Here is a 51,520-nt window from a genome sequence, read left to right on the forward strand (position 1 = left end):
GTGACCTTTTTTCTTTTTTGAGCTATATTAAGCATTCCTGACTTATCTGATTTTTATACTGCTGTTGCCTTGGTTTTTTCAAATCGACCACCCAACCATTAACTACGGCGTAAATGATCTTACCTTCTTTCCGAAGGAAAAAATCCGCCTGAGCTCCGAGAGCTAATTGTTGTGAAAATTCTATAGCTTTTTTAGTTAATACACGAATTGGAAGGTTATGCAAAACTTCTCCCGGGATCACATTTTCAATCATAACAGCGGCATAGCCTTTTTCAAGTAATCCCATCACGATGGCATCATCTAAATCTGCCAACGAAGCAAATGGCTCCATATACATCTTGGCTGGGCCAAACTCCATTCCTGTAACATCAATATCTACATAACCATAAAAATCTTGCAGATCGCCAATATCTTCAACAATACCCTCTACGTAATAGTCTGATCCAATTGTCTTTTCATTCTGCCGGATGGCAACATCGACAAGCAATGTTTTTCCACTCCGCTCAATGGTCAAATTTCTCAGCAACACATCATGGAGCTTTTCATCATTGAAGGGAATTGCATCGTAATCGGTAATCGAATGCTGTTTAAAGGATTGGTCAGCAATTTCCTCAAATGCTTTAAACAAAGCCACGAAATTACATTTTCGGACCAGCATTTTTTCGATATCACCAACATAAGCTCCTGATTCAATTAAAATCGTCCTGGCGCCCCATTTTTGAAAATTATCACCGAAACCGCGCGGTGTATGCTCATCGTCATATTTTGCCACTGCATTTGGAACAAATTCCTGAAGGATCTTGTTTATTCCGACAATCACCCGCATCGCATCTCCCCGAGTTTTATTGATACTCCGCGCATAGTCATAAGCAGGCGCCAATAAGGAAATTGTCACTGGCGTATTTGTTCCGGGAATGTTGTAGTAATTGTTTTGGTTATGCAGGTTAAAAGCAAAATCAGGTTTTAGCAACATGGCTTGCGACTTCAATAAGGCTCCTTCCACTGTTGCTGCTGCCCTTGCATCTCTGTTCATATCCACATCCATGGCTGTCCTACGCTGAAACCTTTCGGTTCCATCAGGATTTAGCATCGGAATAAAATATAAAGTCATTTTTGATGCGATGTCATCTCTAAAGGCATCAAAACCATCATTTTTCCCGCCAAAGAAATTAAATAGATCAAACAGGGCCATTGTCGCCGTAGGTTCATCACCATGCATTTGTGACCATAAAAGTATCTTGATTGGCCCTTGTCCGTATTGTAGTCGAAAGATCAAACGATCTTCAGTGGACTTCCCAATTTCCGCTACAGTGAAACGTCCATAGCTCCTGATATTTTCTAATAACGGTAAAATATCAGCATGTTTAAATCTTCTATGCATCAAAGCCTTTTCTTCATATAAAGAAAAGGCTTTGATGAAATCAACTTTTACTAATTTCATATTAATCTTTTAATGCAGGCTCCATTAAAGCAATCGTTCCTTGCGAAGCATCTACACGGACTTTTGCTCCTACGGGCAAAATAAACTGTTCGGCAATATGCCCAACGACAGCCCCTGTATACGCCGGAATTTTCAAAGGTTTGATATAATCATTGAACAGTTGGTCAAGTGTTACGGATCCATAGCCAGCAGATGGTTTGCAATTGGTGCACTTGCCAAAAATAAAGCCCTTAATTACGCCTAATATACCCGCATTTTTCAATTGACAGAACATCCGATCTACCCGTTCCATATCTTCGTCTACCTCTTCAATAAAAAGAATTTTATCTTTAAAGTCCGGCAGATAAGGTGAACCACATAATCCGGTCAATACGGTCATATTCCCACCCAACAATATTCCTTCTGCTATGCCAGGATGAATCGTTGCTATTCGGTCTTTGGTCTGTACAATGGTATCCCCCTTCAACTTGGGATTCTCAAATATCGCTGGCTGATTGGCAACAAACTGGGCTTTAAAAGCCTCTGCAAGTTTTTGGGTCCATGTACTGATACCTACTGCGCCATGAAATGTAACAAGTCCTGTTTTTGTATACAGGGCCAAAAGAAGCGCTGTTATATCTGAATAACCCAATAGAATTTTGGGATTATTGAAAATCAGTTTATAATCTAGCCGATCTAAAAGGCGCGAAGTACCCGATCCACCCCTGATACAGACAATCGCTTTGACAGTCTTATCTGCAAACATATCGTGTATGTCGGCAATACGCTCCTGATCTGTACCGGCCAAATTACCGTAGCGACTGCGAATATGTTTACCTTCTTTTACTCTAAAACCCAGTGTCTCGAATATTTCACGCGCAATGCTAATGGACTCTTCCTCATCCAATACACCTGCAGGTGTAATTAAACCTATGGTATCCCCCAATTTTAACCTCGTTGCAAGCAAAGCCGCTTGGCCGTACAATTCATTTTTGTCTCCGGTTGGCAATCCCATTCCCAGTACAGGAATAGACAACATGCTTAAAGCAACCGATTTTAGAAAGGCTCTTTTTTCCATTGTTAAATACTATCGGTTGAACAACAGACGTTCACCAGCACCTTTCTCAATAAGTCGCCCATTGGAGAAAGCAAGTTTACCTGATACGAAAGTATGTTCAATCGTTGAACTAAATGTGTGTCCCTCAAATGGTGACCAGCCACATTTTGACAGGATATTTGCTTTCGAAACCGTATAAGGTTTATTCAGATCGACCAACACAAGGTCGGCCCAATATCCCTCACGAATGTAACCTCTATCTTCGATTTGGAACAATGTAGCCGTATTGTGTGCAGATTTTTGCACCAATTGTTCCAGGGTCATTTTTCCCGCTTTGACCATATCCAACAAGGCTTGCAATGCATGCTGTACAAGAGGTCCTCCGCTTGGCGCTGAAGCATAGGGCTGCGATTTTTCCTCCATTGTATGCGGAGCATGATCTGTCGCTATCACATCGATATGCCCATCTAATAAAGCTTTTAGAATTTGGTCGCGATCATTGGCTGTTTTTACAGCTGGATTCCATTTGATAAAATTACCTTTTGAAGCATAATCCTGATCAGAAAACCAAAGGTGATGGATACAAGCTTCAGCCGTTATTTTTTTATCCTTTAATGGAATATCATGACTAAATAATGCAATTTCTTTGGCTGTTGATATATGAAGGATATGCAAGCGTGTATTATGCTTTTTTGCCAATTCGACAGCTTTCGACGAGGATAAATAGCAGGCTTCCTCAGAACGAATCAATGGATGCATCTCAATTTTCAATCCATCCTCACCATATTTTTCCTTAAATAGGGCCAGATTTGCCTTTATCGTCGCCTCGTCTTCACAATGCGTAGCCACCAAGGTCGGAGCATTCGCAAAGATCCCTTCCAACGCTTTTTCATTATCCACCAACATATTCCCTGTAGATGACCCCATAAAAACTTTGATACCACAGACATCTCTTGGATTAGTTTTAAGCACCTCCTCAAGATTATCATTAGCCGCCCCCATAAAGAATGAGTAATTGGCCAATGCATTTTTTGCTGCAATATCATATTTATCTTGAAGCAACTGCTGAGTCAACGTATTCGGGACAGTATTAGGCATTTCCATGAAGGAGGTTGTCCCACCAGCAACTGCGGCGCGGCTCTCATGCCATATATCCGCTTTATAAGTTAACCCGGGTTCTCTAAAATGAACCTGGTCATCGATAAGTCCCGGTAGCAAGTGTAGCCCCTCAGCATTTATCTCCTGATCAGCAGGATGATTAATTTCCTGAGCAATCATTTCGATTCGACCATTGCTGATATATACGTCAGCAACCTCAACTTTACCTTCATTGACTAGTTGTGCAGATTTTATAAGAATAGATGACATGTTGAAATTTTTACTTTGCTTTAGGTCAAAAGTAAAGATTTGTTGCGGTGATATCAAGTCATCTCGAGAAAGAGTTCCCTATAACGATGGCAATTCCTTCACTAAATCCGCTCCTTTCTCTTATGTTAAATTGGAAACATCTGCCCCAGATTTGTCCAGATTTGGCGCAAGGCGAATCGTATAGAATCTATACTGCGGAAAGTTAATCAATAAAAAAAGAGGCCAAAGCCTCTTTTTTTTATTCTTTATCAAATTTGTATCCCACTCCTTTTACAGTGGTTACATAATCGTCTCCTATCTTTTCACGCAGCTTGCGGATGTGAACGTCAATTGTACGGTTAGTCACAACAACAGAATCTTCCCAGATGCTCTTTAAGATCTGTTCACGCGTAAACACCTTATTCGGTTTTGAAGCCAACAAATATAATAGCTCAAACTCTTTCTTTGCAAGAACGATCTTTTGTTCCCCTTTGTAGACTAAGAAAGAATCTCGATCAATAACCAAATCGGCAATTTCAATTTTATCCTGAACGGCAGCATCTGACTCTTCGGAAGCATTTCTTCTTAAGATAGCATTGATGCGACTCATTAGCGCACGCGGTTTGATCGGCTTTGCAATATAGTCGTCTGCACCGACATGAAATCCTGCGATCTCCGAATACTCTTCGCTTCTAGCAGTCAAAAACACCATAAATGTACTTTTGAATTCAGGCATTGCGCGCATGATGCGACAAGCTTCAATTCCGTCCATCTTTGGCATCATCACATCCAAAATGATGAGGTCCGGATTTACTTGTTTAGCAACGTTGATTGCCTCTTCCCCATTTTGCGCTGTAGAGACCTGATAACCTTCACGATTTAAGTTGAATGCAATTAAATCCAAGATATCTTTTTCGTCATCAACAATTAAAATCTTTTGTTTCGAAGAACTCATTTGTCTTATTTTTTTTGCTAAATTATAAACAAAATGATAACAATCAGTTAATCTAATGTTACCAAATTATTAAGTAATATAATATTTAACAATAACAGATTGATTATTTAATTGTTTTCTTCAAAAATGCCTCCAGCTCCTCGCCGCGCAGGTTCTTTGCTATAATAATGCCGTTCGGATCGAGAATATAAGAGGTAGGCAAGGCTTTCACACGGTAATCAATCACAACTGGTGAGCTCCAAGCTTTCAAATCTGATACATGTGTCCAGGTTAACTTGTCATCTTCGATAGCACGCATCCATGAGCCAGGATTATCATCAAATGAAACGGAGAGTATATCAAAGCCTTTAGCGTGGTAAGTATTGTACAACCTAACGAGATTGGGGTTCTCCTGGCGACAAGGCATACACCATGAAGCCCAGAAATCAACCAAGGTATATTTTCCTTTAAAACTCGACAATTTTACCTCTTTGTTGGAAGGCGTAAATGAAGTCAGTTCGGGAGCAGGTTGTCCAATAGCCATTTTTTTTAGCTTTTGGGTCTCCTCCTTAAACTGTGTCACATATCTGTTCTCCGTAAATTCATTCTTTATTTTCTCTGCATAGGTAATGATTTCATTTTCGGCGACTTCGGGATCTAAGGTAGAGATCGCATAAAAACCAGCAAGATCATTGTGTTTATTAGCGAAATCGACGGCTTTTTTTGTATATGTACGCAATTCTTCCGCAAACTTTGATTTATATTCAGCACGAATCTTTTCGATCTCAGCTGCTGTTGAATTGGCTGTCAGCTTAGAAAACACCGTCTGTAAGGAGTCCTGTAAATAATCGCGATAATTTCGCTCTTTGGCAAAAGGCTGTATCGTCTTTGACAATTCAGACCCATCCACTTGATAATCATTTACATCTTTATGAAGATCTGTCTTAAATGTGATCGTCTCCCCCGGAGAAGCAATCAAATCGTACCGATTTTTACCTACACGCAAGGACAACAGTCTGGATTGGCTAGCAGGTCGTACGAACTGAAATTTGTTATTATCGCCAAAAAACATTGAATCTAGCTTGGTATCACCTTCATACAATGAAATAACTTTGATATTGCCAGGATTTTCGACATTTCCAGCGATGGTAAATTGCTCTTTATTTTGGCAACCCATCATCAAACCAACGATCCCTACTGCTAAAAAAACTGCCTTTTTCATCCGTTTATTTTTATTTGTTAAGTACCTATTCCCAATTACGCAAATGGCTTTGCTCTGTTTGATTCACGCTACATGTCACAGCTTTAAGAATCGTGAAAACTATCCGATTTATTCGGATCTCCCAAGGAAGGCGCCGAATAAATCCGATGGCTTGGTATTGTATAAAATTTATTTCAAGAAATCTATTGCTCGCTCAATTGCAACCTTTAATCCAGCAGGGTTCTTACCTCCAGCTGTTGCGAAAAATGGTTGACCACCTCCGCCGCCTTGGATATCCTTAGCCAAATCACGAACAATATGACTTGCGTTCAACCCTTTTTCTTTGGCCAATTCATCTGATATGACGACGGTCAAACTCGGTTTACCTTCAAACTCAGCACCAATGACCAAAAACAAGTTGTTAACAGCTCCCTTTACCGCATACGCCAAAGTTTTTACAGCTTCGGCATTGGGCAGATCAACAATTGTGGACAAGAAATTTATAGATCCAACTTGTTGAATCTTCGCTTCCAGATCTGACTTCAATGCCAAGGATTTTTCTGTAATGCTCTTCTCGACTTCTTTCTTCAAAGCGCCATTTTCGTCGATGATTTTACCTAATGCAGAAACGAAATCCTTTGGATTATTCATAAGCTCTTTCAGGTGATGCACCAATTCGAAATGCTCACGGATAACTGAAGCTGAACGAGTGCCGGTAATTGCTTCAATACGACGTACACCGGCTGCAACAGCAGATTCAGAAACAATTTTGAAAAACCCGATTTGACCAGTTGCTTTGACATGCGTACCACCACACAATTCTTTAGAATATTGATCTTCAAAAGTGATCACACGAACAAAATCGCCATACTTTTCACCAAATAGTGCTGTTACACCAGAATCTAATGCCTGTTGATAAGGGACATTACGTTCCTCTTTCAACGGAATATTTTCACGAATTTTAGCATTGACAATATCTTCAACTTGTTTAATCTCTTCGTCAGTCATTTTCGCAAAATGAGAGATGTCAAAGCGTAAAATATCGGCGTTGACCAATGATCCCTTTTGATTCACATGGCTTCCTAGCACCTGTTTTAGCGCAGCATGTAATAAATGGGTCGCCGAGTGATTGTTTTCAGTATCGATTCTTTTGGATTTATCGACCTGAGCAACAAATGTTCCTTTCAATTCTAATGGCAATTTGTTTGTAAAATGTACAAATAGACCATTTTCCTTTTTTGTATCCGTGATATAAATCTTCTCGCCCGTTTCCTCGGAAACCAATTCTCCAGAGTCACCAACCTGGCCACCACCCTCAGCATAAAAAGGACTGACAGAAAGCACCAATTGGAATTGTTCTTTATTTTTTGCTACAACCTTACGGTATTTAATAACCTCTGTAACGGCAGTTAATGTGTCGTAGCCTACGAATTCAAATCCCTCATCATCATTTACCACAACCCAATCACCTGTATCTATAGCAGTGGCAGCACGAGAACGATCCTTTTGAATTTGAAGTGCTTGGTTGAAACCTTCCATATCAACCGTTAACCCTTTCTCCCGGGCCAATAATTCAGTTAAGTCGATCGGAAATCCGTAAGTATCATAAAGCTCGAAAGCAAAATCTCCATTAATTACGCTGTGGTCCTCTACATAATTTTCAAATCGTTGGACCCCCGTAGACAATGTTCTTAGGAAAGAAACTTCTTCCTCTAAGATTACCTTCTGTACAAAATCCTGCTGTTGAATCAGTTCGTCGAATACACCGGCAAACTGTGATGCCAAGACAGGGACGAGTTCATTAATAAAAGGAGTCTTAAAACCTAAAAATGTATAAGCATAACGCACCGCGCGACGTAAAATACGACGGATCACATAACCAGCTTTATTGTTAGATGGCAATTGACCATCGGCAATTGCAAAACTAACCGCACGAATGTGATCAGACACTACACGCATAGCAATATCAGACTTTTCATCTATACCGTATTTTATGCCTGATTTCCCAGAAATAAAATCAATGGTAGGTGTAAATACATCCGTATCATAATTAGATGTCTTTCCCTGGATGCATCGCACCAGACGCTCAAAGCCCATTCCCGTATCAACATGTTTAGCTGGGAGCGACTGAAGTGAACCATCTTTCAAGCGATTAAACTGCATAAAAACAAGATTCCAGATCTCAATTACCTGAGGGTGGTCGGCATTGACCAAACTCTGTCCTGAAGTTTGTGTACGCTCTTCTGCACTGCGCATATCGAAATGAATTTCGGAACAAGGCCCACAAGGCCCAGTCTCTCCCATTTCCCAGAAATTATCTTTTTTGTTACCAAGGAGAATTCTATCTTCGTCAATCCATTCCTTCCAGAAATCGAAAGCTTCCATATCACGTTCTAAACCTTCTTTTGCATCCCCTTCGAAAATGGTTACATATAAACGATCTTTGTCTAACTTATATACTTCTGTCAACAGCTCCCAGGCCCAAGCAATAGCTTCTTTCTTAAAGTAATCACCAAAGCTCCAATTTCCTAACATCTCAAACAATGTATGGTGGTAGGTATCAATCCCTACTTCTTCCAAATCATTGTGTTTGCCGGAAACGCGCAAACAGCGTTGTGTATCGGCAACACGCGGAAATTTGATGGGTGCTTCACCAAGAAACAAATCTTTGAATTGATTCATCCCCGCATTGGTAAACATTAATGTAGGGTCATTTTTTACAACTACTGGTGCTGAAGGTACTATCTGATGCCCTTTACTTTTAAAAAAGTCCAAAAAGGCTTGACGAATTTCTCTACTTGTCATTTAATTATCTAAAAATATGTGCAAACTTACTCAAAATTGGTAGGTTATGCAATGTAGAATTCCATATATTGACCTTGAAACGACCGTTTTCTCTAAACGAGAAAAACTCCAATATTGACTTTTCAAACAAAAAAATCAGGAGATAACATACAGACAGTTAGAGCACGGGTATTTTATAGGTGGCAAAAATCACAAACTGACATTAAATACAACATTTTAAAAGCGTTATTCGTTATTCATATTTGTCTAAAGCTCGTCAAATTCAACATGTAAAACAACAAAAACTATTTGACTTAAGGTCATCCACAATTACATTTGTTTTATTACATTTGATAGTAAAATAGGGAATCTAGTACACTTTCGCGCACATTCCCTAAAGGCAAAATAAATAAGATTAGATTTTGTAGATTAAATTCCTTCTAATGAAAAAAAACATTCTACTACCGGTAGATTTTTCGGCTCATTCTAATAATGCTGTAGATTACGCAGTGGACCTTGCCCTCGAAAAGGGGTATTCACTCCATCTTTACCACAATTATACTTCAGCTTCTGCAGTATTTGAGGAGGAAAACAGCCGTAATGAGGCTGATTCTCCAACATTCAAAGCTGATATCCTTATTAAAAATCTGGCAGAATCAATAAAATTAAAACATCCTACGCTTGAAATAACAACACAATGTGAGCGCGGTATGATTACAGAAACACTACCCGAGCTCGCCACTCCTAATCGATTTGATTTTGTCATCATGGGAACTAAAGGCATCACCAATGACGACAGCCAGCTAATTGGCAGCACAACCTATGTTATTAGCAAAAAAGCCAAAATACCTGTCTTGGCCATTCCAACTGAAGCATCCTTTACTCCTATTGACAAAGTTGGCTTACTGTCTAATTTTAAAGAAGAAGAGGTACAAACCGTACAGGATTTTGTCAACATTATCGGCAAGGATTTTGAATTAAAATTGATGCATGTTCACTACGATCATTCCTCAGAAAACAGAATCGAAGACAAGCTTGAAGTATGGAAATATAAGATCAAAAAATATATCGGTGTGACCAATATTGCTATCGAAGTCGATTCAATACAGGGTGATATTGAGGACCTCGATACCGTTCCGGAAGTCATTAATGAGATGATCCATGAGGAAAAGATCAAAATATTATTGGTGACACGATCGAGAAAATCGTTCTTTGAACGTGTCTTCACGCGTTCAGTTGCAAAAGCACTATTTAGTCATCCGTTAGTTCCAATATTTTTCACTAAAGCATAACCTTATAGCCATGTCTAAACTATTAATACCTGTAGATTATTCCGAAAACGCACGAGTTGCCGCATTTTATGCCGCTCAAATCGCAGTGACAACAAACGATGAGATTACACTCTTTCATTCGTTCACTTCACATATCAACAAATTTGCAAATGCGAAGCATTTAGTAGACCCTACCGAGGGAGAAGCCCGCCATCAGATGGAAAAACTTGTAGCTGAACTTCTACAGGAATATCCTTCGCTTAAAATTTCTACCTTATTTGCTAACGGTATTTTAGCGGAAACACTGGATAAACAAGAGATAAAAGAGGTCTATCAAACGGTGATTATGGGTACAAAAGGCGTGACTGGACTTGAATCTGTATTGATTGGAAGCAATACATATGATGTCATTAAAGAGTCGAAGATCCCTGTTTTAGCCATCCCGAAAAACGCGATAAAATTGAAAAATGATAACATTGCGTTATTGACAAATTTCAAACCCGGTGAACTTGAGGTCCTCAAACAAGCCATACCATTGTACGGAAAAAACTTCCACTTACAGCTTATCCATATCAATAAAAACGAACTAGAAATCAACATATTAGGTAAAAAACTTGAAAATTGGATTGAACAGATCATTGCTGAAACCGGTATCGAGGATATTTCCTATATTATCAAGTCGCCAAGTTATTTTGCAGGTTCCCGAGAGAATATTGCAAACGGTATTCATACCATTATCCGGGATGAAGATGTCGATGTTATTTTGATTACAAAAAGCAGGAAAACTTTTTTTCAAAACATTTTTACTGAAAATATTGTTAAGCATCTGGCTTTTGAAATTGAGGTGCCAAACTTTTTTGGGCGAGTAGAGTAACCAAATAATTTTTGGCAAATTTATTGCAAGAGTGTTCAGTGAGTTAATTTAACAACAGTATTATAGTAGATAATTTTACAAACACGCATTATGAAAATTAGCCTTAAAAAATCAGGATTACTTGTTGCGGCAGGAATTTTATCCACCGCATCCTTTGCGCAAAGCACAAAAGAAGCATCTATTGAAGGCACAACACCATTAGGCTCGGCAACACAATATAGAACGTGGTCGATCGGTGTGGGAGCAGGTGTAACGAGCTTGCAAAATATCGCCAAGTTTAACAATGGTGGTTACGATAAACTGGATTGGAATTTGGGTTATAGTGCTTACATCAAGAAGCAGATCTCCCCATCCTTTGGATTGAAAGCTACTTATTTTGGTGGAAAAACATCAGGCTATGTTAATAGCGATAAACAGACAGGATTTGAAACTAAAACACCTTGGTCTGTAGCGTTGTCGGGCGAGTTTTTAGCAGCAAATACCAACTGGAGATTTTTCAACAGCTTTATTAAACCGTACGCATCCATTGGTGTTGGTGTAATGAACGCCGAGACCGCTGGAATCGCTAACGGGAACAGAGGAGAATATGGTGACTCGTATTCTAAGATTTATGTACCGGCAGATTTTGGTTTTAAATTCGCCGTAGCAAAAGGTATCAACTTTGAACTTGGTTACCAATTGAATTGGGCGAACCAACGTTTTGACAACAGAATGGGTACCGATAACCCAGTGGGTCAACAATACAAAAATGACTTATTCACTTATGCTCACGCAGGCCTAGAATTTGCATTGGGTAATGGTAGCAAACCTGCTTTAAACAATTCTAACCCTGTCGCAACGCTTGTCAATGACTACACGGTTAAGTACGATGACTTAAAGGCTCAAAATGATGCGTTGAATGCTAAAAATCAAGCGTTACAAGGACAGTTAGATGGTCTCAACAATGATCTAAAAGATGACGACGGCGATGGTGTGGCTAACAAATACGATAAATGCCCAGGTACACCTTCTGGTGTCCAAGTGGATGGATCGGGTTGTCCAATTGTCGTTAAAAACGAAACCAAAGTCGTAGAGAAAGTTGTGGTTACAGAAGCAGATAAGAAAGTTGTTGCTGATGCGATCAAAAACTTGGAGTTTGATTTAGGTAAAGCAACTATTCGCTCCAGCTCTTATGCGACATTGAATAGAGTTGCCGCATTATTGATCGAGAAAAATTTTAGTTTAAAACTCGCAGGTCACACCGACAATACAGGTTCACGCGAATTAAATATGCGTTTGTCTAAAGAACGTGCAGAAGCGGTAAAAGCATATTTAGTATCTCAGGGTGCTAATGCGTCGCGTATCGAAGCAACCGGATATGGTCCAGACCAACCAATTGCATCCAATAAAAATGCAGCGGGCCGTCAACAGAATCGCCGTGTTGAATTTACACTTTATTAATAACTAACAAATTACACTAATAAAAAGGTGTTTTTAAACAGAAACACCTTTTTATTTACCAAATGTCATATTTCAACTACAAACCTATAGTGAATTTAATTTTTAACTTATTACTTTTGCATCGGTTTATACAAACACAAATTATATGAAACTAAAATTACAATTCGTACTCGCGCTTGCATCTGCGGGCTTATTTGCGAATACAGCAAATGCTCAAAATGCAAAAGCATCATCCATTGAAGGAACAACACCATTTGGACCAGCTACACAATATAGAACATGGTCTATCGGTATTGGTGCCGGGGTGACAAATCAAACTAACATTGCTGGCTTTAACCGTGCAAACTATGAGGATTTAGCATGGAATTTGGGATATAGTGCTTATATTAAAAAGCAAATCTCTCCTTCTTTCGGCATTAAAGCGAGTTACTTTGGCGGTAAAACAGGTGGCGCATTTAAAGATGGATCACAATCTTTTGAGGCTAAAACACCATGGTCTGCTGCATTGTCAGGAGAATTCCAAGCGGCTAATACGAACTGGAGATTCTTCAACAGTTTCATCAAACCTTATGCGTCAATTGGTGTTGGTGTTATGAACAGCAAAACAACATTGACAACAGGTTCTACTTCTCAAGAAGCCGATGGTATTTCTAAAATATATGTACCATTGGACATGGGTTTCAAATTTGCTGTTGCCAAAGGAATCAACTTTGAGTTGGGTTATCAGTTAAATTGGGTTAACCAAAACTTTGACGGTATTCGAGGTGGTCAATATAAGAATGACTTGTTTACTTACATCCATGGTGGCTTAGAATTTGCACTGGGTAATGGTAGCAAACCTGCTTTGAACAATTCAAATCCTGTCGCGACCTTAGTAAACGACTACACATTGAAATACGATGATCTTAAAGCACAAAATGATGCTTTAAATGCTAAAAACCAAGCACTACAAAATCAACTGGACGGACTAAACAGTGACCTGAAAGATGATGATGGTGATGGTGTAGCTAACAAATATGACAAATGCCCAGGCACACCTTCAGGTGTTCAGGTAGACGGTGCAGGATGTCCAATTGTTGTTAAAAACGAAACAAGAGTGGTTGAAAAGGTTGTTGTAACAGAGGCTGACCGAAAAGTTGTTGCTGACGCAATCAAAAACTTGGAGTTCGATTTAGGAAAAGCAACCATACGTCCTACATCATACGCGACATTAAATAAAGTAGCAGAACTGTTAATCGAGAAAAACTTCAGCTTAAAACTAGCTGGTCACACCGATAATACAGGTTCCCGTGAATTGAACATGCGTTTATCAAAAGAACGCGCAGAATCGGTAAAAGCCTATTTAGTATCTCGAGGTGCTAATGCATCGCGTATTGAAGCGACAGGTTATGGTCCTGACCAACCGATCGCATCAAACAAAACCGCCGATGGTCGTCAACAAAACCGTCGCGTAGAGTTTACGCTTTATTAATCGATATTCTTTGATTTATACAAGCCAAAGGCATCACTTCACGGTGATGCCTTTTTTATTACTCCTTTTCTTATCGAAATCTTATTCTTTGATAAGGTAAACGTAAAAAGATCCCCCTATTTAAAGTAATTATATGCCAATTTGATTTCGATGGAGCCTATTCGCTATTAGAAGCAATACAAAATCTTAAATCAAAACAAATAGAGGAATTGATCGTCGATTTACGTTATAATCCAGGTGATCAGGTTGCTTTTGCAGCATTTTATACCTAGTTAACAGCAGATTTAAATAGGAATATATTTTTGCACAATATCGGAGAAATAGTCAAATATATGTTTACGCCAGTGCTCCAACAATCTATCTTTGGCTTTATCGGAATTAAAGAAATCTATAATTTTATGTTGAGCATCCCTTTCAAATAAGCTAGGCTGTAAATGGTTTCACATTCAAAATAAAACTTGTTAAAGCGCGCTAAATCTAAGTAACACGACCCAATTTATTATCACTTAGTACAAAAGAATCAGATCACCTTAAAAATCAATTGTTTAAATTATTTGTTTATTCCAATATTATTCTTATCTTTGCATCGCCTTAGGCAATAGTGCCTATTGTATAAAATATTTCATGAACCCATTTTTAGAACTGGGAATCCGTGAGGAAGTTGTTAATGCCATCTCAGAATTAGGTTTCGAAAAACCTTCTGAAATTCAGGAAAAAGCCATTCCTGTTTTATTGACTGGTAACGACGATTTTGTCGGATTAGCCCAAACTGGCACAGGAAAGACCGCGGCATTTGGTCTTCCATTATTAGAGCAATTAGACTTTTCTCAAAAACACCCACAGGCATTAATTCTTTGCCCTACTCGGGAATTATGTTTACAAATCTCAAAAGATTTAGAAAAATTTGCTAAATACGTTGACAACGTACATGTTGTTGCTGTATATGGAGGTGCAAATATCTCAGACCAGCTACGTCAAATTAGACGTGGAGTGCAAATTGTAGTAGCGACCCCAGGTCGTATGTTGGATATCATCGGCAGAAATGCGATTGATTTTTCAAATGTAAAATATGTTGTATTGGATGAAGCGGATGAGATGCTCAATATGGGCTTCAAAGAAGACATCAACAACATTTTGTCAGAAACTCCTGACGAGAAAAAAACTTGGTTATTTTCGGCGACAATGCCTGCTGAGGTACGTCGTATCGCAAAGAATTATATGACCGATCCAGTTGAGCTTACTGTAGGTACAAAAAACACCGGTAATGCCAACATTGAACACCACTATTATTTGATCAAAGCAAAAGATAAATATGCTGCATTCAAACGTATTGTGGATTCAAACCCTGATATCTTTGGTATCGTATTTTGTCGTACAAAAATCGAAACACAGGATATCGCTGAAGCGTTGATTAAAGATGGTTACAACGCTGATTCACTGCATGGCGACTTGTCCCAACAACAACGTGATAAAGTTATGAAACGTTACCGTGACCGTAGTTTACAATTATTGATCGCAACAGACGTCGCCGCTCGTGGTATTGATGTAAGTGATGTAACTCACGTTATCAATTTCTCTTTACCTGATGAAACAGAAAACTATACGCACCGTTCTGGCCGTACAGCCCGTGCAGGTAAAACTGGTATTTCGCTTTCTTTGGTAAACGTAAAAGAGCTAAGCAAAATCCGTCATCTTGAAAAAATCATCGGTAAGCCTTTTGAGAAAAAACAAGTACCTCAAGGTGCTGAAGTTTGCGAAAAACAATTGTTCTCTATCGTTAAAAAGATTGAAAATGTTGAAGTAAACGATGAACAAATCAGTCCATTCTTGCCTGCAATTATGGAAAATTTGGAATCACTTTCAAAAGAAGATATCATCAAAAGATTCGCTTCTCTTGAGTTCAACCGTTTCTTGGATTATTACAAAAATGCACCTGATTTAAATATCGAAGCGCGTGATGGTGGTCGTGAAGACCGCGGTGATAGACGTGATGGTCGTTCACGTGAAGGTTCAAAAGGCTACACGCGTTTATTTATGAACTTAGGTTCAGTAGATGAATTCTCTCGTGGAGACATGTTAGGCTTTATCTGTAACAATGCGAATATTTCAGGAAAATCAATCGGTAAAATTGATTTGAAAGGTGTGTTCACATTCTTCGAAGTTCAAGATGCAGAAGTAGAAAAAGTATTCCAAGGATTCCAAGGTGTAGATTACAATGGTCGTCAAGTACGTATCGAAGTATCTGGTGAAGCTAGAGGAGAAGGTCGTAGCGACCGTGGTGGAAGAAGCCGTGGCGGAAGACGTGAAGGTGGATACCGTGGTGGAGATCGCGGTGGAAGACGTGAAGGTGGATATGGTGGCGGCGAACGCAGCGGAAGACGTGAAGGCGGATTCAGTGGTGAGCGTCGTGATCGTGGTGAGCGTAGCAGCAATGGCGGTGGCTTCCGTGATTTCTCTGGAAAACGTAAAGAATCAAAAAGCAAATACTAGTCATTAGTATTTAAAATAAGAGTTTAAAGACTCTGGTATAAAAGCACGTAGCTTGATTTACCAGAGTCTTTTCTTTTATATCCCCTTCTAAAAGTACAGGCACTAATATCTCCTGCCAATATAATAGTCTCTATAAAAAAGCTTAAATTAGCTGTATTATACGAACTGGACTTCTAACATGCCAATAGTAGCAACAAGATTATTTGATTTAGCATACCTGCAATATAATATTGCTCCGGATTTCCCGATGTTTTCTTTCAAAAAAGGTAACGAATGGGTAAAAGTAAGCAATACTTATTTTATTGAACAGGTCAACGAGACATCTAAAGGTTTGATCGCATTAGGCGTTCAGCCGGGAGAGAAAGTAGCATTAATTAGTGAGAACCGCATCGAGTGGAATATCCTTGATTTTGCTATTCAACAAATTGGAGCTGTAGTAGTCGCCATTTACCCTAATATTTCGACCTTAGATTACACATATATCTTCAATCATGCCGAAATCAGGAAGTGTATTGTCAGTTCAAAGACACTATACACAAAGATATTAACGATACAAGATGATTGTCCGCAACTAAATGCTATTTACAGTCTAGACAAAGAGGATGGTCTAAACCATTGGCATGACTTCGTCTCCAAGGGCGAGATCATTACAGATGAAACGCTAAACCAACTACGTGATGGTATAAAAACCGATACATTAGCGTCCATCATTTACACCTCTGGCACAACAGGAAATCCCAAAGGTGTTATGTTGTCTCATAAAAATTTATTGGCAGATACGTTGAGTAGTGAATATTCCTTTCCTGTCGAACGAGGTGATCGTGCCCTCTCCTTTCTTCCAGTTTGTCATGCCTATGAACGCGTATTCCAATATGTATATATGTACAAAGGTTTGACAATCTTCTTTGCTCAATCGATGGATACGATAGGTGAAGATTTTAAATCCGTTAAACCGCATATTTTTTCCGCTGTACCTCGTGTATTGGAGAAAGTTTATGAAAAGATTATGGCTACAGGAGAGCAGCTAACAGGAGTCAAGCGTAAGCTATTCTTCTGGTCCTTGAGCATCGGCGAACAATACAAACTGGAGGGACGTACATGGTGGTATGACCTTCAACTGAACATTGCCCGTAAATTAGTTTTTTCAAAATGGCGCGAAGCATTAGGTGGTGACATCAAAGGGATTGCCTCCGGGAGTGCTGCTTTACAGGAAAGATTAATCCGTCTGTATATGGCAGCAGGAATTCCAATATATGAAGGTTATGGCCTCACTGAGGCGGGACCATGTATCGCTGTAAACTGCTATAAACGAGGCATGAAAATTGGGACTGTAGGCTTACCGTTAATTCATATCGAAATAAAGCTTGCTGACGATGGAGAAATATTGACTAAAGGCGAGAATAATATGATTGGCTATTATAAAAATCCAGAGGCAACAGCAGAAGCGATCAAGGATGGCTGGCTTTATACTGGGGACATTGGTCAATGGGTAGACGGTAAATTTCTTAAAATTATAGACCGAAAGAAAGAGATGTTCAAGACTTCTGGAGGAAAATATATCGTTCCGCAGCAGATCGAATCTAAACTGGTCGAATCTTCATTTATCGAACAGGCTATGGTACTTGGAGAAGGCCGCAAATTTCCTGCGGCGTTGATTGTTCCCAACTATAATAATCTTCTAGAATGGTCAAGAAGTGCTTTTCCCGCCCTTGCCAATCTTTCTAGGCTAGATTTTCTAAATAGTCCTGAACTGAAACAGAAAATGAGATCGGAACTCAACCGTATTAATCAAAATTTTGGCAGCTGGGAACAGATCAAGAAGTTCATCATAGTCCCAGACGAAATGACCGTTGAAACCGGTGAATTGACACCGACTTTAAAAATGAAAAGAAAAGTTATCTTGCAAAAATACGAACAAGAGATTGAAGATATTTATCAAAACTAGTCTACAAAAAAGCCTTTGTCAAAAACAAAGGCTTTTTTGTAATCAACTAAATTATATTCTTTATTTTTTAACAATCCGTTGACGAATCGCTTCATAGATCACTACTGCGGCCGACACAGATACATTTAACGAACCTATTTCACCGTACATTGGTATCTTGGCCAGGTGGTCGGCAATACGGATTAGGTCATTGGAAACACCAACGTCCTCTGCACCCATAATCACACAGGTTGGAGCTGTATAATCCACATCATAAATGCTCGAGGTTGTTTTTTCTGTACTGGCAACTAATTGCACACCTGAATCAATCAAAAATTTACCAACTTTGGACAAGCTATCATGGCGACAGACAGGGATTTTATAGAGTGCTCCAGCAGATGTTTTAATGGCATCGGGGTTAACCTCAGCTGAGCCCTTTTTAGGGACAATGATGGCATGTACTCCAGAACATTCCGCTGTACGTGCAATAGCACCCAAATTGCGCACATCTGTCACTCCATCCAACATCAGAAGTAAAGGAGTTTCACCTTTTTCATAAATCTGAGGGAGAAGTTCTTCTATATCATGATAGGTAATTGGAGAAATAACCGCAATTACACCTTGATGATTTTTACGTGTTATGCGGTTTAATTTTTCAATTGGCACCTGTTGAGAAGCGATATTATGTTCCTTTAACAAGGCTTTCAATTCTAGAATCAAACTGCCGCTCAAACCGCGTTGTATAAATAATGACTCGATCTCTTTACCACTATCGATTGCTTCGATGACAGCACGAATACCAAATACCATCTGATTCACTTCACGTCTTTCCCCGTGGTCGCGATCACGTCTCTGAAAATTTCCTTGCATAATAAAACTAAATATTTCCCTCTTCATGGAAGAGTTTGCAAATGTACAAAAATAAAAAACAACTAGCGTGCTTGAATTAGCTTAGTCCCAAGTTAAACTCCTTCCGCAAAGTATCTAAAAGCGGGTTTTTGTTGACCATCGCTTGATACTTCTCCTGGGAAGTATAGGGCTTGCGTGAAATCGTATGTTCCATCATCACCCCCTGCAGATCCAACGAAAAATTCTGGAGTTTCACACGTAGGTAGTTCAACACATCAACCTTTGCACTTTGCAATACATCCATCTGAACACCATTTTCGACATCAATTTCAATCAATACCCCATTTAACCGCGGTTGCATAGCCGTCATCATGGTATACAAGTTAATCTTGTTTTCCGCTTTCAGCTGTTCAGCATAACTATTCCAAACAGCAATAAATTGACCGAATGAAACATCACGTTGTTCGCTTCCACGTATTAATTCTGGCTCATCACCTTCTTTGGCAACCGCATTGTTATCGTATATGGTATTCAAATCCGGCAAAGACGGAATAATTGCTGCAGTAGATGCTCCCCACCCGCCTTTTTTTACTTTAGGAGGCACGTTGGAAATAGGATCTTTTTTCACCTCTTCCTTAGTCTCGGAAGCCTGATAATTTACGGGGTTAGCTTGCGAACGCGGTGTCACAGGGTTTTCAACGACAGGAGCATTCGCTGGAGAAGTCGCTTGCGGAGTAGGGACTACCGAGGTTTGTTGCGCTTGTCCAACTACTGGCTCAGGAAGTTTTTTTTTTACGCCCTCGGTTGCCGAAGGAATCTGTACGGATCCAAGCTGGCTCAATTTAATCGCACTTGCGATATGACATGTCTTGAGGAGTGAAAGTTCAACTTGCAGGCGTTGATTTTTACTTGTCTTATAGTTGATCTCACATTGATTGGAAATATTCAATGCAGATAACAAAAATCCTGGAGAAGCTTTTTGGGACTGCTGCAGATACTTTTGACGAATACTATCACTGACTTCCAATAATTTTAGCGTAGCCGGCTCTTTAGCAACCAGCAAATTTCTAAAATGTGCAGACAGACCGGCTATGAAATGACTGCCATCAAACCCGTGATTTAAAATCTCATTGAAAATCAATAAAGTTTGTGCTGCATCCTCAGTTAAAATAGCATCCGTTAGCTTAAAATAATAATCGTAATCCAAGATATTCAAATTATCGATTACCGCTTGATAGGTGACATTTTTATTGGAAAAACTGACGATCTGATCGAACATCGACAAGGCATCCCGAAGGCCACCATCGGCCTTTTGGGCAATGATATGTAATCCGTCCTGATCATAAGCAATACCTTCCCTGTCAGCGATACGGGCCAAATGACTGGCCATATCTTCCACTTTGATCCGGTTAAAATCAAAAATCTGACAGCGCGAAAGAATCGTTGGTAAAATCTTATGTTTTTCAGTAGTCGCCAGGATAAAGATAGCATAGGAAGGAGGTTCCTCCAATGTCTTCAAAAAAGCATTGAAAGCCGCTTGAGAAAGCATATGCACCTCATCTATGATATAGATTTTATATTTTCCAGCCTGTGGTGGTATGCGTACTTGATCAATCAGGTTGCGGATATCATCTACGGAATTATTGGATGCGGCATCCAGTTCATGAATACTGAAAGAATTTCCATTTTGGAAAGACTTACAGCTAGCACATGCACCACAAGGTTCAGTGCCTGCTAAGATATTTTCACAATTTATTGTTTTAGCTAAAATACGCGCACAGGTAGTTTTCCCCACACCGCGGGGACCACAAAATAAAAATGCCTGCGCCAACTGATTGTTGTGTATCGCATTCTTTAAGGTACCAGTAATGTGTTGCTGACCTACAACCGAATCAAAGGTAATCGGGCGGTATTTACGTGCAGAAACAATAAAATTATCCATTGCACGAAGATACGAATTTTAATATTATTTTTCTACGTAACATTAATTTGTAGCGGTAGTGGAGTGCGACAATTTCGCGGTATTATCTCATTTTCTGGCATAAAAAAAGACATCCCTGTACAAAGTAATTATGGACAACCCTTGCCTACCTGCACATTGTATCAAAACAAGTCGTATAGAGATGGTTAGCAATAATACTACACTAAAGTGTTTTAGACTAAGTCATTTTTAAATGTTAATTTCGCCGAACTAAAGACTATTCGAAAACAACTTTATTAATTATTGATAATAAAAAGCAATATATCCCTGCATTAGAATACCTTTGACTGTAGCAGATAGTTAATAGCTTTCGTTAATCTTACAAAAACCAAATTTATGAAGCACTTAACACACCTATTTTACTTTTTGTTATTTAGTACATTTTTATTTGTAGGCTGTAAAAAAGAAGACGACTATGGAGAACTCACTAGCCTAGCAGACGATAAAATCCAACAAGCTGTTAAACTAACTGAAAATCTTTCCTGCAATGACCTAAAGGAATGTCGTATTGACACGCTTTATTACACCTATGTCCCCGTACATCCGAGCTTTGAGCAAGCTTATAATAAATTAATTGCCGAAGCTGCAGACCTTAAAGAAACGGCACAGAAAGTATATAAAGGGCCTATTGTTTACAATACCAGTCCAGCTGAAAATTATCTTCCGCCTCATTTTGGAATACGCTGCATTGCAGGCAAAGTCAAAGTCGCCAGCGCTAGGGATCTGGAGCTGCCTGAAATTAACCAGCGGCTGGATGAACTGTTACCTAAAATGACCACATTTTTCAATGACATTCCCTGTACCGACCCAAGTAAATGGCATAACGCCCCCTTTCGTAAAGACTGTGAATTTATCTCTATATTGTATACTGACAAAGAAAACTTTGCTGAGTTTGGCAATATGGCAGAACAGTATAATCATTTGGATCATGCAAAAAGAGTGCTGGACAAAAGCTTGAACTGTCCAGACAAAAATGACAAACCAGCCAAAGGGGTGGTTTTTGAAAATGGCAAGCCTAAGATTACCTATTAATAGACCCTGTACCATCAAATCTTATATTCGATAATACAGATCATTCTTTATAGGAATAACTTGATTTAGATAAAGCTCAGTCTTCAGGTGACGGAGCTTTATCTAGCTCTCTACTACTTCATCAGGTATCCAAAAGCTTTGGGTCTAACCATAGTTTCTTGATAAACCTTACCAAAACGATCAGTTACTTTAATTAACAAGGTGCTGGTGGGAGAAGAGGCCTTCACTTTAAACATATGCGCTGTCAGGGTGCTGACAAAGTCCTCGGTGGGGGTAGCATTTCGATTAAGCCGCTGTGCTGAATAGGAAACAATATGCAATGGATCTCGCATACGGACACGGGAGACTGTCAACGGTTGACCATTTTCACTCACTTCGACTTTCCAATTTTTATCGTAGTTCCAAACATTGATCAGTACCTCATTGTTGTTATTGGGATTCGCATATTCCGCCGCATAACTCTGCCATTTCAGATCACTTGTAGGCTTAAAATTTGGGGCATATTTATCTTTGGTAAGATGCACCTGATTAAGATCATAAGCCCTAAATTGATAATCAGCATGCTCACCAATACTCTTATACCCCCACTTTAAATCTCTTCCGTCTATCGCCCATATTCCATAGCCTCCTGGGGCCCCATCCTTACAAATATGATTGCCTGCATATCCCGCGTTACCGGTCCACCACCAGGTCGCACAGATGGCAGCTGTATTATGCTCCATGATATGCGGCGTAGCAGCTGTTTCTACGTTATAATTGATATGCGTATGTCCCGTGAGCACATGCACGGTGTTAAATCCATTCAAGGTATTCACAAAATCCTGCGCATTGCTTATCCGATATCCTGTGGTTTCGGCACCGCTCGTATTGAGAATTGGATTGGTATGTAAATGTGCATGCATAGCGATCACAATCGGCGTATCCTTATCCGTAATGGTTGCTAGATCTTTTTTGAGCCATTCAATCTGATCGGCGACAATTTTTGTATTATAGTTCCTTGCATCACCGGCATTAATATATTCAATATTATCTAAAACAATGTAATGTACCTTACCGATATTGAATGAATAATAAGTCGGCCCCAATACATCACGGAACTTATCTTCAGCCCCCCAATCTTCATAAAACTTTGGATCGTTATCATGATTGCCCATGGTATTAAATACCATCGCGTTGATCTTATTCATTTCAACAATATACTGCGGCAGTGCATAATTATTGGTATACCAGTACCCATCCCAAGTCATATCTCCCAATGTCAGCGCATACACTTTATTGCCCGCATTTTTATAGTTTTGTATTGATTGATTAACATCGGGCAGGAATCCTTTCTGAAACTGATTCAGGTCATCCGTACGTTTAGCCAAGTGCATATCCCCCAACACCATGACCACATGTTTTTCATTATTTACAGCCTTAAGCTCAAAATCTTTAATCTCAACAATATTAGCCGGCTGCGAAAGGCGTTGAAAGAATTGAGGCGCATTGACGTTTGAATCAACTTCGTAGTTTCCCGGTATGGAGATAAACACATATTTTCCTTTTTTGGAAGAAGGTAAATAATATATACCAGCTGCATCCGTCATTGTCACTTCAAAGCCGTCTGATACCACAACATTGGCAACACCTACACCATTAGCGTAAACAACACCCTTTACAGTCATTCCTGTTTTGTCGGGGATATTCGCATTAAAAAATAAATTGACAATGGTTGATCCCAACAAAAATGACTGGGCTCCGCGTTTTACGGATATCCGATAACTATCCGATGGCAAGTCCGTTGGGAAAACAAAAACAATATGATCTGCAGAAGCAGATTTGCTTGCGACGGTAAATTTCCCCATTACACCGGGTTTATTCAGTGATTCAAAATATAGCTGATCTCCCGTCTTGAATCCCATTCCTTGTATTGTATATTCGCCCCCCTTGGAAGATTCTATCCGGGCGGACAATAGCACACCGGTTATCCGTAATGTATTATCTTCATTCTCCGGTTCGGGTTCACCGGGCTTATTTTCGGGAATAGCTGAAGCTTTGGTGCAGCTGTATAAGTTTAATGTTAGGCCAAGTCCGGTTACCAATGTAGTTCGAATAAAGACCCGTCGGTTATATTGTTCTTTTTTTTTCATAAAAAATAGGTGATTAAAGGCTATTAACAATTACTTAGCAGGGGGCACAAAATAGCCCATGCAATTTTTCTGAAGAGAAAGTATGCATGGGCCAGGTTTATTATTTAACGACGGTAACAACGATATCGTCGACAAAGATACGGTTAACAGTAGCTGGCCAATTACCAGCACGCTGATCAAAAGCGCCACCCAATAACCAAATTTGAGTCTCCGCAGTAGCTCCCGTAACAACAAAAGAATAGGTCGCCTCTGGAGCTTGCCATGCAGCCCTGCACGATTCTAGATTCGAATTAGGAGTTGCAACGTTCATCACATTAAATTGGCTCACGCTGACCGTTCCCGGTCCTTTGACACCAACGTTGAGTAGATAATGATCACCAGTGGCATATCGTACAGCTTTGAAGGTAACCAATAGATTTTTTGTACGCTGTACATTGGCCAGCTTCGGCGAAATTAGATCGCCGCCGTAGTTCGTACGCCCTAATTTAATAAAGCCTGGTCGCGCATAAATCGATGCATAATTACCGCCACCTTCTGTCGTATTGATCGTACTGGTCCAGCCTTTGGCCAACTCTTCCGTGCTCCATAAAGCAATCCTGGTTTCGCCTGAAGTCGCATTAAAGATCTCGCTTCCATAGGTCAGCCAGTTAAAGTCCTCCTGAAGAACGACATCGCCCTCTACTTGCAATTTTTGGCCTTTCTGATATACCGTTAGCGGAGATGCCTGTTGCACATCGTCTAAAAATAACAATAGATTTGCTGTACGCTCAATGTCGGTATTTTTATTTACAGTGATTGTTATCGGGGTATCGCCCTCACCTTCCATAGGGGAAACCTTAACCCAGTCAGACTCGTCCTCCACCGCAACTTTCCACTTACCTGTAGAACGGAGAATATATTGTCCATTACTTCCCTCTTCCAGAACTTCCAAACGGTTGGATATGCCATCTATTTTTAAATAGGGATCTTTCACCTGTCCTTGATCTGTGGTTCCTGCCTGTTCTACCTTCAGCACGTTATTTTGTAACTTTCCATCTAAAGTAAAAAACAAAGTCAGTTCACGCGCTTCGGGATCGGTATTTTTGTGGACGGTAACGGTAAATGTTCCATTTCCATTCCCCTCCATTGGATCGATTTTAAGCCAGTTTTCTTTTCGGAGGGGCTCAACCTTCCATTTGCCTGTCGCCTGAACAGTGTAGGTTTCAGATAAACCATCAGCCGCAGCGGTCAATTTTGATGGGTTATCTTTTAGTGCAAAAGCACCATCTACCGCAAGATCGTCTTTACAGGATGTTAGTATCATTATCAAACTAAGACAAAAGACAACTATTGATTTTGGAAACGTATCCAATTTATAATAATTAATCGTATTCATGAATTCCATAATTTTATTTAACCTGCATTTCAACACGTTCCTTCATAATTGTCGTCACATTGCCTATCGTATATTGATATGACAATAAAAACACGTTTGTGCGCATACCAAATGCTTCTTCCACTTTGAATTTATTCGGATACATTGGGTCATTGTCCAATTGTACGACCTGAATATCTTTGTAGGGCTTTATCTTTACGTTATTAAAATCATCTATCTCCAACGTAAGACAGTTTTTCGTAATATTAGGTACTTTAGATATAAAGGTTTCATTTCCGGCGACCATCCGCACGCTATTGCTGGTTAATGGAAATAGCTGTTTATTCGCCGCTGTAGACAAACCATTGGCAAACCCCACCATTGAATACATGGTATTTTTGGCCTGTGATGCATATTCATTCTCTATGATGACCTGATACAATATGGTGCTTTTCTTAGGATTGATTTCAACACCGGATGAACCTGTTGCTTTCAGCCCAATAAAATAGGTAGAGTCCGGAGATAATCCATCTGGTCGCAATTTAACCATGGTACGGCCTGTTAGCTCGCCTGCTTTGATCACAATCCTTTTGTCCATGATGTCATACTTCTCTTTAGGAAGTAATTTGGCATACAGATCTTCCGAATTATCGTAAACAGCAAAATTGTATTTTACTAAAGGTTCTGAATCCTCTTCCAGTGCAATAACAAGATCTTTATCAGGCGCATGGGTACCTCCTGAAGATGCCGCTACATAGCCAATTACCTCTTCTCCCGTCAAGCGAACCACTTCTTTAAACGTATTGTGATAATCAGAACTTATTAATGCTACCTCATTTTTATACATTTCCTTTTCGAATACTTCATTGTCCTTACAGGCAACTAAAGCCATCGAAGCTGTCAGTATAGCGATAAAACTTCGTTTCATAATTTAATATTTTAATGTCTTCCACAAACCAAAACGGTTATGGAAGACGGTTATATTTTCCTTTTTTAATGCTTAATCCTAATTATAGCCCGGATTCTGATCCAATGATGGTAATCTGCGCATTTCGGCACGAGGTATAGGCACCCAAATTAATTTTTTGTCTACCTGACGTGTCAAGAATGACGATGTACCTGGTGAAATTCGCTTGTAGAAAGATTCCCGGTCCGCACCATCGGGGTTCATACCACGAATTGGTTCGCGTTCAGTCTCTTCGTATTTACCCCAGCGGCGTACGTCGTAAAAGCGTCTGTTTTCCCATAGAAACTCCACCATACGCTCACGTTCTATTTGCTTCTGTACCTCTGCCTTGTTGGCAAGCTGCGCAGCAGACAATCCTGGTAAACCCGCACGGTATCGAACAGCATTAAAAGAACCTTTTATTTCACTTTCATCCCGGCTCACGGTATAGGTTTTATCACCAAGCTGTACCGTATGGCTTCCAGTAAGGTTATTTAGTGCTTCAGCGTAGGATAACAATATTTCTGCATAACGTATAATAGGATATGCTTTGGGCATCATTCTGGCCCCCGTGCCACTGATTGCATCAAATGGATTTACCCATTTCTTAATAACATAACCAGTTAATGGATAGTTAGGCGACGATGCCGAGACACCACCTCGACCATCAGGTTCCTGATAAAAATATTTAGCCGTATGTGTATTCAACGTTGTACTCGACAAAGCCTGCCACACAGCACCGTTGAAACCTATCGATGCATAAAAACGCATTTCACGGTTTGCATACATCTTAAATATCCCCGCATTCAGTGGGTAACCTGAAAATTTACGCGGTTGAGCCGTAAATAAATCGCCAAAGGTTCCACCGGCAGGAAGATCAGCCACCGCCTCAAAATACGTATCGCCACGTGCTTCTTCTTTGGTACGTCCGTCATCCATCAGATAAGCATCTACAACTTTTTGTGTCACCGAGAAACGTCCCCATCCTCCTAAAGTTGGCGGAAATGCCCCCTGATTCAAATCCGTTCTAAAATATTCTGTATTACGCCCCCAAATGTATTCGGGATTGATTGAAGCGACAGCCTCACCGGTAAAGACGTCAGAATATGATCTAAATGCATCAATATCAGCCGCCCCATTCGGAAAGCTTCCATAGAAGTTGGGATCGGACGTTACGCCAGCTGGAAGTGTAGGCGTTCTTTCGTCCGCAGGCACTGTATATAATTTATACCGGCCCATATCCATAACACGCTTAGCAGCGGCAGCGGCTACTGCCCAACGTTTTTCATCGTATTGTTGTGATACATAATGTGTGCCATCGGTCTTGCGAATCCAGCTACCAAAATAGGATGCGGCAACAGGTCCGCCATTAAACAATGGACTGGCATGGATCAAGCGCAAACGGGCGATCAATGCAAATGCGGCACCTTTTGTCGGTTTGCCGAAATCCAATAGACTAACATCAACAGGAAGTTGTACAGCAGCCTTTTCAAATTCACCACAGATGTATTCCATAGCCTCATCATACGTCGCCCGGGGCCGGTCATAATACGCAATATCCTCATTGGTATTCACAACTTCATCTCCCAACAAGATTGGTGGGCCAAAATCTATAATGAGGTTATAGTATGCGTAAGCTCTAATAAAACGTGTATATCCTTCGATACGGTTACGATCTGCGTAGCTCATGTCCTTTGGCACATCAATGTTTTTCAATACATTGTTCGCCTTGCGGATAATTTTATAATATTTTCCCCATTGGTTAAGTCCACCATAAAAATCAGGCGTAATATTTCCGGTGACAAAATCCATCCCGTAGTAAATATTGGTTGTCCCAGTACCTGTAAGGCCATTTATAGCTTCATCTGTCGCCATTGGCCCTGGTGTATAGTTGGATCTGATCGTATTGGATTCGTCAGGGAACATTGCTGCCGCCCCCCACATATACGCTTCTAAGTAACGTGTATTTGCATATGCCGAATCAATATTAAATTCATCGTCAAAGTACTGATCAATATTTAGATAGTCCTTACAAGATGTCACCATAAACAACACTAGTATCGCTAAGCTGGATTTGGCAATTCTATTCATGATTATTGACGTTTTCATGTCTTTCGATTATTTCTATGGTATTAAAAATTAATATAAGCCTGTAACGAATAAGTCGTCGGAATTGGGTATTTACGTCCACCCCAAGCCGCCTGTTCGGGGTCAAAAATCTTAACGTTATCCCAGATATATAGGTTGTTTCCAACAAACTGAAGATCCATGGATTTGACACCTAATCGCTTTAAGAAATTCGGGCTTACATTATAGCTCAACGTAAGTTCTTGCAATCGCAAATAGCGGGCATCATCCATCCAAAAGGAGGATAACTGACTGTTGTTCCTGTTATTACCATATTGCAAACGCGGGAATTTGGCATTTGGATTTTCGGCTAAGGATAAATCAATACCATGCTGTAGCGCATAATCTCTCGGGATCCAACGATTGGCAGGATCATTAGCCATGGTAATGACGTTACCATCTGTACCGCCGAAGAAGGGCATATAGCCCATACCCGTATTTTCAGTAACACCTTTATATTTCATCGGCTGCCCAACATAGAAGAAGGAAGTCTTACCTGTTCCTTTGAAAAGGACACCTAATGATAGATTTTTGTAACGGAACTCTCCCCCGAATCCATACATGATTAATGGATAGTTACTATGGGTCAATGGTACTTTATCAAGGGTATTAATGATACCATCACCATTCACATCCTTGTATTTAATATCACCGGGTAATACCGTTCCAAAGCTTTGTGTCGGACTGTATTTAATGTCATCTTCGTCTTTAAATAAGCCTAATGCTTGATAACCACGAATGGAATTATGAGGATAACCATTATACTCTAGGTAAGAATACTCTAGGTAAGCCTGTTCCCAGTTTTGCACAACATTTTTTGAATAAGTGAAGTTACCCCGCAAAGTAAGGGTCATATCACTATTCAACTTGGTGGTGTAGCTAATATTACCATCAGCACCCGAGCTCTTCATACGCCCCACATTGGCATACGGATTAGAAATTACGCCCACATAATCCGGCACTTGCACCCGCGGTTGAAAAATACCGTTCCGTTGATCTTGGAAAAAGTCTATAACAAAATCAATTTTATTATTAAAGAGCTTTCCTTCAATACCCAAATTGGATTTAATAGCTCTTTCCCACGCTAGATTGTCTGCACCGATACGGGTTTCGGTAATCGTTTCTATCCCATCAATTCCCCAGACCTTATTCCGATCTATATCCGCCTTAGTGAGGTAGGGGAAACGTACGTCATCTACAATTCTATCGTTACCTACAGTACCATAAGACGCCCTGATTTTGAAGTAATCTAACCAAGGAGCTACATTCTTCATAAATTGGTAACTTGTAGGTACCCATCCTATCGCTACCGAAGGAAAAAAACCATACTGGCGACCAGGTTGAAAATTCTCGGAACCGGTATAACCGAAATTGGCATCCAATAGGTAAGTATCCTTATAACCATAGGTAAATCTACTGGAAACACCTTGATAACGAACAGGTATCGCCGTCAAATTATTGGTTGCATCATCCGTATTTTTGGCATCGCTCAGGTAATAATAAACTAAAGCTGAAGTACGATGATCTTCTCCAAATTTTTTATCATAATTAAGTGTAGACTCAAAATGATACTTTCGATATTGGCTTACGAATTTTGAATAGGACGCGGGCCTTTCCTGTACCTTTTGAACCATGATCAATGACCCATCCAAATTACGGCCTGTTGCTTCATACAATGCAGGCTGCATCCACCTACGTTCAGAAAAATAGCTCTGGATATCATAAGCACCTTGACCACGGATTTTCAGCCCTTCAAGCACACTGCTCAAGTCCTGATCCAATGCCAGTGTTACCTTACCTTTATAGTTTTGATTATTATAGTTACCTGTACGGTTGATCATCACATAAGGTGATGAACGCTGCCCTGATCCAACCCCGGGTAATAAGCCATTAGAGTACTTAAGCGGGATGGAAATGGGCGTAAGTGTCGATTGTGTTTTCCAGATATCATCCGTATTACCATAACCAGGTTCTTTTTTAACAGATAGAAAGCCATCTGAACCCAAAAATACCTTCGTTGTTTTGGTTAAGTTAATATCAAGATTAACACGGTAATTGTAAGTATTGTAGCCAACATTAGAACTGTAAATACTATTCTTATCGACTTTGTACGCTGCTGTTTCGCTATTACCGCCCAAACTCAGGAAGTATCGTGCTACCTCAGAACCGCCGCGCCCAGAGGCATAATAGCTCTGACGCCAAAAGCTTCGGTTTAGAATCTCATCCTGCCAACTGACATCTGGATACATATCTGGATCTAGATGTTGTTGTATAATACGTAATTCTGTATCATTAAACAAGGGCTCGCTCCCCCGCACTACGGAAGCTTCATTAGCCAATAGGGCATAATCATAAGCACGTAGGTATTTCGGTAGGCGATTAAGTCGTGATAACGTAGAGTTTGCTCGCCCTGTAATCTGGATACGGTCTACGGTACCGCGTTTAGTGGTTACCAATACAACGCCATTTGCACCCCGCACACCATATACCGCTGTTGCCGAAGCATCTTTCAGAATGGAGAAACTCTCTACATCAGCGGGATCGATCGTATTTAAATCACCTTCAAGTCCATCAATAAGCACTAAGGCTTTCGCATTGGCACCAAATGTACCAATACCACGCACCCAAAAATCTGCAATATTTGCTCCAGGCTCACCCGAGGTCTGCATCGAAATAATACCAGCGGCGCGGCCCCCTAACATATTCGCGATAGAAGGTGCGGGACTTTGTAACTGTTTTACATCTACTGTTGTAATGGCACCTACAGAACTAATTTTTCGCTGTTTGGCTCCCAGACCGACAACCACAACCTCGTCGATATTGGTGCTCTTGTCCAGCATCTTTAATTCAAGATTACTGGTGGATTCTACCACCAAATGCTCGGCAACGTCATAGCCCACACTGGTAAATACCAACCAGTCTCCATACACAGCTTTAATAGTAAACTTTCCCTTATCATCTGTAGAAGTTGCTCCTTTCGGTTTATCCTTGACATAGATTGATACTTTAGATATAGGTTGCCCCTTGCTATCAACGACAGTTCCGGCAATCGTTAACTGTTCTTCTGTTTGTTGTGCAAGCGCAGGTGATAGCCAGAGGCACAGCGGCAGCATGCACAAAAAATAAAAAATCTTCATAATATAATAAGTAGGTTAATTATTCGATAACTAATTTACGGATGCGCGCATTGCTCCAATCGGCGATATAGATATCGCCCTGATCATTCACCGCAACTCCCCAAGGTTGGTTGAACTGCGACTCTACAGGCCCACCGTCTTTATAACCAGCTTTAGTCGGTTGTCCGGCAACAGTAGAAACAATTCCATCAGCCGATAGCATACGGATACAGTGATTACCATAATCGGCAATAAACATATTTCCGGTCTTGTCAAATTTGATATCCTTTGGATAATTGAAAATTGCATCTTTAACGGGGCCGTCGCGAAATCCCGACCCACCCGGTGCATTGATACGTTTGAAGCCTTCGTTGATATGTTCAGGACGTAGGTCTAATACAGAAATTCCTTGTGCAAACGTGTTCGGGCTAGCGTTTGAGTGTAACGTAATATACAACTCCCAAGGTTTTGCTGGATTAATAGCCTGTCCATATTGTGAACCATAAGGCCCTTTGTGCACGATCGTCGCAGCATATGTCACCGGATCTATTTTAGCGATATGACCATCACGGAAGCGTGTATATAAATGGCCATCGTAGGGGCAAAAAGTCACAAAGTTGGCATATCTATCCGCCTGAACAATTTTGCCGTAATCAGCTGCTGAGAACTGTGCATTCCGCTGGCGAAGTGTCCAAGCTTCTCTTGGATCAAAGGAAAAAAACACTTCCGCAACCGACTCGTGCGAAACTGTCATAATACCTGTTTCCCGATCCACTGTCACCCCGTTGGCATAAGGGTTTGGTGAGGATGCAGCTGAATATAAAGGGGTAACGATATTTTCCTTTTCGTTGATACGCGCTATCCCAAATGATCCACCATCACGCCAGGTCATAAATAGGTTGCCTTGCGCGTCCATATCTAGGTATTTGCCATAGACATGTGCCTGATCGAGTGTACCTGCTAAAAAGTTCTTATCCCCTGTACCGGTAACTGTACTGACCTGCGCCTGGATATGATAAGTAAATGATTTATCATAAATCAATGAATCTTTACCGATGACAACCGAAATTTTGGGATCATCACCAGGAAGACGTGGCACAATAGCATAAATACGTTCTCCACTTGAGGAGACTACTGCAGCCCGTGCATTATTAAAATACACTTTGATCTTATTTGGATCGGATCCAAAGTTTTGACCATCTAATAAGATTTTATCCTTAGCTCCGCCTTCTGCAGGATAGAAAGAAGAGAGCACGACCGGTTTATTGGGATCATGCTCACCTTGCCTTGTTGCAACATCTTCTTTACAATAAGAAAAAAACAGCAACGATAACAAAGAGAATGTTAATTGATTATATTTTTTCATAATAATTTTGGTTAAACAAATCTATAACTGGTTCTGACTTGAGATCGAATACAATTCAGAAAAACAAACAAAACAAATATTTCAAAACAAACAAAACAAATGTATTTCTTAAAAATTGAAAGAATAAGAAATAAACAACACAAGTTAAAACAGGTATAAGATTTAGATTAAAACGCTGCAAAACTAACAAACAAGACCACAAAAACTACCATAACAATGATTACCATATTGTTAACATTGTTTTAATTTAAAAATAAGTAGTTAGTTTCATATTTAAGAAAAAAAAACAAAAAGAAACATCACCAAAACAAAACGAAACAACATTATTGTAACATCTCAATTCACAGTTTACGCAGATACTAAGACAAACCGTGGTGTTTTCTTTCACTTCCCATATTTTGGGGATTTTTGCGGGACATTAAAAAAAACAAAAAAATTGGCAGTTAAATGATGATATCGCAACTAGTTCATCCTTTTTCATAAATCCTTCGTACCTGCCTCGCCCCTTATTCGGAGGCCGCCCGCTTCTTCTCCACTGTTTCCCTACTCCTTCCCTACTGATTATGTAGGCAATATGTAGATAATCTGTAGGAAATATGTAGGCGCATTCCGAAGATGGCACGAACCAGACACGAAAAAATGGTGAATAAAGGGGAGAGAAAAAGAGCATAATGATTAGCCAATTTTCGGCCACCATATGGCCGCTTTTCGGCCAAAAAACCTTCCATATCCTTGAACTGGTAACAGTTAAAAATTCAGGAAAATGAAAAAAAATCTAGCGCCATACAGCCATTGTTCAGTGCGAGCATGTCCTAGTCTTGTCCTAATTTCTCCAAAAGTGTCCTTATTTCGCAAGAGGTGCGAGCATTCCCACTAAAATCCAGTATTATGTATTTTGAAAACTAGTGGGCTAGTACGGAAAATGTACAACTCTTTCTCCAGATTTGGACAACTTTTAACCTTATATACTCGATATATTTGGGATCAATTCAGCAGTGACAGGAAGTAGTGTCGATCAATTGAGAAGTAATGCAGTTGATTTAGGAATTAATTCTACAATATAAAACAATCACAAATTCTATGTTTGAATTCACTCATCCATTAGCTGGGATTTAGGCGTAGTCAATAAATAACAGTCAAACCGAGCTATAAAATAGCAAAAATATATTAAATAAACATGTGCTGGACGGTAGTATTTAGTAAATAAATTATAAATACTTTTCCATACCGTAAAAGTTGAAAAATAAACCACGATCAATTATGAAGAAGACCTTCAAATTTATATTACCAAAAGTAGCTTATTTCGAGGACGAAAAACACCCATTTCTCACCCAATTACCTGGTGCCAAGCGTAATCTATATGAGGATCCTTCTATCCAGCTTGTAGAGGAATACATAGATTACCGGCAGACCATATTATATCGGCTACAGGCCCATGTGCCCACTGATTGTATCGTGCAACTTAAAACAAACAGGCCAGACTTTCACCTGATTTATACCAAGAACGCGACGGACGATATTATCGTTCAAAAACATGGTACCAAAAACGAAATAGTACTTCCCCATAGACATAGTACTTTTACCTACATTCCGCGCAGTAAATTCGATATACTGCTAAAGCCCGGGAATTACCTGGTCTACGGGCTATTGATTGATATCGGCCTGGTGCGGGACATCATCTACCATCACGGCCACTTTCTATCCGAATTAAAAAATGCCAGAAAAAGGGATAAATCCAGTCTTTACCAGACCGCCTTATGGCCGATCAAAGAGCTGACTGATTACCAGCTCAACCGCATTGAAACAATCTTTTTCAACTATAGCAAACAAAACGAAGCAAAGGTTGTCGAGCAGATTTACCAGTTATTTGATATCGCCGAATCAAAACAATTTGCATTCTATGAGAAACTGAGCGAAAGTGAAATACTGGCCAGAAAAGCTAGAACAATGATCCATGATATCGTCAACCAAGGTTTTCAGGAAGTGAATATAAGCCTGATTGCCACTATCCTAAGCGTTTCTGATGCCCACCTGACGCGCTGCCATAAACGCCATTACAGACAGACTCTTTTACAGTATAGGGACGAAATACTCCTTCCGCTGGCAAAAGAAAGATTGCTTTCGACTTATAGTATTGGCGAAGTAGCCAATTTTTGCGGATTTAAATACCCAAGTGGTTTCTCCAAATATTTTGAAAAACGGGTAGGCCTGTATCCCTCCGATTATATTGAACTCCATCGTAATCCCGACAATGACAAAAATGAATACATCATATGATCAAAAATGGATAAATGAATTCACCGAGGCTGCCTTACCTTTGAAATACGCTTAAAGAACGAAAAGCAAAAGAGATGGCAGGCGTACAAGTGCCATGCGATCCCCGTCTTTCCCGACTGGGAGTCCAGCTATCTTCGGTACGTCTGCGAAAGGTTGGGAGGAGATAGCTGGAGCAAAATAAAATAGGGACGCGGGTACAGCGATAAAGTGCAAAACAACACAGAGGGCAGGCCGCACCCAGGATGTGCCGCTGCGCTACAGGTTATGGATAGGTAAAATGAACGAAGATGAAAAGTCTACAAACAGTAAAAACGAAAATCAGCCAGCTAGGCCTGCAGATCAGGTCGGGGCTCCAGTCCTTAGGGATCCTACTGTTTGGGCAGTTTGTCCTTCGATTCAGGTATAGAGCCATTCTTTGGTTCAGCACACTGCGCTATGCTCCTATCTGTCTATCCTTGGCCCTAAAGAGAGTCGCAAGCAAGATGTTGTATCCGCGTAAGTTTGCACTGTTCCCGAGTTAGCTGGCTTCTCGGCTTCCAGGAAGCTGGCCGACCATACAATAGGAACCCTCGATTGCATAACTGTGAGGCAAAACCGATGTGCAAAATGATTACCAACAGAATTTCAAATTAAAACATTACACCATGATAACGTTAAAATCAAAAATCATAGCTGGATTTACAGCATTAATACTATTATTCGGAGCTTTCTATATTGTGAGAGCGAACCAGAACAAAACGGAGCCTACTGTAGCACCAAAGATGCTTGCAACGCAATGGTTTGAATTTATCGGGTCTTCATCGGATTCCCCGACCGATCCAACTAAGTATCGGCTCATAGAAGAAGATGAACCGATGCCGACCTGTAACCCAGGGGATCAGGTATGTGCACTACGGGCACCTGTAGATTTAAACGGGCAGCCCGATATAGACAGCACATTGCAGAATGAAATACAGACTGCGACTTCAAACGAGCAACATTCGGCAAACGTACGGGTGAGGGAATAATCTGACTACTCCTGAAAAAGAGAGGAAAGACTGATTGTTTTTCCTCTCTTTTTACTGTCAATTCTGAGTGAGCGACCCATTATCAATCACTTCATCAGGTAGTTTATACAGATACCTGACCACATCGGACGGCTTCATTGTATATGTTTTCCCTTCGGCGGTCCTGGTCATTGTTTCCACCTGTTCACCGAGTAGGATATACCTTCTGATATCTGACCACCGCTGTCCCCTAAATATCAGTTCCCTTTGACGTTCCTTTTTTATGTATTCCAGTGCCCTCCTTTGGTCTGTAAACACTACGGGTTTAAAGTCATCTGTGGAAAAACGCCCTGCCCGAACCAAATCGATGTCTTTTGCCGCATCGTTCAGCCTGTTTTGGCGGATATTCGCCTCCGCACGGATAAGGTACATTTCGGCCGTCGTTGTCCCGCAAAATAACTGGGAGGAATTTAAACCATTATAATTTCCCTTAAAGAGGATTTCCCCGAGGTTGTTCAGGGAGAAAAATGCCACTTTCCTCAGATCCCCCTTTTCATAATTGTCATATTCAAGCATGTTTACCCGTCTCCTTGAAGGCGCAAGGGCTACGCCGCCGTTCATGGCTACGTCGAAAATCACTTCCTTATTCCATTTGGAAAAAGGAAGACTCGCGGTAGCGGTTATTTCCGTTCCATAGTCCATAACTTCTGACCGGATCATCAGGGCGGAATCCGCGTACCGTCCAGCAGTTTCAAATTCGGACATGACCAGGTATATTCTGGCCAGTTCTGCATAGGATGCCGCTTTTGAAGGTCTTGTCGGGATATCGGTTCTGTCCGGCAATAACCCAATGGATGTTTTCAGGTCAGTGATGATAAAATCATAGCATTGACGGACAGTACTTCTTGAGATCTGTTCATCCAGGGATGGCTCAGTCCGTAAGACCACTCCAAGCTGGGCATTGCTCCCCGAAGGATCATAAGGAAGGGAAAATACCTGCAGCAGGTTGAAGAGCTGGTGCGCCCTATAAAAAAGGGCTGCCCCCCGAAGCGTATTCACCTCCGCTTCATCACTGGTGGCCGTTTTTATAGAAGGCAGGTATTTTAGTACCGTATTGGCATACAAGATCGCCTGATAGGGGCCGGTCCATTGGCTGGCCACGGGACTATACGGTTGCCAGAGATAAAGCAGCCTATCTCTTTCGTTGGTCATTCCTGCCCACGAAGTTTCATTTAGGTAGTAACTGTCACAGGCTGTTTCCCCAAGGCCTGTTGTGGCAAAGTTCATTACCACCTCGCTGTTGCCAAGCAGGCCCCGCAGGTCCTGCAGGCTGCTGGGAATGGAGAAACTGTCATCAGGTTTTAAGTCAAGATATCGGGAGCAGCCTGAGAGGACGCATGCTACAAGGCTAATAATTGCGCCACTTTTTAAAAATTTAAGTTTTTTCATTGTTTTCTACGTGTTTTAAAATCCAATCTTAAACCCTCCCGTTAGTGTCAGCGGAGGTGCTATCGCACCGTTGGATACGGGGTCTATCCCTTCTTTGTTCGCTGTCCAGATCAGCCCCATATTTGTACCCATGAGAAATAGTTCCAATGACCTTATCCGCTGTCTTGCGATGTTGGAGAAACGGTAGGAAAGCCTGATATCCTGTAGCCGGATATGGTCTCCCCGCCTGACAAGAACTTCGCTGAGGCTATAGAAAGTTTCCCGGTCTGTATTCAGGGGATAGTACATTGCTGGTACATCGGTGTGCAGTTCATCACCTGTCTTTTTCCATCGTATGGAAATATCTGAATGCCCTGACCAGTTGCTGAAAAAGGAAGAATAGTTGATGCTGTTCTTTCTGAAAAAGTAAACAAATTGCCCTAAGACGGTGAATGCAAACTCCAGGTTCCTGTAGCCTATCCTGTTCCGGTAGGATGCCGTTAGCCGGGGTACACTTGAGCCATGATATACCAGATCATCCAGATCCGTGTTTCTGATTATATTTTGATAATTGATCGAAGGTTCTCCATTTTCGAATCCCCTTGGAGCTCCCTGATCAGCTGTTAATCCGTCCCAGCGGAAGCTGGTCAGCATATTTCGGTCCTTTCCCACAAAATACCCGGCATACATCGCCTGATTGGTCACAGCCAATATCCTACCATGATATTTTTCCAGGGTGGTCCTGTTGTACCCGGTCCGTAATACCCCGTTCCATGACCAGTTGCGGCTGCTTATAGCCGTCGAGACGGTGAGGTCTAATCCCTGGCCTTTGAGTTCCGCGGAATTCATTGTCACGGAGGAGGTACCCAGTGTTGGATCGACAAGAGCGAAACCGATCAGGTCGAGCGATTTCTTTCTGTAATAATCAAATGTAAAATCCAGTCTTTTATTCCACATTTTCCATTCTATGCCTGCATTGAAAGTTTGAACTCTCTCCCAGCGCAGCCCCGGATTCTGCAAGGACAGGATATTGGTAAACGGCTGGTTCGAATAAAAATCCAGATAATTGGCCTGTTGGAGTACAAGTTCAGCAGGGATACTTGCATCCACATTTCCGCTATAGCCGAAGGAAGAACGTATTTTAAGATAATTCACCGCATCGGAATGATAGAATGGTTCCCCCGATATTTCCCATCCACCGCCCAGGGACCAAAGCGGGGACCATTTATTTCTTGTGTCCACGCCGAATATATTGGAGGCATCGCTTCTGGCACTGGCAGACAGAAAATACCGGTCGGCAAAGCTGTAATTTACAGTTGAGTAGATGGATACATATCTATTTGCCGTTCTTCCTGTCCCCAGCCCATTTGGTATATAACCTTTACCGCCGATGGCGGGGAACAGGGGATATGTGTTGGCAAAATCGACTGGCGAAAAAGTATTCCTGTCTGCCTGGACCCCATAAGTTCGGTAGGATGAATTGCTGTTATTGATTTCCCTTACCTCGGCCCCGGCTATCCCCTGAAGGCGGTGCCCCCTGCCCAGCTGCCTGTCGATGTCCAGCTGGGTCCGGAGGGAATAGCCCCATAGTTTGGCATTGCTTCTGTCCTGTATGCCACCATCAGGTATCCCATAGGTCGTCTTGCCTCCGTTTATGGCTGTAAAGCGGTTGTACAGGTTCCGGGTATAATAACTGTTTTCTTCCAGTAATGACGAGGATTCTGTTAGGGCACGGTTCAGCTGCGACTGAAGGGTGAACCGTAGGCCTTTAGCTAAGTCGTAACCCAGATCAAGCCCCGCGACAATCTGCTGATTTTCTGACCTGCTACCGGTTCTTTCGAGCTCATCCAGGGGGACAAAATTCCAATTCCTGGATACCAGCCCCTGATTTTGGTCGATAAACGTTCTGTCATAGTCCGTGTAGAGTATGTCATTAACCCCGTCGCTGTTTTTCAATTGTGCATATGGATAGAGTTCTTTGTTGTTGACCTTGATGTGGCCGTAGCCTACCATATTGGAAGTGTTATACATGGTGCCCGTGATCCTGCTAAAAGAAAGGTCTGTCGAAAGGGTCAGTTTTGATACCGGCCTGTAGGTCTGGCTAAATCTGGCCGTGATCCTATCCTGGCCGTTTGTTGGCATACTATAGGTATTTTTATTGTAACCGAGCGAAAAAGAATAGCTTACCTTATCCCCGCCTCCACGCAGGCCTATGGAAGAGCTGCTTTCAATAGCATTTCTGTAAACAAAGTTCAGAAAATCATTTCTTACGTCAATTCCCCGCAGTACTCCTAATCGTTCCTCGAGCTCCTTTTCGCTGATTTCCTGTTTCTGTTGCTGAATGAGAAGCTTTACGACTGGCGTGATCACCGGCTTTTTGCTGTCATTGATCTGTGTACCATAAAAACCTTTTTCAAAAAGAAACCTCTCCATGTCAATAAAATCACTGGACGAGGCGGTCTGGCGCGAGAACAGGTCCGGTTTTCTCGAAACCATCAAGCTGGAGGAAACATCTACGAAAAGAGGCTGGTTCAGTTTGCCTTTTTTTGTTGTGATGACCAGTACACCATTTCCGGCCCGTACACCCCAGATTGAGGCGGCGGCAGCGTCCTTTAGCACGGTAACTGTTTCTATATCCTGGGGATTGATATTTTCAAGCGTGCCCTCAAAAGGGAAGTTATCCACAACGATCAGGGGAAAGGTCTGGCCTATAAGGCTGGACTGTCCCCTAATGGTGAGGTTGGGCTGTTGCGCCGCTCCATTAAAATTATAGCCGGTCCTATCCGTATAGGCACCTGAAATAAGACCATCTATCCTGTCAAGTAGGTTTCCCGATGTATTATACTGTATTTCCCGCTCGCTGATCGTTGCTACGGAGCCGGTAGAAGCCCTTCTGTCAATACGCTGATATCCGGTGTTGATCTTCACTTCCTCCAGCGTGTTTGACCTTGGGAGCAATTCAACAGAAATATATTGCGCGTTTCCCAATAAAATCGGTCGGGATACCGGTACATATTGCACATCCCTGATCAGGATCGTGTCTTGGCCACGGGCAGTCGGCACAAGGGTAAAATTACCTGTAAGGTCTGATGATGTCGACACATTGTTCCCTTTAAGCATAATGGTTGCGCCCCGGATAGGTCTTCCGTTGGATTTATCCACTATCTTTCCTGAAATTGTGATATTGGTCTGCGCAGATAATGAGCTCCACAATATCAGCAGCAGGAGTGTTGTCCATATTTTCAAAGCAGCCCCCCTTTCTTTTGAGTATTGACCTGTTTTCGGCTTTGGATATTTCCGGCTGCTTTGGAGCTTATTGTTGACCAGTCATCGGCTTGTGCCTTTATTATGTTTTCAACGTCAAGATATTTGGCAGATGTGATTGCCCTGATCTTATTGCCCTTGATCCATACAATATGCGGTACAGACTGTACTCCGAAATAATAGGTCAGAACGAAATCTTCGGCTACAGAGAAGGGCTTGTAGTCCTTGAACCAATATAAAATGGTCTTTGAATGTTCGATTTCGTCGGTAGTTTGCGCAGTAACAGGTATCACGGAAACGGATGCTGGCAGTTCTATTTCTTTTAGCTTTCGCAGTGAATTCAGGCAGCTTCCGCACCAGGTTGCCCAAAAGTCCAGTACAATGAGTTCCTGCTTTCCAAAATCATTCAATGTAATCCTTTGTTTTCCGTCTGGGTGGTTTACAGTCAGTAGGTGGAGCCCCCACAATGCGTCTGGAATGGTATCTCCGATCTGTAATGGCTTGATGCTATTTAGCCCATCCGCCCCGCTGTCTTGGCGGAGCGTCTGAGCAGATAAACCAAACATATAAAACATAAGAGCTAATAAGATAAACGCTCTTATGTTCTTCAATGCCTTAAAAGAAAAATATAAATATTGAAAAACTATAGCTGTAAGCAGAAGCAATCCCCTACCAACTCCTGACCAACTTCGCCCTTTCCGCGGGTTTTCATCGAGTCGGCTGCGGAATTTCAGTGGGTCACACCGATGAAAACCCGATGCCAATTCGAAGCGAATAGCATAAAAGGCAGAAGAAAGGCCGGTATTAACTGGGAAAAAGTCCAAAGCCAGTAGGCGTACTTTTTTCAGCACTCGGCCAGTACCCTTACAATAGGATCTGCTCGAGTATCTGGCCAGTGCTTGGCAGATGTAGGTATTTATATTTATCTTGACTAGCGTCAATAATTTTAACGTATTCATAATTTGTTTGTTATTGGTTATTTCGATAACCGACTGAAAAAATCAGCGATTTTTTTGCTCAATTCCAGTTCTTTTTCTATAAGCTCGTCTGCTTCCGATTACAGCTCAGCTTTAGTAATATCTAGTTTACGATGATTGACGATACAGTATACGATCAACAGACGATACACTGCAATTGCAAACTCCTGCATTTCTTCATCTTTCAAAAGCTGACGCCTTTCTACTCCATCATCAACATAAGCACTCAACAGCACTAGGATATTAGCAGATATCGCATTTAAGGCATACCGATCTCAGAATATTTCGATCTCCTTTATAGAGCCATAATCGACCTTGTGGACATCGTAAATCATCCAATCAAAAGCAAATTGTAGCACCAAAATCCTTTTCATTTTTCAGTTTGTAAATCCGTAACCCAAAGTACATAAGATCCCCTTTCCGATCGAAATCAGCTTTTTTGAGGCCTGATCATACTCAGGTCAGTTTGACAATAATTTAATTAATTCAGTAAGCCAGATCGCGTTTGAATGAGGGGTCACACAGGTAAATATATTGGCGTTACGCGATCAATGACTAAAAGAGACCAAATAGTATTTGGCAGAGCCAGCCGAGCTATTCGGGAGCTGTGATGATGTTTTTTTGTAATTGCTTCCGAAAAACAAAAGCACCGATAAAATCACATTTTTGTAATGTTAATTGGTGCTTTATTTTTTTGATTTTATTTCTCATAATTCGTCAAATTAAAACGAACTCAAAGAAATAGTCAAAAATGGATGACTACTTGCTTGTCGTAGCAGCAGAGGCTCTGGCGGAACCTTTACTCATTACCCTAGGAAATAACTTTCAGTACCATTATTAAAAAATAATGGGTGATGCCAAAGATCAAGCAAGCGCCATCCTACCCTAGGAATATTTTCCAAAGATAGGATAAATTGACGCATTACTCACCCTCCATATCACAATAATCGCCAGATCCTGCTACGAGAGTTCGCTATTAAGTTTAGTTTAATTCCTACTTTTTATTTTTTACCATTAAATTCAGATAATTATATTTAACCACCACAAATATATAAAATCATTTAAATAACTCCAAATAAAACGTATCGTTTTATGGAGTGGTGTTTTACCTACAGCTTCCGTTCTTTTATAGAATGGAACATAAAAACAATAATAATATACTAGTTCTTGATGTTGAACAAAAACTAATTGGCCTGCGTTTCAAGCAAATAAGAAAAACCATGGGCTATTCTAGTCATGAGAACTTTGCTTATGATTACAATCTTGACAGAGCTCAATACGGAAAAATCGAAGCGGGATCGTCCAACATGACACTAAAGGTTTTCATTAAACATCTAAATGCCATTGGTTATTCCTTTCCAGAGTTTTTTAATGAAGATTATGACTCAATAAAATTAGATTCTTAAAAGCAAGGTGAAAATTTATAAAATCATGAATCTTCAATCGTAGTAAGTGTCGCTGGATTCTTATCCAGCACACGGCGTTGATCTGCAAGACGTTGATCTTGATAAAGTCCAGAAATTTACGAATAAAGTAAATGCGGCAGTTGGAAAATTTAAAGACGCTCAAGCTGATCGATTAGGAAAATCATGTTACCAGCGCGGCCCTTTTTTATTCGGGAAAGCTATATTGGCTATAATGTCCACGTAGGCCGGCTGAAAACACCATCTTTTATCATCGATGACCGAAATGTTTAATAATGCTCTTTTTAATGTTATTGAAGATGCAATGCGTTTTTGAAAAACTAAATGAAATCAACATGATACAATCCAAGATTATTCAGACCATCTGTATCAAACGAAAAAGCCATCCTCTAAAGAATGGCTCTATAATATTTTATAAGCAAAAAATCCTATTTCAGCTCCTCCACCTGTTCGACAGTCAGTCTTAAAGCTTTAGCAATATCTTCTACAGCTACAACAATTTTCTTAAATTCTAACGCTGATTTAAGCTTTTCAGCTAATTTCTCAGCTTCGGCTTTGGCACGCTCTTCCAATCGGCCTTTCTCCATACCCTCCTTTTCAGCATACGCAATTGTAGCATTATAGACACGTTTCTGTTCTAAGCTTGATATGTATGACATCTTCTCTTCCAGCGTTAAATTTGCCAGTTCTCCTATAGCAAAACTAAGCTAAATTTCAATACGAAAGAAATTTAGCGATCTCTCATCCGCTTTATACATATTATTAAGTCGGATGAAAATACGCGATAACATTCTTTTATCCAAATACTTAGATGATCCGTCCAGCTCATCCAGATGCTTCATCAGGTACATCCATTGATCTATGATTGTATCCAACCTGGACAGTGGCTTAATGAAATTGGGCAAGACAAACATCTTATAGCTCAGCTTGGGATAAAGAACTTCTTGGTCAAGTTCATCAAAGATCTTGGCACTGTAATAATATTTCGCCCTGTTCAATGGATCAAGCCGAAACCCCAGTACGGCAATAAAATATACCGGTGGCAGCTCATAATTATTTCCCGCAGTTGCTTTCTTGGTCAAGCGACTAATCGTTCGGGAGGTATAGCTTACCCCACGGTCAAAAATCACTTTCCGATCATACGGCAAATCGCCGTCTTCTTCAACATTGCTGTAACTGAGATCCTCGACCACATGCTCTCCCTCAAGCAGACTATTTAACAAATTGATTAAATTCTCTTTATTTTCCTCCCGTCCAAAATATAGCTTCCAGCCAAAATCAGAAAGCATACTAATGTATTTTGATGTTTTAGTAAAAAACACTCACAAATGAATCATATCCACAATATTTAGTAGAAATAACAGACTTATTGCAATCCCAAAAACATTATTCAATAATCGGTATAAAAAGCAACTACAATTTGTTAAATTTACATTACATTAATGTTATCAATTTGTTAATAATTGAATATCAAAGGATACTATATTGCGTTTTTAACCATTTTATTTTGGTTAACCTACAGTCCAAAACTCGTTAGGGCGCAGCATCATGATTTCGATTTTTATGATGGCAAAGTATCTATTGATATTCCATCGTCCTTTAATATTCCATTCAATGACAGCCTAACAATAGCTCACATACAAAAATTCTATCAAATAGCTGATCAAACTAATTACATACAGCTTATAAATAGCCTTCTCGAATACAAAGATGAACATCATCTAAATGATTGGGTATATTATCAGCTGATTCGCCGCACCGCACAACAGATTGCTCCCAAAACGGAAAATTACACCCGCTACACATTATATAAATGGTTTTTAATGTGTAAATCTGGTTATGATGCTCGTTTGGCTGTGGGTAGTAATCAGATCATATTTTTCATTCAGAACAAAGAAGATATCTCTGATATTCCCTTTTTTGAAATTGATGGCAAGAAATACACCTGTTTAAACTTCCATGACTATGGAAAGCTCTTTCAACGCGCAGACACCTATATTCCTGTTAAAATTAAAGTACCAGAAGCTATCGAAGATTTCAGTTACAAAATCACAAAATTACCTGATTTTGTACCCGCAAATTATAAGGAGAAGCAAATTGAGTTCAATTATGGACATAAAGCCTACCATTTTAATGTCAAGTTGAATGAAGATATCAGTGATCTTTTTAAAAACTATCCTGGCGTAGATTTTGAAACTTATTTCAATATTCCACTTAGCAAAGAGACTTATCAATCACTGATTCCTGCGCTCAAGGAAAATTTAAAAGGAAAAAATCAGCAGGAAGGTGTCGATTATTTAATGCGGTTCACCCGCTATGCATTCTTGTATGAAAATGACGAAGAGAATTTCGGGACCGAGAAACGTCTTTCTGCAGAACAAACGCTATTGAATAAATACAGTGACTGTGACGATCGTGTTGCCTTGTTTTTTTACCTGGTAAAGGAAATCTACAATCTACCGATGATCACCCTGCTCTATCCCACCCATGTAACGATGGCCGTCCAATTTGAACATCCTATCGGTGATGCTATTTTGTACAATGGAAAATATTATTCTGTCTGTGAGCCTACTCCTCAAGCGCAAACACTGGATATAGGTCAATTGTCTGAAGAGCTTAAAAATCAGTCTTATCAGATTGTATATCACTACGATCCGAGATGAGACAGCCCTTTTCAAAGGTCCCACGGAATTAATTAAAATATCAACAAGTTTACTCTGTTGGTATTCTAATTGATAATCGGAATTTTACATCGCTATCCTAAAATTTCAGTAGAATCAAAGCTTACGGTAGAAAATATATCATCAAGTAAGCTTTATATGTTCTAAAGTTTGCTTATAAAATCAAGTACATCTGTATATTTCCCATCTGTACGCTGCCCTGCAATTGTTACCGTATTTTTTTTACCTTCGGATTTTACTGTAATCACATAGTCTGCTCCATCTACACAACGTGCACACTCGTCAATTTTGGTGTTCATTAAATCATACGTTTCGACATATGACGATAACTTTCTAAAAGTGTCTTCACTGGTTTTGTAGCTTTTATCTTTTACAGTTTGAGGATTGCCAGTGGTTCCAGCGGGATACTTTACCTCTGTCTTATTTTGATCGACAGTAATATTTACAAATTCGCCCCAACCAGAAATTCCTTTTATTTCTACTTTAAGTCCAGAAGTTGAAGGATCATTGATATCATTCGATTTTTTACACCCAAAAAGGAGGAAAGCACCCATTAAAACCAAATAGATTGTTCGTTTCATAATTTAGAATTTATTTTATTTGACTATTTAACGAATTATTTAAAATATATGCTACATAAAAAATCCCGCCAAGGCGGGATTTTTCATCTATTTACTAAACTATAATTATTTTACTTTTCCAGGAGTGGTATATGCCAAGTTCTGTGGATCATAATGAGCCCAACCACTTGTCCAATCCGTCGTACCAAAAGCACCTTTATAAGCCACCTTCTCAAAGAAACTTCCCGACACCTTAGCATTGGTAAAACTTGCTCCACTAGCAGCAGCGGATCCAGATAACACTTGGAAATTTGGAGTGTTGCTTGTATTTGAAAAATCTGAACCAAAGTTATAAGGGGCTACGAACAGTTCAGATGCATATTTACCATTTTCGAAAACATTTTTAGCACGTATAAGTGTAGAGACAGCCGCAGCATTTGTAGCTGAGCTAACTTTTAAATCAGCGTCTTTAGAACCATATACCAAATTATTTTCAAAAACTGCATTTCCACTTAAGAAATTATTCGAAGTCGAATTTGCTGTGATTACCTTTGTATCATCAACATATAATCCAGCCAAAGGAAAGCCTGAAATAACGGAGTTTAAAATGCTGATAGAAGAGTTCCGACGCACTTGAGCACCATGTTGGAAGTTCGCATTAAAAGATCCTCCAGCCTTTTGAATTGGGCCTAGAATTGTCACGTTAGAAAATACAGCAGAAGTTTTTGGAGTTTGGTCGGTCCCTGTAGCGTTGTTATCAGATTCAAAACCATTAGAGCCTGATTGATCTGCAACAGTAGGTACACGTTGTGCTAATGCAAATTGAACATTACCAGAATACCCAAAATCTGTATCAAAATCATCATCCCAAGTACCTACAGCTAAAAGATGCTTCGCATTTACTGTTCCGCCAAACCATTCAAAGGCGTCATCGCCTGAGCGATAGATCTGAATATATTCCAATGTTGTACCATTTCCAACACCACCCATTGTCAATCCATTAATTTCATTATCTACAGAATACGCGATACCGCCATATTCGATACGGACATATTTCATTACACCAGAGTTATCTGCAGCATCAGAACCGCCATAATAAATATAATTTTTTTCATCCTTACCTGTCGGTGCAGCAAGACCACCTTCGATCTTAACATCGGTACCTTGGTTAACTGGCGCTTTACCTAAAAGGATTACTCCCCCCCAATCTCCCTGAGAACGAGCTCCCGCAGCTAAATTAGATGTAAATACAATAGGCTTATCAGCTGTACCTGTTGCATTAATTTTTGAACCTCGTGTAATTGTCAATGTTGCTTTTGAAGCTTTATCTCCTTTAATAATAGTTCCTGGTTCAATCGTTAAAGTGGCACCGTTACTGACATATACGAATCCTTTTAAAACATAGATTTTATTTGATGTCCAAGTTGTATTACTAGTTATCTCGCCTGAGATTTCTACGACATTCTCATTTCCAGGATTTGTTGGAGTTTCTGTTCCACCTCCATTATCCGTAATTGTTGTTTCTTTACAAGCTCCAGCCAATAATAATGCTGACAGGGATAAGAATAAGAATCTTTTTTTCATTTTTTAAGTTTTAAAAATCTTGATACAAAAAAATACTTTAGATATGTCCTTATATTTAAAGTAATATTAAGTTTATATTACTATTAAAATGTATAATTAAATGATACTGAATAATTTCCACCAGTCTTATAACGATATAGAATTTCCTTAGCTTTATTATCAAAATATACGTTTACAGGATTATTCAAAATATCACCCAAATTGACTTTTACCTCTGCTTTATTATTCATCAATTTGTAGCCGACTTGTGCATCTAATACATTACGAGGTGCTTCGTAAGCGCTCGCAAATGTGATTCCTCCTGCTTGCGCTATTCGCTTACCAATGCGGTTAAAAAGAACATTAACATTCAATTTATTACCCAATGCGCTATGTTGCAATCCTGCATTGATAGTATAAGGTGATTGTCCAACCATAGGTCGAGTTTTCTCTTTATAGTCCTGATCAGTCGGATTAGTCACCTTCGAATGCACATAAGAAAGATTTAAATATGCGGTTGTGTTAGAAAACAGTTGATTTTCACTGACAAAATCCAATTTCTTTCTTGCCTCTAACTCAGCTCCATATAAGGTTGCTTTCGGTGTATTGAAATAGGAAACATCAACTGTCGAATTTACATCATAGCGAGATGCTTCAATAGCATCTGTAAACTGTTTATAGAATGCAGAGACCGAAAAGATTTCGCCAGCTTTGGGATATATTTCAAATCTCAAATCCGCATTATTGATTGCGCTTCGTTTTAGTTTTGTATTCCCGGAAATAGTTCCGAATTGCTCGTAATCATAATAACTAAATGGTGCTAATTCTCGTAATTCAGGACGAGCAATTGTTCGATAATAGGAAGCCCTAAGATTTGTCTTACTATTTAAACTATAAGTCATATTAATTGACGGCAAAAAGTCTAGTTTTGTATCATCAACATCCTTTTTGTCTGTGTCAATTTGAACATTATAATTTTCAACACGCAAACCATAGACTATGCGAAACTTATCCATAAACTTTTGGTCCATCATCGCGTACCCAAATCCTGTCATTGATTTTGCAGTATAGAAGTCACCAGGCATTTGGATTTCATCATATTTAAAGTAGTTTTTATCGATCAAATCTGCAGCAAATATTTTATCTGGAGAAAGTTCACGTATTTGATCAGCTAATTTTGAATCCATCTTAATTACATCTAAGACAAGGCCAACAAAACGCGCATCAAAATCACGATGACGATAATTCGCTCCAGCACCAACTTTCAATGTACTTGGTGCAGATAAAAAATTTATTGGTCTAGCATAGTTTAACTCACCAGAGAAAACATTTTCATTAAGATCAGAAAACAAACGCGTATTCTCTTTACTAGGACTGGTAATATTAGCCAAATAAGGAACTGTAGAATCATTTTCTTTATCAATCGCTTTTGCATAATTGATTTTCATCTGATTCGGTTGATTGTTTTTAATGTTGCTATATGATGCTGTCCATTTAATTCTATCATTTAGATCCGAAAGTACATGATCGCCTTCCAAGGTTGACTTGAACAATGATTTTTGCAAAATATCAAAAGCATAGAATTTATTTACTGATGTCGTTCCAAGATGTGTTCCTGTCCGCTCAGTATACACGTTATCATAATTTCGATTATATAAATTTTTCCAGGAGATTTTATTCTTTCCAAAAGAATAACCGAAATTAGCCATTGCTCCCAAATTCGTTGTAAACTTATATTGATTGTCTTTATAATCGTATTGATACCAGTTACGTTCAATATTTGACAAAATATTTTGGGAATTCCGATAATTAACAGAAAATAGCGCACCAAATTTATTGTTATTCTCATATTGCTTTACTCGACCCAAAGAAAATTGATAAGCTTGTGAAGGAAGGGCCTTCTTATTTTCAACTGAAAAATCATTCGACAATGATTTCATCGTTAAACGTTGCCACTTTTGCGACAGACCAGCAGCGAATGCTTCTCGCGAAGGATAGTTCTTAGCCAACTGACTTGATCCATCATCAAAACCTAAATAATTTTGAACGTTCTTTTTAGTTTGTAAAAAATCTTTAAATGTCGACGCAGTATTATAACCATATCCCAAGCCGAAAGAGACAAAATTTTGATCAGGAATATCTTTTGTTGTAATCTGTACAGCTCCCCCTGCAAAATCCGCTGGTAAATCTGGAGTAGCTGTTTTTGAGATCGTAATTTTATCAATAAGATTCGAAGGAATAATATCAAATGAAAATGCGCGACGATTGGCTTCTGTACTTGGTAATACCGAGCCATCCATCATAGCAACATTATAGCGGTCACTCAAACCGCGAATAATGACAAACTTATTATCTTGAATTGTCGTACCACTGACACGACGTAATGCTTCGGATGTATTTTTATCTGGCGATCTTCTGATCTGCTCACTTGAAATACCATCAGAAATCAATGCGCTATTTTTTTGTTGCGAATATAATGCACCGATAGATTCTTTCTTAAAAGATCCTGTAACCACAACTTGATCTAACACCTGTCCTTCTGAATTATCAAGAACGATATCTAAATTGGTCAAATCATTCGCTTTAATCTCAACCTCGGTAACTTGCTTTGTCGAGTAACCAATGTAAATATATTCTACAGTATATTTACCTGCCGGTAAAGCTGGAATACTGTACTTTCCGGATACATCAGAGCTTCCGCCCCTTGATGTTCCTAAAATACGCACAGTTACACCAGTGATTGTTTCACCAGTTTTACTATTCGTAATAGTCCCCATTAACTTCCCACTACTTTGTGCATAAACTGTTGTTGACGCAGCTACTGCTAGCGTTACGACTGCAGCGATTCTTCTAAGTTGTAATTGTGGTTCCAATTTATTTGTTTTTTGTTTCTGCAAAGCTATTAGCAGAATATTAGATTAACATTAACAACAAATTACCATTACATCAATCAGCTGTTAATTTAATGTTACCTATAGCCAGTTTTCCTCGATTTTCAGTAAAAAAGGCTGTTTATGGCCGATTTGCGTAGTATTTGGGCAGTCTCCAAAGAGATTATATTAAAGAAGTGTAATAAAATTATTAAGCCCTTAATTTATTAACACAATAGGTTATTTTTCTAATTTATACCTTAATGAATGCCATGTAACGGGTTTACATAGCGACCTGGTACTGCTAGTTGAAAGCGAACAATCATCTTCCATTGCAGCTGTTAACTCACCGCAGTAAATTGCTTTTTATATGCAAT

General features: G+C 40.0%; 35 protein-coding genes. 13 read left to right on the forward strand and 22 right to left on the reverse strand.

What is annotated here, in order from left to right:
• Positions 1 to 22: 22 nt before the first annotated feature.
• The 6 genes from B4Z47_RS12600 to alaS all read right to left on the reverse strand — a co-directional run bounded on the left by B4Z47_RS12600 (position 23) and on the right by alaS (position 8,764).
• Positions 23 to 1,441 carry a M14 family zinc carboxypeptidase gene (locus tag B4Z47_RS12600; RefSeq protein ID WP_070567235.1) on the reverse strand — a complete coding sequence of 473 codons (1,419 nt, stop codon included), beginning with the start codon at positions 1,439 to 1,441 and terminating at the stop codon, positions 23 to 25.
• 1 nt (position 1,442) lies between these two features.
• Positions 1,443 to 2,498 (reverse strand): S66 peptidase family protein, encoded by a 1,056-nt coding sequence (locus B4Z47_RS12605; RefSeq protein ID WP_070567237.1) that lies wholly within the window; start codon positions 2,496 to 2,498, stop codon positions 1,443 to 1,445.
• Positions 2,499 to 2,507: 9 nt separating this feature from the next.
• Positions 2,508 to 3,845: a dihydroorotase gene (locus B4Z47_RS12610; protein WP_070567239.1), complete on the reverse strand. Its 1,338-nt coding sequence runs from the start codon at positions 3,843 to 3,845 to the stop codon at positions 2,508 to 2,510.
• A 238-nt stretch (positions 3,846 to 4,083) separates the two neighbouring features.
• Positions 4,084 to 4,779 (reverse strand): response regulator transcription factor, encoded by a 696-nt coding sequence (locus B4Z47_RS12615; protein ID WP_046672195.1) that lies wholly within the window; start codon positions 4,777 to 4,779, stop codon positions 4,084 to 4,086.
• Positions 4,780 to 4,882: 103 nt separating this feature from the next.
• A complete protein-coding gene (locus B4Z47_RS12620) occupies positions 4,883 to 5,980 on the reverse strand; it encodes a TlpA family protein disulfide reductase (protein ID WP_070567241.1) in 1,098 nt (365 codons plus the stop codon).
• A gap of 168 nt (positions 5,981 to 6,148) precedes the next feature.
• Positions 6,149 to 8,764, reverse strand: a complete 2,616-nt coding sequence (gene alaS, locus B4Z47_RS12625; protein ID WP_112374227.1) for an alanine--tRNA ligase — start codon at positions 8,762 to 8,764, stop codon at positions 6,149 to 6,151.
• A 422-nt stretch (positions 8,765 to 9,186) separates the two neighbouring features.
• Between alaS and B4Z47_RS12630 the strand changes: the two genes are divergently transcribed.
• The 7 genes from B4Z47_RS12630 (at position 9,187) to B4Z47_RS12655 (ending at position 18,234) form a co-directional block, all read left to right on the forward strand.
• A complete protein-coding gene (locus tag B4Z47_RS12630; RefSeq protein WP_070567245.1) occupies positions 9,187 to 10,035 on the forward strand; it encodes a universal stress protein in 849 nt (282 codons plus the stop codon).
• A gap of 10 nt (positions 10,036 to 10,045) precedes the next feature.
• Positions 10,046 to 10,888: a universal stress protein gene (locus B4Z47_RS12635; protein WP_070567247.1), complete on the forward strand. Its 843-nt coding sequence runs from the start codon at positions 10,046 to 10,048 to the stop codon at positions 10,886 to 10,888.
• Between the two features lie 90 nt (positions 10,889 to 10,978).
• A complete protein-coding gene (locus B4Z47_RS12640; protein WP_070567249.1) occupies positions 10,979 to 12,328 on the forward strand; it encodes an OmpA family protein in 1,350 nt (449 codons plus the stop codon).
• A 145-nt stretch (positions 12,329 to 12,473) separates the two neighbouring features.
• Entirely contained in the window at positions 12,474 to 13,799 is a 1,326-nt protein-coding gene (locus B4Z47_RS12645) for an OmpA family protein (RefSeq protein ID WP_070567251.1), read from the forward strand.
• A 131-nt stretch (positions 13,800 to 13,930) separates the two neighbouring features.
• Positions 13,931 to 14,071, forward strand: coding sequence for a S41 family peptidase (locus tag B4Z47_RS24730; RefSeq protein WP_368072493.1), 141 nt, complete (start codon positions 13,931 to 13,933; stop codon positions 14,069 to 14,071).
• Between the two features lie 352 nt (positions 14,072 to 14,423).
• The gene (locus tag B4Z47_RS12650; protein ID WP_070567253.1) at positions 14,424 to 16,289 is read left to right on the forward strand and encodes a DEAD/DEAH box helicase; all 1,866 of its coding nucleotides are present in this window, start codon (positions 14,424 to 14,426) and stop codon (positions 16,287 to 16,289) included.
• 178 nt (positions 16,290 to 16,467) lie between these two features.
• Positions 16,468 to 18,234 (forward strand): AMP-dependent synthetase/ligase, encoded by a 1,767-nt coding sequence (locus B4Z47_RS12655; protein ID WP_112374231.1) that lies wholly within the window; start codon positions 16,468 to 16,470, stop codon positions 18,232 to 18,234.
• 60 nt (positions 18,235 to 18,294) lie between these two features.
• Here the strand turns inward: B4Z47_RS12655 and rlmB are convergent, their stop codons facing one another.
• Together rlmB and B4Z47_RS12665 are read right to left on the reverse strand one after the other, a co-directional pair.
• Positions 18,295 to 19,083 carry a 23S rRNA (guanosine(2251)-2'-O)-methyltransferase RlmB gene (gene rlmB / locus B4Z47_RS12660; RefSeq protein WP_046672182.1) on the reverse strand — a complete coding sequence of 263 codons (789 nt, stop codon included), beginning with the start codon at positions 19,081 to 19,083 and terminating at the stop codon, positions 18,295 to 18,297.
• Between the two features lie 76 nt (positions 19,084 to 19,159).
• Positions 19,160 to 21,004 (reverse strand): DNA polymerase III subunit gamma/tau, encoded by a 1,845-nt coding sequence (locus B4Z47_RS12665; protein WP_070567258.1) that lies wholly within the window; start codon positions 21,002 to 21,004, stop codon positions 19,160 to 19,162.
• Between the two features lie 375 nt (positions 21,005 to 21,379).
• On the opposite strand from B4Z47_RS12665, the gene B4Z47_RS12670 reads away from it, so the two are divergent.
• Positions 21,380 to 22,075: a hypothetical protein gene (locus B4Z47_RS12670; RefSeq protein WP_286727387.1), complete on the forward strand. Its 696-nt coding sequence runs from the start codon at positions 21,380 to 21,382 to the stop codon at positions 22,073 to 22,075.
• A 113-nt stretch (positions 22,076 to 22,188) separates the two neighbouring features.
• Here the strand turns inward: B4Z47_RS12670 and B4Z47_RS12675 are convergent, their stop codons facing one another.
• From B4Z47_RS12675 to B4Z47_RS12700, 6 genes are all read right to left on the reverse strand, one after another.
• Positions 22,189 to 24,204, reverse strand: a complete 2,016-nt coding sequence (locus B4Z47_RS12675; protein WP_201639517.1) for a calcineurin-like phosphoesterase C-terminal domain-containing protein — start codon at positions 24,202 to 24,204, stop codon at positions 22,189 to 22,191.
• 100 nt (positions 24,205 to 24,304) lie between these two features.
• Positions 24,305 to 25,507, reverse strand: a complete 1,203-nt coding sequence (locus B4Z47_RS12680) for a BACON domain-containing protein (protein ID WP_286727388.1) — start codon at positions 25,505 to 25,507, stop codon at positions 24,305 to 24,307.
• An 85-nt stretch (positions 25,508 to 25,592) separates the two neighbouring features.
• Positions 25,593 to 26,486 (reverse strand): DUF1735 domain-containing protein, encoded by an 894-nt coding sequence (locus B4Z47_RS12685; RefSeq protein ID WP_070567266.1) that lies wholly within the window; start codon positions 26,484 to 26,486, stop codon positions 25,593 to 25,595.
• A 78-nt stretch (positions 26,487 to 26,564) separates the two neighbouring features.
• A complete protein-coding gene (locus tag B4Z47_RS12690) occupies positions 26,565 to 28,613 on the reverse strand; it encodes a RagB/SusD family nutrient uptake outer membrane protein (protein ID WP_070567268.1) in 2,049 nt (682 codons plus the stop codon).
• 23 nt (positions 28,614 to 28,636) lie between these two features.
• Positions 28,637 to 31,768, reverse strand: coding sequence for a SusC/RagA family TonB-linked outer membrane protein (locus tag B4Z47_RS12695; RefSeq protein WP_286727389.1), 3,132 nt, complete (start codon positions 31,766 to 31,768; stop codon positions 28,637 to 28,639).
• A 19-nt stretch (positions 31,769 to 31,787) separates the two neighbouring features.
• Complete coding sequence (locus B4Z47_RS12700) at positions 31,788 to 33,113, reverse strand: IPT/TIG domain-containing protein (protein WP_286727390.1); 1,326 nt, start codon at positions 33,111 to 33,113, stop codon at positions 31,788 to 31,790.
• 1,260 nt (positions 33,114 to 34,373) lie between these two features.
• On the opposite strand from B4Z47_RS12700, the gene B4Z47_RS12705 reads away from it, so the two are divergent.
• The 3 genes from B4Z47_RS12705 to B4Z47_RS12715 all read left to right on the forward strand — a co-directional run bounded on the left by B4Z47_RS12705 (position 34,374) and on the right by B4Z47_RS12715 (position 36,397).
• Complete coding sequence (locus B4Z47_RS12705; protein ID WP_070567275.1) at positions 34,374 to 35,390, forward strand: helix-turn-helix domain-containing protein; 1,017 nt, start codon at positions 34,374 to 34,376, stop codon at positions 35,388 to 35,390.
• Positions 35,391 to 35,677: 287 nt separating this feature from the next.
• Positions 35,678 to 35,911 (forward strand): hypothetical protein, encoded by a 234-nt coding sequence (locus B4Z47_RS12710; RefSeq protein ID WP_139145028.1) that lies wholly within the window; start codon positions 35,678 to 35,680, stop codon positions 35,909 to 35,911.
• Positions 35,912 to 36,034: 123 nt separating this feature from the next.
• Positions 36,035 to 36,397: a hypothetical protein gene (locus B4Z47_RS12715; RefSeq protein ID WP_070567277.1), complete on the forward strand. Its 363-nt coding sequence runs from the start codon at positions 36,035 to 36,037 to the stop codon at positions 36,395 to 36,397.
• A 57-nt stretch (positions 36,398 to 36,454) separates the two neighbouring features.
• On the opposite strand, the gene B4Z47_RS12720 is transcribed toward B4Z47_RS12715, so the two are convergent.
• From B4Z47_RS12720 to B4Z47_RS12730, 3 genes are read right to left on the reverse strand one after another with little or no spacing between them, the layout of a single operon-like run.
• The gene (locus B4Z47_RS12720; protein WP_070567280.1) at positions 36,455 to 37,825 is read right to left on the reverse strand and encodes a RagB/SusD family nutrient uptake outer membrane protein; all 1,371 of its coding nucleotides are present in this window, start codon (positions 37,823 to 37,825) and stop codon (positions 36,455 to 36,457) included.
• 15 nt (positions 37,826 to 37,840) lie between these two features.
• On the reverse strand, positions 37,841 to 41,050 hold the full coding sequence (locus tag B4Z47_RS12725; protein WP_167450453.1) for a SusC/RagA family TonB-linked outer membrane protein: 3,210 nt from the start codon (positions 41,048 to 41,050) through the stop codon (positions 37,841 to 37,843).
• Positions 41,047 to 42,027: a TlpA family protein disulfide reductase gene (locus tag B4Z47_RS12730; RefSeq protein ID WP_112374241.1), complete on the reverse strand. Its 981-nt coding sequence runs from the start codon at positions 42,025 to 42,027 to the stop codon at positions 41,047 to 41,049. Before B4Z47_RS12730 ends, B4Z47_RS12725 begins: the two co-directional genes overlap by 4 nt.
• A 1,151-nt stretch (positions 42,028 to 43,178) precedes the next feature.
• Here B4Z47_RS12730 and B4Z47_RS12735 point away from each other — a divergent pair.
• Positions 43,179 to 43,451 (forward strand): helix-turn-helix transcriptional regulator, encoded by a 273-nt coding sequence (locus B4Z47_RS12735; protein WP_070567287.1) that lies wholly within the window; start codon positions 43,179 to 43,181, stop codon positions 43,449 to 43,451.
• Positions 43,452 to 43,897: 446 nt separating this feature from the next.
• On the opposite strand, the gene B4Z47_RS12740 is transcribed toward B4Z47_RS12735, so the two are convergent.
• Both B4Z47_RS12740 and B4Z47_RS12745 read right to left on the reverse strand, forming a co-directional pair.
• Positions 43,898 to 44,128, reverse strand: a complete 231-nt coding sequence (locus B4Z47_RS12740) for a hypothetical protein (RefSeq protein ID WP_070567291.1) — start codon at positions 44,126 to 44,128, stop codon at positions 43,898 to 43,900.
• 48 nt (positions 44,129 to 44,176) lie between these two features.
• Positions 44,177 to 44,758, reverse strand: coding sequence for a PD-(D/E)XK nuclease family transposase (locus B4Z47_RS12745; RefSeq protein ID WP_115047619.1), 582 nt, complete (start codon positions 44,756 to 44,758; stop codon positions 44,177 to 44,179).
• Positions 44,759 to 44,932: 174 nt separating this feature from the next.
• Here B4Z47_RS12745 and B4Z47_RS12750 point away from each other — a divergent pair, with 174 nt between their 5' ends.
• Positions 44,933 to 46,132 carry a hypothetical protein gene (locus B4Z47_RS12750; RefSeq protein WP_236560145.1) on the forward strand — a complete coding sequence of 400 codons (1,200 nt, stop codon included), beginning with the start codon at positions 44,933 to 44,935 and terminating at the stop codon, positions 46,130 to 46,132.
• A 161-nt stretch (positions 46,133 to 46,293) separates the two neighbouring features.
• Here B4Z47_RS12750 and B4Z47_RS12755 read toward each other — a convergent pair whose 3' ends face one another.
• From B4Z47_RS12755 to B4Z47_RS12765, 3 genes are all read right to left on the reverse strand, one after another.
• Positions 46,294 to 46,731 carry a hypothetical protein gene (locus B4Z47_RS12755; RefSeq protein WP_115047617.1) on the reverse strand — a complete coding sequence of 146 codons (438 nt, stop codon included), beginning with the start codon at positions 46,729 to 46,731 and terminating at the stop codon, positions 46,294 to 46,296.
• 105 nt (positions 46,732 to 46,836) lie between these two features.
• On the reverse strand, positions 46,837 to 48,294 hold the full coding sequence (locus B4Z47_RS12760) for a hypothetical protein (RefSeq protein WP_070567296.1): 1,458 nt from the start codon (positions 48,292 to 48,294) through the stop codon (positions 46,837 to 46,839).
• Positions 48,295 to 48,377: 83 nt separating this feature from the next.
• A complete protein-coding gene (locus tag B4Z47_RS12765) occupies positions 48,378 to 51,146 on the reverse strand; it encodes a TonB-dependent receptor (protein WP_236560144.1) in 2,769 nt (922 codons plus the stop codon).
• Positions 51,147 to 51,520 lie beyond the last annotated feature (374 nt).

This window comes from Sphingobacterium sp. UBA2610 (genome assembly GCF_002339225.1).
Lineage (GTDB): Bacteria > Bacteroidota > Bacteroidia > Sphingobacteriales > Sphingobacteriaceae > Sphingobacterium > Sphingobacterium multivorum.

Bases quoted from the DNA above. Each gene is read 5' to 3' on its own strand.
- B4Z47_RS12760 (WP_070567296.1), bottom strand. From the start codon at position 48,294: ATGAAAAAAAGATTCTTATTCTTATCCCTGTCAGCATTATTATTGGCT.
- B4Z47_RS12675 (WP_201639517.1), bottom strand. From the start codon at position 24,204: ATGAAAAAAAAAGAACAATATAACCGACGGGTCTTTATTCGAACTACA.
- B4Z47_RS12640 (WP_070567249.1), top strand. From the start codon at position 10,979: ATGAAAATTAGCCTTAAAAAATCAGGATTACTTGTTGCGGCAGGAATT.
- B4Z47_RS12650 (WP_070567253.1), top strand. From the start codon at position 14,424: ATGAACCCATTTTTAGAACTGGGAATCCGTGAGGAAGTTGTTAATGCC.
- B4Z47_RS12635 (WP_070567247.1), top strand. From the start codon at position 10,046: ATGTCTAAACTATTAATACCTGTAGATTATTCCGAAAACGCACGAGTT.
- B4Z47_RS12600 (WP_070567235.1), bottom strand. From the start codon at position 1,441: ATGAAATTAGTAAAAGTTGATTTCATCAAAGCCTTTTCTTTATATGAA.
- B4Z47_RS12610 (WP_070567239.1), bottom strand. From the start codon at position 3,845: ATGTCATCTATTCTTATAAAATCTGCACAACTAGTCAATGAAGGTAAA.
- B4Z47_RS12720 (WP_070567280.1), bottom strand. From the start codon at position 37,825: ATGAAAAAACTTAAATTTTTAAAAAGTGGCGCAATTATTAGCCTTGTA.
- B4Z47_RS12700 (WP_286727390.1), bottom strand. From the start codon at position 33,113: ATGAAAAAATATAATCAATTAACATTCTCTTTGTTATCGTTGCTGTTT.
- B4Z47_RS12620 (WP_070567241.1), bottom strand. From the start codon at position 5,980: ATGAAAAAGGCAGTTTTTTTAGCAGTAGGGATCGTTGGTTTGATGATG.
- B4Z47_RS12615 (WP_046672195.1), bottom strand. From the start codon at position 4,779: ATGAGTTCTTCGAAACAAAAGATTTTAATTGTTGATGACGAAAAAGAT.
- B4Z47_RS12630 (WP_070567245.1), top strand. From the start codon at position 9,187: ATGAAAAAAAACATTCTACTACCGGTAGATTTTTCGGCTCATTCTAAT.
- B4Z47_RS12730 (WP_112374241.1), bottom strand. From the start codon at position 42,027: ATGAATACGTTAAAATTATTGACGCTAGTCAAGATAAATATAAATACC.
- B4Z47_RS12745 (WP_115047619.1), bottom strand. From the start codon at position 44,758: ATGCTTTCTGATTTTGGCTGGAAGCTATATTTTGGACGGGAGGAAAAT.
- B4Z47_RS12665 (WP_070567258.1), bottom strand. From the start codon at position 21,004: ATGGATAATTTTATTGTTTCTGCACGTAAATACCGCCCGATTACCTTT.
- B4Z47_RS12740 (WP_070567291.1), bottom strand. From the start codon at position 44,128: ATGTCATACATATCAAGCTTAGAACAGAAACGTGTCTATAATGCTACA.
- B4Z47_RS12705 (WP_070567275.1), top strand. From the start codon at position 34,374: ATGAAGAAGACCTTCAAATTTATATTACCAAAAGTAGCTTATTTCGAG.
- B4Z47_RS12755 (WP_115047617.1), bottom strand. From the start codon at position 46,731: ATGAAACGAACAATCTATTTGGTTTTAATGGGTGCTTTCCTCCTTTTT.
- B4Z47_RS12735 (WP_070567287.1), top strand. From the start codon at position 43,179: ATGGAACATAAAAACAATAATAATATACTAGTTCTTGATGTTGAACAA.
- B4Z47_RS12710 (WP_139145028.1), top strand. From the start codon at position 35,678: ATGAAAAGTCTACAAACAGTAAAAACGAAAATCAGCCAGCTAGGCCTG.
- B4Z47_RS12690 (WP_070567268.1), bottom strand. From the start codon at position 28,613: ATGAAAACGTCAATAATCATGAATAGAATTGCCAAATCCAGCTTAGCG.
- B4Z47_RS12605 (WP_070567237.1), bottom strand. From the start codon at position 2,498: ATGGAAAAAAGAGCCTTTCTAAAATCGGTTGCTTTAAGCATGTTGTCT.
- B4Z47_RS12655 (WP_112374231.1), top strand. From the start codon at position 16,468: ATGCCAATAGTAGCAACAAGATTATTTGATTTAGCATACCTGCAATAT.
- alaS (WP_112374227.1), bottom strand. From the start codon at position 8,764: ATGACAAGTAGAGAAATTCGTCAAGCCTTTTTGGACTTTTTTAAAAGT.
- B4Z47_RS12645 (WP_070567251.1), top strand. From the start codon at position 12,474: ATGAAACTAAAATTACAATTCGTACTCGCGCTTGCATCTGCGGGCTTA.
- B4Z47_RS12695 (WP_286727389.1), bottom strand. From the start codon at position 31,768: ATGAAGATTTTTTATTTTTTGTGCATGCTGCCGCTGTGCCTCTGGCTA.
- B4Z47_RS12670 (WP_286727387.1), top strand. From the start codon at position 21,380: ATGAAGCACTTAACACACCTATTTTACTTTTTGTTATTTAGTACATTT.
- B4Z47_RS12715 (WP_070567277.1), top strand. From the start codon at position 36,035: ATGATAACGTTAAAATCAAAAATCATAGCTGGATTTACAGCATTAATA.
- B4Z47_RS12680 (WP_286727388.1), bottom strand. From the start codon at position 25,507: ATGATACTAACATCCTGTAAAGACGATCTTGCGGTAGATGGTGCTTTT.
- rlmB (WP_046672182.1), bottom strand. From the start codon at position 19,083: ATGCAAGGAAATTTTCAGAGACGTGATCGCGACCACGGGGAAAGACGT.
- B4Z47_RS12685 (WP_070567266.1), bottom strand. From the start codon at position 26,486: ATGAAACGAAGTTTTATCGCTATACTGACAGCTTCGATGGCTTTAGTT.